This window comes from Amycolatopsis acidicola (assembly GCF_007713735.2).
GTDB classification, from domain to species: domain Bacteria; phylum Actinomycetota; class Actinomycetes; order Mycobacteriales; family Pseudonocardiaceae; genus Amycolatopsis_E; species Amycolatopsis_E acidicola.
Genome location: NZ_VMNW02000009.1, coordinates 56,662 through 113,305, shown reverse-complemented (window position 1 = coordinate 113,305; position 56,644 = coordinate 56,662). Strand labels below are relative to the sequence as shown.

Genomic DNA, 56,644 nt, shown 5'->3' with positions numbered 1-56,644 from the left:
ATGCCCAGCGCCACGAACATCACGCCCACCAGGGAAAGGCGGACGGCGCGGCCGACCGCGTTGCCGACGCCCGCGGGACCGCCGGTCGCGGTGAACCCGTAGTAACAGTGCACTGAAATGATCACCAGCGCCATCACGAGCACGACGAGGAACGAGCTGACCACGTCGCTCGGCACCAGGAACGTGTCGAAGTAGTGCGAGTAGGTGCCGGGTGACTGTCCATAGAGGAGAGTCGTGGTGGCCTGGGTGAGCGTGTAGGACATGACGAGCGAGATGGCGTAGAGCGGGGTCACCGCGATCAGCCCGGCGATCACGCGGGTGGTGACGAGGTAGGGGATCGAGGGGATCGCCATCACCTCGAGCGCGTCGATCTCCTCGTTGATGCGCATGGCGCCCAGCTCGGCGGTGAACCCCGCGCCGACGGTGGCGACCAGCGCGATCCCGGCGACGAGCGGCGCGGCGATGCGGGTGTTGACGTAGGCGGAGACGAAGCCGAGGAGTGCGTCGATGCCGATGTTGGTGAGCTGGGCGTACCCCTGGATGGCGAGCTCGACGCCGGTGGTGCCGGTCAGGAACGCCACGATCATCGCGGTGCCGCCGATCATCGCGAGCGCGCCGCGGCCGAAGCTCACCGAGGCGAGCTGGCGCAGGATTTCCGAGCGGTAGCGCCGGATCGCGCGGAGGAACCAGCCGTAGGCGCTGCCGTAGAAGACGACCTGGTAGCCGATCGTGTCCAGGACCGACCCCAGTACGGAAAGGACGCGGCGCGCCCGGCCGGGGCTCACCGCCGCCACGGGCGCGGCCCTCTCGCGCCGGGGCGGGGGCCCGGCAGGACGGGGGAAGGGGGCATCGCCGGTCGCTCAGGCATCGTCGCCTCTTTCCGGTCGCCGTTGGCGCACAAGGAATCGCGGTGGTGGAGGTGGGGTGGCGCGCTTCGTGCTGTACTAATGCTTAGCATCCGGGGGAGGTGTGGTCAACGCCCCATGTGGACGGACGAGCGGGAAAAGAGTATACGGCTTCCCGGTCGGTGGCGACGATTCCGCTCGTGGGACCGGGAAGGTTCCGTGGCCGGCCGGGAATTGAGTGAATCTTTCGGGGTGGGACAGTCGCACGCGGACTGCCCGCGTGAGCTGAGCCCTTGTGCGAAAAGGGTTTTTGCGCTACGCGCGCTGGCGGGCGTGCGGTGGTAGCGGGCTGTGCTCGGGGCGGGAACGCGGAGCGTGAGGAGCCGCCGCGCGCGGAACGGGGCGGGTGCGGCCGAAAGTGTCGGCGTGGCCCGCATGCCCGCACGGTCTGCAACGCCCGCACGCCCGCACGCCCGCACGGCCGTTGCGAGCGTGCGGACTCGGCGGGGGTGCGCGCGTTGGTGAGTTGGCCGCCCGTGCTTGTGTGTTGGCCGCCCGTGTTGGTGGGTTGGCTGTGCGCGTTGGCGGGTTGGCCGCGCGTGTTGGTGTGTTGGCGGCGTGTGTTGGCGGGGCGGCTGTGCAGTGGCCGACCCACGTTGGCCGGTCGGCCGCGCGGTGGCCGTCCACTTCGGCGAGGTGGCGGGTCGGCCGCGCGCGTTGGCGAGTCGCGGAATCCTCAGAAGCGGACCGGGAGCGTGTCCCAGCCGCGGACCGTCGACGTGGGGGACAGGGTGGCGCCGGCCAGATCCACCTCCCACTCCGGGAAGCGGGCGAGGACCTCCTCGAGCGCGATCCGCCCTTCCAGCCGGGCCAGCGCCGAACCGAGACAGTAATGCGTACCGAGGCCGAATGTGAGGTGCTGGCGGGTTTCGCGATGGATGTCGAACCGGTCGCCGTCGGTGAACTGGCGGTCATCCCGGTTGGCGGAGCCGATGAGCATCATCATGATGCTGCCCGCGGGCACGACCTCCCCGTGGAACTCGACATCGCGCGTCATGTAGCGCGCCACGTGCGGCGCGGGCGGTTCGAAGCGCAGCAACTCCTCGACGGCCTGCGGGATCAGCGCCGGGTTCTCCACCAGCTCACGGCGCTGGCCCGGGTTGTCGGCGAGCACCTTGCCCGCCCAGCCGATCAGCCGCGTCGTGGTCTCGTTCCCCGCGCCCGCGACGACGTTGACGTACGTCAGCAGCTCTTCGCGGGTCAGCTTCCTGGTTGTGCCGGTCTCGTCCTCGAACTCGGCGTTGAGCAGCTCGCTCATGATGTCGTCGGACGGGTGCTCGGCCCGCCAGTCGATGTAGCGCGCGAAGATCTCCCCGGAGGCGAAGTCGCCTTCCTCGGAATAGCGGGCCATCGGTTTGCCCGCTTCGGTGCGCAGTTCCGCGTCCACCTGGTCGCGGATGGTTTCCTGATCCTCTTCCGGGATCCCCAGCAGCATGCTGATCACCCGCATCGGCATCTGCTTGCCGAGATCGGTGACGAAGTCGAACCCGCCGGCGCCGACGTGCGGGTCCAGCGCCCGCACGCAGAACCCGCGGATCGCCGGCTCCAGTTCGCGGATCTTCTTCGGCGTGAACATCCGGGACAGCAGGGTGCGGTGAATGGTGTGGATCGGCGGGTCCTCGAAGATCAGGACACCCGGCGGGATGGGGATGTCCGCCTTGATCAGTTCGAGGATCGCGCCCTTCCCGGAAATGAAGGTGTCACGCTCCGACAACCCCTTCCGGACGTCCTCGAACCGGCTCACCGCATGGAATCCGTGCTCCTCGTTGCGGTAAAGGGGCGCTTCTTCGCGCAGGCGGCGGAACATCGGGTACGGGTCGGCGTTGAGTTCGACATCGTACGGGTCGTAGTGGACTTCACTGGTCGTGGCGGTGACCGGCACGGCACGATCCCCTCTCACCGGAAGCAGCACTGCTCCGTCGGCATCGCGGGTATTTAAGTATACTGAATGGTGGCACCGGCCCCGGGAAAGTGTCAACGCCGCGTCCACAAAGGACCGGAAAATGAGACGGCGCCGCCGGTGAATTCTCGGATTCCGCTTCGGCGAAGGCGTATTCGCGCTACCCTTTTCCACGGTCACTTTTGGTTATGGGGGAGGAAACCGTGGAACGTGACGCCTGGCGCGGGGCGGTCTCGGGGCTGGTGAGCACGCTGCTGCGCAAGTTCGCCCGAAGTGACAGCCGGGCCGTGTCGGTCGCCGCGCTGGTGCTGGTCAACCTGCTTCCGGTCGCGGCCGTGGCGTGGCGGGGCTGGAGGTGGCAGGACGTACTGATCGTCTACTGGCTGGAAAACCTGGCGCTGAGCATCTGGGGCGTGCTCAAGATCCGCACGGCCCGCGGTCCACGCCGCGTCACGCGCTACACCCAAGGCGACGCGAGCAGAACCGTCTCCACGGGCCCGACCACCCCGTTCGGCCCGGGTTTTCCCAGCTCCTTCCGAATCCGCACCCCGGGCGGATCGAACCCGCGCCAGCAGGTGGCATCGGCCGGTTCGTTCTTCTTCCAGCAGGCCTTCACCACGGTCTTCACCGGGTTCTTCCTGTGGATGACCGGTGGTTTCTTCGCGGGAACGCCGAAACTCACGATCCTGACGGGAGCCGGTGTGCTGGCCGGTCTCCTGCTCGGGCAGGGCGTGGCCTATGTCTTCGACTGGTTCTGGCGGGAAGAGCGGTACCTGCTCGGGCCCGCGGACGTGTACGAGTACGGCATGGCGCGCACCGGGGTGCTGCTAGGGGGCGTCGCGCTCGGCCTCATCCTCACCTTCGCGCCGCTGAGCGTGGGGCTGCGGCCGGTCATGGATCAGCGCTGGAGCGTCGTCGTCCTCGTCGTCGCGAAGACCGCGCTGGAGATCCGTTCCCTGTTCACGTTGCGGGCCCGGCGCCGGAACTGGGCCGAGGAGGAGCAGCGCCGCGTGCGTGCCGCCGAATCCGGGACGGCGCCCGTCCGCGTGTTCAAACACAGCTTCGTCCTCGGTGACGCCCGGTTTCCGGGCAGCTTCGAAAACCTGGACCATTCCACGGGGCTCGGCGGCTTGGGGGAGTCTTTCCTGCTCGTGCGCACCGGAATCGAGCGGGGGACGATCACCGTGAGCGCCGCCGCTTTCGTGTCTCGGCCCGGTTTGGATACGCCGGAGGAGCGGGAACGGTTGCAGGAGTGGGAGGACGTGGCGGAATTCTCCCTCGCCGTGCCGGACGGGGAGCTGCGCGTCCGGGCGCACGGCGGGGGCGTGGACCTGCCCCGGTTGAGCGCGTCGGGCCCGGGGTGTTACCGGGTCCGCGTGCACGCCCGCGGCCGGGATGTCCGCCACCGGGATCTGCCGGAGTCGGAGGAAACCTACTCGGTGATCACGTGGCCCGAGGAGCCGTCGCCGCCGCTCGTCATCAAGGCCACGTCGCGATGCGGGATGGACGAGGTCCTCAGGCGGCGGCCCGCGGGGTAGCTTGTCCAGCCCGACGAGTCGGCCCGGGCAGGTTTGTGCGAACGGACGAACTTTTCGTCCCCGGCCGCCGCTACGTTGGCCCGATGGCGAAGCTGGACGAGATCGGCGACTGGCTCGGGAGCGAGTTCCCCCGGCTGGTCGAGCAGCGCGGGGTGCCCGCTGCCGCGATCGCGGTGTCCGCCGGTGACGAGGTGGCCGACGCGGCCGCGGGAGTGCTCAACGTGGCGACCGGCGTCGAGGCCACGCCGGACTCGGTGTTCCAGATCGGGTCCATCACGAAGGTCTGGACCACGTCGCTCGCGATGCAGCTCGCCACCGAGGGGCTGCTCGAGCTGGACGCGCCCGTCCGGCGATACGTGCCCGGGTTCCGGGTGGCGGACGCGGCGGCCACGGAAGCGATCACCGTGCGCCAGCTGATGTCCCACACCGCGGGCTTCGAGGGTGACCTGTTCACCGACACCGGCCGCGGCGACGACTGCGTCGAGAAGTACGTCGCGACGCTCGGCGAAACCGAGCAGCTGTTCCCGCCGGGAGAGATGTTCTCCTACAACAACGCCGCGTTCTGCGTCCTCGGCCGCGTCGTGGAAGTGTTGCGCGGCAAGCCTTACGACCAGTGCCTGCGCGACCACCTCGCCACCCCGCTCGGCCTGACGCACGTCGCGACCTGCGCCGACGAGGCCATTCTGCACCGCGCCGCGGTCGGGCATCTGGCGCCGGAAGCGCCGGAAGGCCGACCGCGGCCTGCCCCGGTGTGGTCGCTCACGAGATCGAACGCGCCCGCCGGCTCGGCGCTCGCGATGCGGCCCCGCGACCTGGTCGCCTTCGCGCGCATGCACCTGCGCGACGGCGTCGCGCCGGACGGCACCCGAATACTGTCCGCGGACGCGGTGAAAGCCATGCGGGAACAGCAAGTCGTGCTCCCGCCGCTCGGGCTGATGGGCACCGCGTGGGGGCTGGGCTGGGAGCTGTTCGACTGGCCGGGCGGCCCGGTGATCGGCCACGACGGCGGGACGATCGGGCAGTCCGCGTTCCTGCGCGTGGTGCCGGGCGCGGACGTGGTGATCGCCTTGCTCACCAACGGCGGTGACCCGATCGGCCTGCACGCGGACGTCTACGGGCACCTGCTGCGGGAGCTCGCCGGGGTCGAACTCCCACCGCTGCCCGTCCCGCCGTCCGATCCCGCGCCGGTGGACGGAAGCCGGTACGTCGGCACGTACGCCAGCGAGGTCGCGGAGCTGACCGTCTCCCAGGACGACGACGGGCGGATCTGGCTCGATCAACAGCCGAAAGGCCTGTTCGCGGAGCTGACCGAACCCGAACGGACCGAGCTGGTCCGCCTGGACGGCGACAGCCTCATCCCGCTCGCCCCCACCCAGGGAGTCCACCTGCCGCACGTGTTCGTCGGCGACGACGGCGACGGCCACGCGAAGTACGTCCATTCCGGACGAGCCACCCGGCGCGTCCGGTGAAGCCGGGAGGCAGAATGAAGTCCGCTCTGAAAACGGCCGCCGCCGCCGCGCTGGCGCTGACCCTCGCCGCCTGCGGGGGCGGTTCGGGGGCGAGCACGGTCGACGGCGGGACCTTCACGCTGGTCTCGGGTGGCGACCCGGGCAGCCTCGATCCGCATTTCACCGCGTTGAGCGTGACGATCCAGGCCGACCGGTTCCTCTACGACACGCTCGTCGCGATCGATGGCAGCGGGAACATGGAAGCCGGGCTCGCGGAGAAGTGGGAGGGCGACACCACCACCGCGAAGTACACGCTGCGCAAGGGAATCACGTGCTCCGACGGCACGCCGCTGACCGCGTCGCAGGTCGCCGACAACATCAACTTCGTCGGCGACGAGGAGAACGGCTCCGCCTCGCTCGGCCTCTACGTGATGCCCGGGGCGAAGGCCACCGGCGACGACGCGACCGGCACGGTGACCGTCACCAGCTCCACCCCGGACTCCTTCCTGGTGCGCGACGTCGGCGGGCTGTTCATCGTGTGCGGCAAGGGAATGAAGGACCGCAACCTGCTCAAGCAGGGCTCGGACGGCACCGGCATGTACACCGTGTCCGACGTCGTCGCCGGTGACCACTACACGCTCACCCGGCGCAAGGACTACGCGTGGGGCCCGGGCGACTGGAAGGCCGACACCCGCGGCCTGCCCGACACCGTGGTCATCAAGGTGGTCGGCAACGAGACCACCGCCGCGAACCTCCTGACCTCCAAGGAGGTCAACGCCGCCACCGTGGTCGGCCCCGACCAGCAGCGGCTCAAGGGCATGGGGCTGACCGAACGCGACATCGAGTCCCCACTCGGCGAGCTGTGGTTCAACCAGCGGGCGGGCGAACCGGGCGCGGACGCCGACGTGCGCAAGGCACTGACCCAGGCACTCGACCTCAACCAGCTCGGCCAGGTGCTCACCAGCGGCACCGGAAAACAGGCGAACAGCCTGCTCGCCCCGGGCCTCGGGCCGTGTGGCGGCAACACGATTTCCGGTCTGCTGCCCGCTTCCGACCCTGCCGCCGCGAAGTCCACATTGGATGCCGCGGGCTGGGTCGCCGGCGCGGACGGCGTGCGCGTCAAGGACGGCAAGAAGCTCGCGCTCACCTTCTACTACCCCTCGACCCTCGGCTCGACGATGCAGGCGGCAGCGGAACTGGTGCAGCAGCGGTGGTCCGCGATCGGCGCGCAGGTGACCGTCAAGGGCATGACCGACACCGAAAGCATGCAGGTCCTGACCCAGGGCAGCTGGGAGGCCGCGCTGGTCCCGGTCGGCGTCTTCCTGCCGACGCAACTCGTCCCGTTCTTCTCCGGCAGTGGCGGCAACAACTTCGCCGCGATCGACAACCCGGAGTACAACGCGGCGGTGCAGCAGGCGGGCGCGATCGCCGGGGCCGATGGCTGCGGCAAGTGGGCCGAAGGGGAGCAGGCGCTGGTCAAGAACCTCGACGTGGTGCCGTTCGTCAACGCGGTGCGCCCGACGTTCGTCCAGGGTGCCACGCTGGAAACGACGCAGGGCAGCATCGACCCCAGCACCATCCGGATGCTCGGCTGAGGTGCCCGGAGTGACCACGATGACCGGCACCCGCGTGGCGGCGCTGGGCGACAACGTCTGGCTCCGCTTCGCGGTGCGCCGCGGCGGCAGGCTGCTGGTTTCGGTGTGGGTGCTGCTGACCGCCGCGTTCGGCATGATCCACCTGATCCCGGGCGACCCGGTGCGGGCGGCGCTGGGCCCTACCGCTTCGCCCGAGCTCGTCGAAGCGCGCCGCGCCGCGCTCGGGCTCGACGATCCGTTGTGGCAGCAGTATCTCCACTACTTCCGCGACCTGTTCACCGGGAACTTCGGCACCTCGCTGGGATCCGGCCTGCCGGTGGCGAAGGTGATCGGCGAGCGGCTCCCGGCGACGCTGGAGATCGCGGGCTACGCGTTCCTGCTGGCTGTCGCCATCGCCGTCCCGGTCGGCACGGCGATGGCGGTGCTCACCCGCGGCGGCCGCCACCGGCACGCCGAGCTGGCGTTCACCACGACGAGCGCGGTGCTGGCGGCGGTCCCGGAGTTCCTGATCGCGATCGGGCTGGTGTTCGTGTTCGCGGTGAGCCTGGGCTGGTTCCCGGTCGCCGGGCGCTCTGGGCCCGAGTCCTACGTCCTGCCGGTGCTGGCGCTCGCGGCGGGCCCGGCCGCGATCCTCGCCCGGATCACCCGCGTCGAGCTGCTTTCCGTGCTACGCGCGGATTACATCCGCACCGCCCGCGCGAAACGCCTGCCAGCGCCGCGGGTGTACCTGCGGCACGCCCTGCCCAACGCGCTCACGGCGACGCTGACGCTGGGCGGGTTGCTGCTGAGCGCGATGGTGGCCGGCACGGTGCTGGTGGAGAACGTGTTCGCGTGGCCGGGCCTGGGCAGCACGATCGTGCAGTCGATCCTCGCCAAGGACTACCCGCTCGTGCAAGGCGTGGTGCTGGTCTACGGGCTCGGCGTGCTGCTGGTGAACCTCGCCGTCGACGTGGCGCTCGCGCTACTCGACCCGCGTTCGACGATCAGGGAGAGCTGAGCCGTGCGGAAGTCGAAGTGGCTGGCCACGCTGCGCCGCCCGCTGGGCGCGGCGGCCGCGGCGGTCGTCCTGCTCGTGCTGCTGCTCGCGGTGTTCGCGCCGATCCTGTGGTCGGACAAGGCGAGCGCGCTCGACACGACGCAGATCCTGCGCGGCCCGTCGGCCGAGCACTGGATGGGCACTGACAGCCTGGGCCGCGACATCTTCTTCCGGGTGCTCGTCGCGACCCGGCTGTCGGTCGAGCTGGCGGCGGCCGCGACCGCGATCGGCGTGGTGGCGGGCCTGCTGCTCGGCACGGCGGCGGTGCTGCTGGGCAAGCGGCTGGGCCGGTTCGTGTCGGCGGTGGTGGACATCGCGGTCGCGTTTCCCGGGCTGCTGCTGGCGTTGTTCTTCGCGGTGATCTTCGGCGTCGGCGCGCGGGGCAGCGTGCTCGCGATCGGCCTCGCCATCGCGCCCGCCTTCGCCCGCCTGACCCGGACGCTGGTCGCCCGCGTCCTGGCGCTGGACTACGTGGCGGCCGCGCGGATCGTCGGCGTCCGGCGGTTTCGCTTGCTGGGCAGGCACATCCTGCCGAACGTGGCCGAACCGCTGGTGGTCAACGCGACCATCACCACCGGCAGTACGCTGCTGTCGTTCGCCGGGCTGTCCTTCCTGGGACTGGGCGTGCAGTCGCCCGATTTCGACTGGGGCCGCCTGCTTCGCGACGGCCTCGACGGCCTGTACATCCACCCGGCCGGCGCGCTGGCGCCCGCCGTCGCCGTGGTGGTCGCCGGGCTGGCGTTCAGCCTCTTCGGCGAGGCGGTGGCGACCACGATCGGCCAGGCGGCCGGTTCCCCCAGGCGGCCGGAGCTTGCTCCGGCTTCGCCGCCCGCCGATGTGGCGCCATCGGCGGGCGGCCACCCGGTCCTGGCCGTCGAGGGCCTGCGCGTCACGTTCCCGGGGGTGAACCCGGTGCGCGGTGTGAGTTTCTCGCTCGGACGCGGGGAATCCGTCGGCGTCGTGGGCGAGTCGGGATCCGGCAAGAGCGTGACGGCGCTCGCGCTCGCCCGGCTCATCGAGGACCCTGGCCAGGTGCACGCCGACCGGCTCGAGTTCCTCGGGAAGCCGCTGCCCGAAGCGGACCGCCGCACGCTGGGCACGTCGTTCGCGATGGTCTTCCAGGACCCGATGACCTCGTTCAACCCCACTCAGCGCGTCGGCGCCCAGCTCGCCGAAGTGGCGCGCTACCACCAAGGACTGCCGCGCGGCGCGGCGTTCGCGCGCGCCGTGGACAGGCTGCGCGCGGTGCGGCTGCCCGGTGCGGCGCGGCGGGCACGCCAGCTGCCGCACGAGTTTTCGGGCGGGATGCGGCAGCGCGCGATGATCGGCATGGGGCTGATGGGCACGCCCGCGCTGATCGTCGCCGACGAGCCGACGACCGCGCTGGACGTGACCGTGCAACGGCGCGTGCTGCGGCTGCTGGCCGACGTGCGCGAGGCGGACGACGTGGCGATTTTGCTGATCAGCCACGACATGGGCGTGATCCGGCAGCTGTGCGACCGGGTCCTGGTGATGTACGCGGGCCGGATCGTCGAGGACCTGCCCGCCGCCGAGCTGACGTCGGACGCCCGCCACCCGTACACGCGGGCGCTGCTCGCGGCGGTGCCGGACCTGACGACGGACCGCGACGAACCTCTCGCCGTCATACCCGGCAGCCCCGCGGACCCGGCGGAGCTGCCCGAAGGCTGCGCCTTCGCCCCGCGTTGCCCGTTCGCCGACGCGCAGTGCACGGCCGAGGACCCGCCGCTCGTCGCCGATACGGCCGGGCACCGCACCGCGTGCTGGCATCCGGCGGAAGCCCTTGTCCCGGAACAGCTCCAGGTAGGGGAGGCGCGATGAGCGAACTGCGTTTCGAACGCGTCTCCGTCCGCTACGGCACGCGCCGGCGCGGGCTGACCGCCGTCGACGGGGTGGACCTCACGGTGCCCGATGGCGCGATCGTCGGCCTCGTCGGCGAATCCGGCTCCGGGAAGTCGACGCTGGCGCGCGCCGCGGTCGGCCTGGCCCCGGTGACCGGCGGCCGGATCCTGGCCGACGGGAGCCCGGTCCGCAGCCCCGGCCCGGTGCAGCTGGTGTTCCAGGACCCGTACTCCGCGCTGGACCCGCGGATGACGATCGGCGCCTCGATCGCGGAGGCGTTTCCCCGGGGCAGCAAGGACCGCGGCGGGGAAGTCGGGCGGCTGCTGGAGCAGGTCGGCCTCCCCGCGGACCGCGCCGCGATGCTGCCCGCCCAGCTGTCCGGCGGGCAACGCCAGCGGGTGGCGCTGGCCCGCGCGCTCGCCGCGCGGCCGGAGGTGATCATCGCCGACGAGATCACCTCCGCGCTCGACGTCTCCGTGCAGGGCACGGTGCTGAACCTGGTGCGGGACCTGCAGCGCCGCACGCGCCTGTCGATGCTGTTCATCTCGCACGACCTCGCCGTGGTCCGCTACGTCAGCGATTTCCTCGCGGTGATGTACCTGGGCCGGATCGTCGAACAGGGCCCGGCGGACGAGATCCTGACCGACCCGCAGCACCCGTACACCCGGGAACTCCTCGCGGCGGCGGGCGCCGAGACACTGTCCGAAGTGGACGCTGTCGCCGACGCCGAGCCCGCCGACCCGCACCATCCGCCGTCCGGCTGCCGGTTCCACCCGCGTTGCCCGGCCGGCCCGCTCGTACTCGGCGACCGCGGCGTCTGCCGGGACACCGAGCCGTCCCCCGAAGGGCACCGGCACGAGACGGCCTGCCACTTCGCCGCATCCACAACCCTCGCGCACACAAGGAGAAGCCGGTGACCCGACGTCAGCGCATCACGGACCTGACCGCCCTGACGATCCCCGAGGAGCCCGCGCTCTCGCCCTCCGGCGACACCGTGGTCTACGTGCTGCGGGGGAGTGACGCCGAGGCGGACGAGAACGTGCGCGGCCTGTGGCGCGTCGGCGTCCGGGAGGGGAAACCGCGCCCGCTGACGCACGGCCGCGCGGACAGCGCCCCGGCGTTCTCGCCTGACGGCACGCGCATCGCCTTCCTGCGCGCGAAGGAAGGCGCGCCGCAGATCTGGCTGCTGCCCACGGACGGCGGCGAGGCCGAGAGCCTGACGAGCTTGCCGCTGGGTGCGGGCAAACCGGCGTGGAGCCCGGACGGGACGAAGATCGCGTTCACGGCGGCTACCGACCTCGACGGCGGGCCCGCCGGACACGCCCCCATCGTGGCGGACCGGCTCGACTACCACGCGGACGGATCCGGTGTGCTACGCGGAATCCGGGCGCACGTGCACGTGCTGGACGTGGCGAGTGGTGACTGCCGCCGGGTCACCGATGGCGACTGGAACGCCGGGGACCCGGCCTGGTCGCCGGACGGCACCAAGCTCGCCTTCGCCGCCGCGACGAGCCCGGACCGCGACCTCGCCGTGCGCGTCCCCGTGCACGTCCTCGATGTGACGGATCCTCTTGCGGAGCCGAAGGAAACCGGCCTCGCGACGGGTGTGGGCATGGCCGTTACCTGGACGGCGGACGGGTCCGCGCTGCTCGTCGTCGGGCACGCCGACGGGCCGGACGGGATCGCCGGGCTGCTGCGCGTGCCGCTCGACGGGGGCGAGCCCGTGAACCTCGCCGCGCCGCTGGACCGCAACGTGATGCCCGGCGGTCCGGCGTACCCGGGTGCGTGGCCGCGGCTCGCCGACGAGGGCCGCAGCGCGCTGTTCTGCGTGCGCGACCGCGGCGCCACCCACCTCTACTCGGTGCCCGTCGACGGTGGCACGCCGCGCCCCCTGCTCACGGGCGCCGGGTGGACCGTGGCCGGGCTGGCGGTCGCGGGGAGCACGGCCGCGGTCGTGCGCACCACGCCGGCCTCCTACGGCGAGATCGCCGTGCTCGACCTGGAGACGGGCACCGAGACCGTCCTAACCGGACACAGCCCCGCGGAGCTGGAGCTGTTCCAGCCGCAGGAGCGGGAGTTCACGATCTCGGACGGCACCGTGGTGCACGGCTGGCTGCTGCGTGACCCGGCGGTGACCGGGCCTTCGCCGCTGCTGCTCGACGTGCACGGCGGTCCGCACAACGCGTGGACGGGCAGCACCGACGAAATGCACTTCTACCACCAGGAACTCGTCGGGCGCGGCTGGACGGTGCTGCTGCTGAACCCGCGCGGCAGCGACGGCTACGGCGAGGAGTTCTTCACCGCGGTGCAAGGCGGCTGGGGCACCTCCGACGCCCAGGACTTCCTGGAGCCGCTGGACGAACTCGTCGCCGACGGCATCGCGGACCCGGAGCGCCTCGCCCTCACCGGTTACAGCTACGGCGGCTTCATGACGTGCTTCCTCACCAGCCGCGACAGCCGCTTCGCCGCCGCCGTCGCCGGAGGCGTCGTCACCGACCTCACCAGCATGGCCGGCACCTCCGACGAGGGGCATTTCCTTGCGGCGCACGAACTCGGCGCGCTCCCGTGGGCGAACCCCGGGGAGTACGCGGAGATGTCGCCACTGGCGAAGGTCGACCAGGTCCGGACGCCGACGCTGATCCTGCACGGCGGCGGCGACCTGCTCTGCCCGGTCGGGCAGGCGCAGCAGTGGCACATGGCGCTGCGGTCACGAGGCGTGCCGACCCGGCTCGTGCTCTATCCGGAGGGGCCGCACGCGTTCGTCCTGACCGGCCGCCCGTCGCACCGGCTCGACTACAACCGCCGCCTCGTGGACTGGGTCGAGCGGTACACGCCCGGCCGCCGGCCCCCGCTGGACGCCGCGCACTGGCAGCACCGCCTCGACGTCCTCGCCGGGAAACACCACGTTCCCGGCGCGGCGCTGGGAATCCTGCGCGTGGGCACCGAGGACGAGCTCGTGGACGCCGCGCACGGGGTGCTCAATGTGGACACCGGCGTCGAGGCGACCACGGACTCGCTGTTCCAGATCGGCTCCATCTCGAAGGTCTGGACCACGACCGTCGTCCTGCAGCTCGTCGACGAGGGCCTGCTGGACCTCGACGCGCCGGTGGCCGACGTGCTCCCGGAGCTGACACTGGCCGAGCCGGACGTGGCGAAGCGCGTGACGATGCGCCACCTGCTCACGCACACCAGCGGCATCGACGGCGACGTGTTCACCGACACCGGGCGCGGCGACGACTGCCTGGAGAAGTACGTCGCGCTCCTGGACGAGGTGGCGCAGAACCATCCCCTCGGCGCCACCTGGTCCTACTGCAACTCCGGTTTTTCCCTGGCGGGCAGGGTGATCGAGAAGATCACCGGCAAGACCTGGGACGCCGCGTTGCGGGAGCGGCTGTGCACGCCACTGGGCCTGGACCACACGGTCACGCTGCCCGAGGAAGCGCTGATGTTCCGCGCGGCGGTGGGACATGTGGGCGCGCCGGAGCCGGTCAAGGCTCCCGTGTGGACACTCGCGCGTTCGGCCGGGCCCGCCGGGCTGATCGACTCGACTCCCGCCGACGTGCTGGCGTTCGCGCGGATGCACCTCACCGGCGGCCTCGCCGCGGACGGGACCCGCGTGCTGAGCGAGGCGAGCGCCTCGGCGATGGCGGCGAAACAGGTCGACCTGCCGGACAAGCACAGCCTCGCGCAGTCGTGGGGGCTCGGCTGGTTCCGGCTCGACTGGGACGGCCGGCTCGTCATCGGGCACGACGGCAACACCATCGGGCAGGCGGCGTTCCTGCGCCTGCTGCCCAGCGAAGGGCTCGCCGTCACGCTGCTCACCAACGGCGGCAATTCCCGTGGCCTGTATGAAGATCTGTACCGGGAGATCTTCGCCGAGCTGGCCGAGGTCGCCGTTCCGCGCCCGCTTTCCCCGCCCGCCGAACCGGTTTCCGTCGACATCAGCCCGCACCTGGGCACCTACGAGCGCGCGAGCACCCGCATCGAGGTGTTCACCGACGACGGCAAGCCGAAGCTGCGGACCACGGTCACCGGCCCGCTCGCGGAGCTCGTCCCGGACCCGGTGGAGGAGTACGAACTCGTCGCGGTGTCGGAAAACCTGTTCGTGGTCTGGGTTCCGCAGCTGGCGGACTGGATGCCGGTGACGTTCTACTCCCTGCCGACCGGCGAGCAGTACGTGCACCACGGCGTCCGCGCCACGCCGAAGGTGGTGTGACGTGGCCGCACCGTCCCTGCCCGGGCTGCTCGCCGATATCGAGCGGCTGGTCACCTGCGAATCACCGTCGTCGGATCTGGCGGCCGTGGCGGCGAGCGCGGACGTCGTGGCACGGGTGGGCTCGCGGCACCTCGGCGTTCCGCCGGAACGGATCGTCCTGGCGGGACGGACGCATCTGCGCTGGCGGTTCGGCTCCGGTCCTGCGCGAGTGCTGGTGCTCGGGCACCACGACACCGTGTGGCCCTTGGGTTCCCTCGCGACGCACCCGTACACAGTGGACGATGGCGTGCTACGCGGGCCGGGGTGTTTCGATATGAAGGCCGGGCTCGTCATGGCGTTCCACGCCGTCGCAGCGCTCACCGATCGCGAGGGTGTCACGATCCTCGTCACGGGCGACGAAGAACTCGGCTCACCCAGCTCGCGGCAGCTCATCGAGGACGAGGCTGCGGGCTGCGACGCGGCGCTCGTGCTCGAAGCCTCCGCGGACGGCGGCGCGCTCAAGACGGAGCGCAAAGGTGTGTCCCTGTACCGAGTTCAGGCGACCGGGCGCGCGGCGCACGCGGGGCTCGAACCCGAGCGGGGCGTCAACGCGACGATCGAGCTGGCGCACCAGGTCCTCGCGGTCGCGCGCCTGGGGGACGCGGCGCGCGGCACCACGGTCACTCCGACCCTGCTCTCGGCCGGGACCACGACGAACACGGTGCCGGCTTCGGGGGAGTTCGCGGTGGACGTCCGCGTCCGGGACGCCGGCGAACAGGACAGGGTGGACAAGGAGATGCGCGCGTTGGAATCCACTGTGGAGGGTGCGGGGGTGGAGGTGCTCGGTGGTCCGAACCGCCCGCCGCTGGAGGCACGGTCCTCGCGGGCGTTGTTCGAGCGCGCCCAGGGGATCGCGGCCCGGCTGGGCCTTGCGCCACTGACGTCGGCGGCGGTCGGCGGAGCGTCCGACGGCAACCTGACCGCCGGGATCGGCACGCCGACCCTCGACGGGCTCGGCGCGGTCGGCGGCGGCGCGCACGCCGAAACCGAGCACGTGCTGGTCGGCGAACTGCCGGGGCGGACCCTGCTGCTGTCGGAACTGGTCGCCGACCTGCTGGCCACTGCGCGGCGGTCATGACCAGTCCGGAGGAAGCGGCGGCGAAGGCGGCCGTCGCGGCGGGAGTGCGCCTGCGCGAGGTCGCCGAACTGGCCGAACTCGAAGCGGTGTACCGGCTGTTCGACGTGATCTGGCGCCCGGACCCGGCGAACCCGCCGGTGACCACGGAACTCATGCGGGCGCTGACCAAGGCGGGCAACTACGTCGGCGGGGCCTACGCGGGTGACGAGCTCGTCGGCGCGTGCGTCGGGTTTTTCGGTACCCCGGCGGGCGAAGTCATGCACAGCCACATCGCCGGGGTTTCGCCGTCGATGGCGGGGCGGCACGTCGGGCTCGCGTTGAAGCTGCACCAGCGCGCTTGGGCGTTGCCGCGCGGGATCTCGGTGATCGAGTGGACGTTCGACCCGCTGGTCGCGCGCAACGCCTACTTCAACCTCGGCAAGCTCGCGGCCGTCGCCGCCGAGTACCTGCCCAACTTCTACGGCGGCATGCGCGACAACATCAACGGCACCGACGAGACCGACCGCCTGCTCGTGCACTGGCCGATCTCCGCGCCCGAGGTGACGGCGGCCTGCGCGGGTACCCCGCATCTGGTGCACGCCGACGCCGAACTGTGCCGGGGCGCCGTCGTCGCGCTGGACCGCGCGGACGGCGGCCCGGTTCGTGGAAGCCTCGCCGGGGACACACTGCTGGTCGCGGTGCCGCGGGACATCGAAACGCTGCGGCGGGCCGATCCCACGACGGCCGGGCAATGGCGGCTCGCGGTCCGGGAGACGCTCGGCAGCCTGCTCGCGGAAGGCGCGCGCATCAAGGGATTCGACAGGGCCGGGTGGTACGTGGTCACCCGCGGGACGAAGGAGGACGAGCGGTGAAACTGTCCGGAGTGGAGCTTCGGCGGATCGAAATGCCTTTGGTGGCCCCGTTCCGGACGTCGTTCGGCACCCAGTACACCCGGGACATCCTGTTGTTGCGCGTGGAAACGGACGACGCCGAGGGCTGGGGCGAGTGCGGCACGCTGCCGGATCCGCTGTACTCGCCGGAGTACGTGGACGGCGCCGCCGACGTGCTGCGGCGGTTCCTGGTGCCCGCGCTCGCGGCGGCCGAGCGCGTCGACGCGAACGCCGTCGGCACGGTGCTGGCGCCGTTCAAGGGACACCGGATGGCCAAGGCGGCGCTGGAAATGGCGGTGCTCGACGCCGAGTTGCGCGCCGAAGGCCGCCCGCTGGCGCGGGAACTCGGCGCGGTGCGGAGCAGCGTGCCATGCGGGGTGTCGGTCGGGATCATGGGCTCGATCGGCGAGCTGCTCGACAGCGTCGGCGGCTACCTCGACGCCGGGTACGTGCGGATCAAGCTCAAGATCCAGCCCGGCTGGGACGTCGAGCCGGTCCGCGCCGTGCGCGAGCGCTTCGGCGACGACGTGCTGCTGCAGGTGGACGCGAACACGGCCTACACCCTCGCGGACGCGCGTCATCTCGCGAAGCTCGACCCGTTCGGGCTGCTGCTGATCGAGCAGCCGCTGGACGAGGAGGACGTGCTCGGGCACGCGGAGCTGGCGAAACAGGTGACGACGCCGATCTGCCTGGATGAGTCGATCGTGTCGGCGAAGTCGGCGGCGGACGCGATCACGCTCGGCGCCTGCCGGATCGTGAACATCAAACCCGGGCGCGTCGGCGGCTATCTGGAGGCGCGGCGCGTGCACGACGTGTGCGCGGCGCACGGGATTCCGGTGTGGTGCGGCGGAATGCTGGAGTCCGGCATCGGCCGCGCCGCGAACGTCGCGCTGGCCGCGCTGCCCGGCTTCACGCTGCCCGGCGATACCTCGGCGTCTGATCGTTACTATCGGACGGACATCACCGCGCCGTTCGTGCTGGCCGACGGGCACTTGCCGGTGCCGGACGGGCCGGGGATCGGGGTCGCGCCGGTGCCGGAGCTGCTGGACGAGGTGACCACGGCGACGGAATGGGTGTCCTGCTGAGAGGGTGGTGCCGGTGAGCGCTCCGCGGTACGGCGGTCTGGGCCGCGTCCTCGGTGATCTCGGCGAAACCCTGCTCGAACTGGTCTACGGCGATCCGGACCGGACCGGGGACGTCGGCGGCGTCGCGATCCACGACCCGTTCGAGGAGCCGGTGCTGCCCCGGCACGCGCTCGTCCTCGGCGTGGGCTTGCGTGAGCCCGCGGAGATCGTGCGGCTGCTGCGATCGCTGGGGCGTCAGGAGGCCGCGGGCCTGGTGGTCCGCGCGCCGGTGACGCTGCCGGACGAGGTGGCGACAGCGGTGGACGAGACCGGCGTCGCGCTGCTCGGGCTTACGCGCGGCGCGTCGTGGGCGCAGCTGGCCGCGATGCTGCGGGCGTTGCTGGCGGAAGGCGACGTCGGGCAGGCCGGTCCGGAGATGCTCGGCGGGGTGCCCTCCGGCGACCTGTTCGCGGTGGCCAACGCGATCGCGGCGCTCATCGACGCGCCCGTCACCATCGAGGATCCGCGCTCGCGGGTGCTGGCGTTCTCGGGCCGCCAGGACGAAGCGGACGGGTCGCGGGTCGAGACGATCCTCGGGCGGCAGGTGCCTGAGCGGTTCTTCCGGATGCTGACCGACCGGGGCGTGTTCCGCGAGCTGTACCGCAGCGACGAGCTGGTGTACGTGGATCCCTTGAAGGCGTTGGAAGGGCTGACGCTGCCGCGGGTCGCGGTCGCCGTGCGCGCCGGGGACGAGGTGCTCGGCTCCATCTGGGCGGCGGTGCGCGAGCCGTTGAGCGCCGAACGCGGGCAGGCGTTGTGCGACGCGGCGCAGCTCGTGGCGCTGCACATGCTGCGCGTCCGGGCAGGCACGGACGTCTCGCGCCGGCTGCGGACCGAGTTGCTGAGCACGGCGCTCGAAGGCGGCACGGGCGCGCGGGAAGCGATGGCCCGCTTGGGTTTGTCGGGCAGGCCGGTGGTGGTGCTGGCGTTGGTGATCATCGGGGATCTCGGCGACGCGGGCGTCGCGACCGAACGGCAGCGGATGAGCGACGGGCTCGCCATGCACCTGACCGCCGTGCACCCGCGCGCGGCGACGGCCCTCGTCGGGGATGTCGCTTACGGGCTCGTTCCGGTGGAGGGCAAGGACGACGGCGAGCAGTGGGCGGTGGCGATCGCGTCGGAGTTCCTGGACCGGGTGGGGGAGCGGGTGCGCGCGGCCGTCGCGGTCAGCCCGGTCGCCGTCGATGTGTCCGCGCTGGCCGACGCGCGCGCGAGCGCGGACCGGACGCTGCGCGTGCTGCGCCCGGGTACGGGCCGTCGTGTCGCGCGCTTGGCGGACGTCCAGGTGGAGGCGTTGTTGCTGGAGCTGCGCGACCTGGTCGCGGCGCGGGGCGACAGGCCCACGGGCCCGGTGGCGCGCCTGTTCGAGTACGACGCGCGGCACAACACCAACCTCGTGCAGACGCTGCGCGCGTGGCTCGACGCGTTCGGCGACGTGAACGCGGCTTCGGCCGCGCTTTACGTGCACCCCAACACCTTCCGCTACCGCTTGCGGCGGCTGGCGGAGGTCGCGCAGCTGGATCTGAACGACCCGGAAGCCCGCTTCGCGGCGATGCTGCAGCTGCGGGTGGTCGCGCCGCCGGACGGTGGCTAAGCCTTGAGCCCCAAGGAAAGCCGGGCGTGCACCATCCACGCGGCGAGGAATGCGTCCTGACGTAGACGGAGCCGAGCATCCCGTGTCCTCACGCAGGTCGGAAAACGGCTCCAGTTCCCGGATGATGCGGAGCGCGGCCCGGTCGCACCGGCAGGGCCTCGTCCGGCGCGTCGGGCAGTGTCGTCGCTTGTTTGCTGCTGACCTCGACGGCGGCCAGATGCTGCCGCACGATCTCCTCCAGCAGCGCCAAAGCCGCGTTCGGCGAACAGCGAATAGCCGGGTGGCCACCTCGACGAGGTGTTGCCCGCGGACCGGGTGCTCGGGTTCGTGATGGATCCGCGTGCCTATGCCGCGGTCGACGGCAAGATCGGTGCGATCGACTGGGTGCGCCGCGACGGGGATGTCACCGAATTCCGTTTCCGCAGCAGGCTTCCCGGCGTGCCCGGGCCCGCGCCCAGGGTGGTTTCGCGGATGAGCCGGACCCCGGGGGAGCGCGTGGACGTGCGGCTGCCGCCGATCCCGGCGAACCGGCTGGCCCGTCTGGTTTCGGAGTTCAGCGCGAGCTGGGTGTGCGTGCCCGCCGGCGGCCGCACGGCTGTCACGCGCACGGTGCGGTGCGCGTTCAAGGGTCCGGTGAAGTGGTTCGCCGAGCCGATCCTGCGCCGCACGCTGCGGCCGGACGTCGAGGACGAGATGCGGCAGGCCAAGGCCGCGCTGGAGCGCTGACCTCCCTTACCCGAGCATCTCCTCGATGAGGTCCGCGGCCCGCGGCGTGCCGCCCTCCGCTCGGGCGTCCGCACGCAACTTTGCCGACGTGCGGGCGACTTCCGCGTCCCCGGTCAGGTCGAGCAGCGCCGAGCGCAGGGTTTCCGCGGTGGCGTCCGGGGTATCGATGCGGCGGGCGACGCCGAGTTCGACGAGCCGGTCGGCGTTCATGAACTGTTCGGCGGCCTGCGGCACGGCGATCATCGGCACGCCCGCGAGGAGCCCCTCGCCGCAGCCGCCCATGCCGGCGTGGGTGACGAAGGCGTCGGCCTGGTCCAGGATTTCCCGTTGCGGCACCCAGGAATGGACCTCGACGTTCGCCGGGATGTCGCCGAGCCCGGCCGGGTCGGTGTACTTGCCGATCTGGAGGACGACGTGCCAGCCCGGCAGATTCCCATACGCCGCAAGGCATTGACGGTAGAACTCGGGCTGGCGCGTGTAGGCGGAGCCGAGGGAGACCAGGAGCACGTTCTCCGCGTCGGGTGGGCGGCTCCAGCTTTCCGTGCTGGGGCCGAAGCAGGGCCCGACGAAGGTCACGGTGCCGGTGTCCACGCGATCGGCGTTGGGCTGCATCGCGCGGGTGATCAGCGCCAGCGCCCGGGCGGGCGGCCCGGCGAAGGCGTCGATGTCGGTCGTGGCGGCCTTGCAGTCGGCTAGCCACCGCGCGAACTTCGCCCGGTACTCGTCTGCGCCCGGCAGCTGCCACAGCGCGGCGGCGACCTCCTGTTCGTAGCCCTCCCACGCCACGAACGTCGGCGACAGCTGCATGAGCGGCCGCCCCTGCATCTCGGCCAAGGCGCGCGCGGCGTACGCGCCGATGTCGTACAGGTACAGGTCCGCGGGGTCTTCGTCGTAGGCGTCGTGCAGCTGGGGGAGGGCCTGGATGCCGTTGTCGAGGAACAGTTCCATCGCGGCGATGGGGTCGTCGGGCCAGGTGTTGTCGGCGACCGGGAGTGTCGAAGTGCACGGCACGAGTTCGGCGCCGGTGCCGGTGACCAGCTCAGCGACGGCCGGGTCGTTGGCGTACGTCACCCGGTGCCCGCGCCGCACCAGCTCGCGGATCACCTCGAGGCTCGGCAGGACGTGGCTGACGGCGGGAACACCCACCATCGCGATGTGGGACATGGACTTGCACTCGATTCGTTCTGCGGCGGAAAGGACGCGGCGGGCGGGGGCGATCTCAGCGCGGGAAGTCCATGCGGACGACCTTAGCGGCGGCGGTGGATCCGCGCACCGGGTTTTTCAGTGCGAGACGCGTGCGGCCAGGCCACCCAGAGCCAACGCGCCGACGACCAGGACGCCGGTCAAGAGGGCGAAGCCTGCCGATGCCCACCCGGAAGGAATCGTCCGCCTGCGAAAGTTGACGCCCAACCCCAGCAGTGCTGCCACGATCGGCGTGGACCAGATCCAGTGCGGGAACCGGATGAGCCCGAAGACCGACAGCACGAGGACGGCCAGGCCGAGAATCCAGGCGGCCGAGTAGCCGGTCTGGAAAATGGGATCCGCCTGCTGCGACCGTGTCATGTCTTCGTCATCCATCGAGCCAGTCCCGTTCACTGAAGTCTTCGTATTCCTCTTCCAGGACACGTTTCGGGCGCGGGGTCGGCGGTTGTTCAGCCGCCAGTTGACGCGTGGCGTCTTCGGCCAGCGCTGACTGTTCGGCCTTCTCCGACTCGGACAGTCCCGAATACCAGGTTGCCAGCCGGTCGGTCGCGGGCGCGAGAGCCTCGCCGTACAGCCCCGATTCGAGAACGGATCGGGGCGTGACGTTGCCGGCCAGCAGCTCACTGGCGAGTTCGGCCAGTTGCGGGTTCCCGGTATTGTCCTTGAGCTTTCGCAACGGCCTGGTGCGGGCGAGCTCGCCATGCACGGCGCGGACCGCGTTTTGGATCTGCATGAGCAGCTTGGTGATGCTGTCCCAGTCCCTGACGATGGCAGAACATTGGAGGGCAGCGAGTGACCACAGCACGGCCGGTGCTATCACCGTCTCGCTCAGTGCGGCGCCCGCGCCCGCTTCCAAAGCCGCCCAGAAAACCTGGTCGAAGATCTGCTGGACGAGATCGTTGGCCGCCTCGGCGAATTCCCATGCCCCCTTCGCGGCTTCGAGGTATTTGTCGCGCAGGGAAGCAAGTCCGTCGGCGTATCCTCGCACGATGGTCGCGACCGACGAGAAATACTGGAACGCCTGATCGGCGGCAGATCCGCGCGGAACCACGACAACGAGTTCAACGCGTCGGCGGCTTTCGCGAACTGCTCCCAGTCACCGGCCAGCCAGGTCGAAAACTCTTCGACCGGATTGACGTGAATCGTCGCGTCCAGAACCTGTTGCGCCCCAGTATCCCGGGCTGATCAGGTTTCCCAGGTCGTCGATGATCTGGATGGGGTTCTGGAATCCCTCCGCCTCCTTCGGCGGGGTGAGCCGGGTAGCGGGGACAGTGGCGTGCGCGATGGTGAGCGGATCGTTCGTGGGGCCGATGCCGGGCAGGGAAGGCAACCGCGGCGGTCCGCCCGGATCGGGGTACAAGCCGTCGAGGTGCGCCGCGCTTGAATCGAGCGGAGTTGATGTTGCCATTCGGTCATGCCTGTCCGCCCGGCAGGTAGTCCCCAATCCGCCGCGAACCGATCAGCTGTATAACGTCCTATTCAGCGCCGCTTTAGTCCGCGGCATAGCCAAAGGGACGAAAGCCCCGGCCGCTACGCCGGCACCGACTGATAGATCAGGTCGAGAGCCGTCGAACGGGCCTCGGTCAGGTGTTTGATCCCCGCCTCCGCCGCCGCCCGGATCTGGTCAGGGCTCGCGTCCTCGGGCCCGAGCAGGGCGGTGACGGCACGCGCGAACACGCGCTCCGGAGCAGCCACTCGTGGCCGCAACCCGGCGCTGTCCGTCGTCGCGAGGAACCCGGTGGTCAGCGCGTGCAGCGCATAGGCCTGCTCGTCGAGCGGCCAGTCGGTGCGGGCGAGGGCGTGGGCGCGCCAGATCGGCAGGATCGTGTGCAGCACCCCGTCCGGGCCGAGCTTTTCGAGCAGGCTCGCCGAACGCGGATCCTCCGCCAGGAGACCGAGAAGGCCCTGGTCGTTGCTCTGGAGCGCCTGCACGAACGGATGCTTCGCCGCGTCACGCACCATGCGCGGGCACAACCGGGAAGGACGCGCCAGCTCCGGATCGGCTGTCACGGCCGCGATGGTCTCGTCGGCCAGTGCCAGGGAGTCGCGACTCAGCAGGCCGAGCAGCAGCTCCTCCTTCGTCTTCCAGTAGAGGTAGACGGTGCCCTTGCCGATGTGCGCCTTGCGCGCCACCTCGGCGATGGTCACGCGTTGGCGCCGCGGCCCAGCAGCAGCTCGCCCGCGGCGGCCAGGATCCGCGCGGCCTTGGTCGAGTCGTGTTCGGGCAGCTCAGCCAACGGGTGTCCCTTCGCTCTCGGTGTGTCCACGATATCCGGATGCCGCCATCGGAGGGAAAACCCGCGCGCCGCGCATAGCCGGGGAGGTGAATGGGTAACCAGGAGCATGGCTACCTTGCGAAAGATCTCCGCGACCGTGGCGGTGGCGACGGCGGTCGGCGCGCTCGGGATCGCCACTGCCGGCACCGCTGACGCCGCGGCCACGCCCTGCTCCAGCCAGGCGCGAGCCTGCCTGCAGCTGTCCACCAAGAAGGCCTGGCTGACCGACCACGGCGCCGTGACCTTCGGCCCGGTCCAGACCACCGTCGGCACCAAGCAGTACCCGACGCCGAAGGGCCGCTTCCACGTCCAGTACAAGGACATCGACCACTACAGCAAGCAGTACAACGGCCCGATGCCGTACTCCGTGTTCTTCACCAACACCGGCGTCGCCTTCCACGAAGGCAGCCTGCGCGTGCCCTCGCACGGCTGCGTGCACCTGTCCCACGGGTCCGCGGTGAAGTTCTTCCAGACCCTGCGTACCGGAGACGTGGTCGAGGTCGTGCCCTGATCCACCGGCGACGACCGTCGAAAGCGGCACCTTCCTCAAGATGGCGCATGCCTGAGCTGTTCAGGGCGGGCCTGCGCTTTTGGCATGGTGCGCACGAGCTCGTGTCCGACGCGGGAGAAGCCGGGGATTCGTGCGGGAGCGACGTAACGCCCGGGCCAGCGACTGTCTCGATGTCTTCAGCCCCGCCGATGCCGAGGACTTCTACGACGTCATCGAGTGGTGTGGCGTGCAGCCCTGGTCCACCGGCAAGGTCGCCAGCAGTGGCATCTCCTGGTACGCGATGCTCGGCTGGCGCGTCGCCGCGCTGGAGCCGCCGCATTTGGCCGCGATCGTCGCCTGGGAGGGCTGCACCGACTTCTACCGTGACTGGGGCCGCCAGGGCGGGATCTACACCAACGCCACCGAAAGCTGGTGGCGGAAGCAGATCATCCCGCAGCTCAACGGCGAAGGCCACGCCTCGATGCCCGACGACCTCAAGGCGCGCGAGCTGGCCGACGACTGGTACCGCGAGCGCACCACCGACCTCGCCAGGGTGCGGGTTCCCGTGCTGTCGGCGGGAAACTGGGGCTCGATCCACCTGCACCTGCGCGGCAACCTCGAAGGCTGGGCCGGTGCCGCGTCGGAGCACAAATGGCTCGTGGTCCACGTCGGTTCCCACATCGACCCGTTCTACGCGGACTGGGCCAAGGACCTCCAACTCCGGTTCCTGCAACGCTTTCTCCACGACGACCCGGCCGCCATGGACGGTGTCCCGCCGGTCCGGCTCGCGATCCGCCGGGGTCGTGAAGTCGAATGGCGCGACGAACAGGACTGGCCGCTGCACCGCACCGAATGGACCCGGCTTTACCTGGGGGACAAGGAACTCAGCCGGCACCGGCCCGCCGGGGGAGAGGCGCCGTTCCCGGCCGAGTTCGACTTCACCGCCCCGGAACGACTGGAACTCACCGGCCCGCTCGCCTTGCGGTTGTGGGTCTCGTCCCGCACCGAGGACCTCGATGTGTTCGTGCAGCTCGAACAGTACGACGCCGACGGCGAACGCATTCCCGGGATCGGCCCCGGCGGCGTGGCCACTCCGGTGCCGATGGGCGTCGGCTGGCTGCGCGCCTCGCACCGCGAACTCGACCGCGAGCGCAGTCGCCCGTACCGCCCGTGGCACACCCACGACGAGATCCAGCCGCTCGAACCCGGCGTGCCGACCCTGCTCGAAGTGGAGATCTGGCCGACGTCCCTCACGCTCGAACCCGGGCACCGGTTGCAGCTGCGCGTGCGGGCCGACGACGACAACCTGGGTCCTCTGGCGCACAACGACCCCGATGACCGCAGGAGCGGGCACGGCGCCACCGTCCACTTCGGCGGCGACCGCGCCTCGCACCTGTACGTCCCGGTCATCCCTCGCTGACGCCGGCGGCTTCCGTTTTGTAGCGCGGGCTGGTCGAGTGCCATTCGAGCCCGCCACCCATCCAGGCGCGCAGGCCGCGCAGAAACCGTTGCAGCTCCGGCGAAGCGACCGCGAGCAGGCTTTCGTGCGTGGACTGGAAGTCGCGGACCAGATCGTTGTGCAGCGCCACGGTGATCTCCGTGGCCTCCTCGATCGAGCAGCCCCGGTCGCCGGCCACCTGCAGCACCATGTTGGCGGGCGGGTTCTCGTCCGCCAGGTCCTTCGCCACCGAATGCAGGTCGTTCACGAGCACCGCCGTGGTGCCCGCCAGAATCGCCGCGCGGCGGACCTTCGGCTCGAAGAACAGGTTCGCCGTCAGCTCGTAGCCGCCAAGCACGTCGATGAGCGTCATGGACGTGTAGAAGCTGTCGTGCTGGCGGGCCGCGAGGTACTCCCACGCGGGCGGGGACTCCTCGTTGTGCTGCCAGGCGGCGTAGGCGTTCCACGACACGAACATCGTGAACGTGGCGAAGTTGACCCGCTGGACCTGGGCCGGGGTGCCGTACCGCCGCAGGTGATCAACGCCGGAGCGAAGCGCGACGAGAACCTTGTCCCCCTCCAGCTTTTCGTCCAGTTCGACGCTGAACTCGCCCGCGGGCGGCACCGGGTCCATCGCCGCCATCGCCAGCATCAGCCGGGACGACAGCTTTTCCGGCACGGCGCCGAGCGCGGTGTCGTCGGAGTACAAATCGTCGGCCGCCCACCATGCCGCGTTGAGTTTCGCGGAGATCAGCAGCCTGTCCGGATCCTCGCAGTCCGGGTGCGCCAGCATGACCAAACGGCCGAAGCCGGTCTTGCCGAGCTTCGCCGCCTCCTCCTCGTCGAACCCGCATTCGACGGCCCACGCGACGAGCCGCCGGTCGACCTCCTCGGCGAGCGGCTCGTTGATCCGTTCCGTGACCGGGCAGTACAACGGCGGGAAACTGCCGTCGCCCCAAGGCCTTTCCGCGTACGCCGGGTCGGGCAGGGGCGCGGTGGCGGGCGCCTCCGCCTCGACCCGGCCGAGCTTCGCGCTGAGCCGCGCCGCGGAGGTGCCCAGTCCGGTCGGGCCTGCCAGCAGGGCGACCGCGCGGTCCGGGTCCGTCATGGCTTCACTCCTGGAGAAGACGGTCTTCAGATGCGGTCGGCGGCGATGAGCAGGTAGTGGAAGCTGCCCTCGCGGTACGCGTCGAGGAAGGGGCCCTCGATGCCGGTGGCCACGGGGGACTTCGCCCGCAGCTCCCAGTACGGGATGGTCTGCGCGGTCAGGTCGACGACCGAGATGGGCACGAGGTTGTTCGCGGTCATCGCCTTGAAGTAGGCGCTGCGCGGGTGGATGTTGCAGGTGTAGTGCTGGTCGATCTGGGCGACGGCCTTGGACCGGCCGCCCGTCACGTCGTTGTAGCAGCCGGTGATGGTGACGTAGCGGCCGCCGAACTTCAGCTGCCGCGCGTGCTCCGCGAACAATTCGAACAGATCGACGTACATCGTGCTCTCATTGTTCCAGATCCCCTGGAAAGCGGCGCTGTCGAAACCGGTGTCGAGCATGTTCCTGAAATGGTAGCGGACCTTGTCCGACACCCCTCGCGACTCCGCTTCGGCGTTCGCGAAGTCGACCTGTTTCCGCGAAATGGAAACCCCGTCGACCCGGCAGCCGAACCGGCGGTTCGCCATGATGCTGCTGCCGCCGCGGCCGCATCCGGCGTCGAGCAGCCTGTCCTGCGGGGAAACGGCGCCGAGCGCGTCGAGCAGCACTTCGGCCTGCGTGGTCTCCAGCCGGTGCATTTCGGCGATGATGCGCTCGTCGCGGGTTTCTTCCGGGCCTTCGAGTACGGACTGGTCGACCTCGCCGATGCCGTAGTGGTGGTGGTAGAGCCGGTCGATGTCGCCCAGCCGCAGGTTGACGGGATCCTGCTCCGCGTTCCAGTACGACGCGACCGATTTCTGGTACTCGGTGCGCAGGACCTCGGCGGGGGCGGGGCGGGTGATCGTCACGGGTGGTTCCTTTCCTGCTTCGCATCCCCGGCGCGAATGCGCGGGAATTGCCGGTAATCAGGACTTCGTATTCGGCCCGGTGTCATTTCGTGGCCGCTGGAACCAACATATCAACTCGAATTCGGCGCACAAGGACTCCTTTCGAGTCACCGTCCGGGTCACTCAAATGCCACGAGCACGGAATGGACCCGCGGTGACGCCCGGCAACCCGTTCGGCCCAATGCGCGGGCGGACGGACCAATGCGAACGTGCGAGAAACCTGGTGCGGGTGCGCCGCTGTCGGCCTGCCGGGGGAAAAGCGCTGGCGTCCGCCTCAACCGGCCAGAATGGCTTGCGTCCGGATTCCGGCGGCGGCGTGCACGAAGAATGAGAACGGCGCCCGACGGGGTGACCCGGTGCTACTCCGTCAGGAGCGGATGATCCGGAGGAGGTCCTCGCGGAGTTCACCGGTGAGCGGCGGGGCGCCGAGCCCGGTGGCGGTCACCTCGAAGGTGCGCTCGATCGCCGCCTGGCGGATCTCCTCGCTCGCGTCGCCGAGCGGCCCGTCGAGGAAGAGCATGGCGAGCCCGTGCACCGCCGACCAGATGGCGACCTCGCTCATCGGCCGCCGCTGCGGGGGCAGGTACCCGATTTCGGCCAGCTCGTCGATCACCGCGATGGCCTTGCGGAAGGGCTCGGCGGTCCACACGTCGAACACCGACGACTCGCCCTCGCCCTTCGCGTGGCACGTGCGGAACAGGCCCGGTTCCCTGGTGGCGAAGGTGAGGTAACCGAGGCCGACGGCGGCCAGGTTCTGCAGCCCGCGCCGCACCGGATCGGTCACGCCGGGGAGCTTCTTCACCTCGGCGTTCATCGCCTCGGTCAGCCCCGTCATGGCCAGCTCGCGGGTCGCTTGGAGCAGTTCCTCGTGGCCGGCGAAATGCCGGTACGCGGCCGTCGGTGTCACGCCCACCATCCGCGCGGCGGCGCGGATGGTCACCGAGCGTGGGCCACCCTCCCTGGCCAGGTCCGCGGCGGCCCTGATCAGCGCGTTGCGGAGATCGCCGTGGTGGTAGCCGGTTCGAACGGTCGCTGAGGGATTCACAGCGCGATGTTGACACCCGTACACATCCCATGGCAAGTTAACGCCCACCAAGTTTACGGGCGTCAACTTCCCGGGGGTAGTCATGTTCGTCCGGATCGGGCGGTTCGCCGCCACCCACGCACGGGCGGTGCTCGCCGTCGCCGTGCTGTTCATGATCGGAGCCGGGGTGCTCGGCACCACCGCCTTCGGCAAACTCCAGTCGCAGGGGTTCACCGACCCCGGCGCCGAATCGAGCCAGGCGCAGGACCTCATCCAGCGGAATTTCGGGGGTACGTCGGACTTCCTGCTCCTCGTCCAGGCCTCCAGCGGCAGTGTCGACGACCCGGCCGTGCGCGACGCGGCGGCCGGGCTGAGCGCGCGGGTCGCCGCGGACGGGGAACTGTCCCAGGTCGCGTCGTACTGGCAGACCGGCCTTCCCGCGCTGAAATCGGACGACGGCCGCTCCGCGCTGATCGCCGCCCACGCGCCCGACCAGGACAAGGTCGAGGATCTCGTCAGCCGCTACAGCGGTGAGCAGGGGCCGATCACGGTCACCGCCGGCGGCAGCGCCGTCGCGAACGTCGACATCAACGACCAGGTGACCAAAGATCTCGCGCTCGCCGAGTCCATCGCCGTGCCGCTGATCGCGTTGCTGCTGTTCGTGGTGTTCGGCAGCGTCGTGGCGGCGTTGCTGCCGTTGGTGGTCGGCGGGATCGCGGTGGTCGGCACCTTCGCGGAGCTTTCCGTGCTGGGTTCCCTGACCGACGTGTCGGTGTTCGCGATCCAGCTGACCACCGCGCTCGGCCTCGGGCTCGGGATCGACTACGCGCTGCTGACGGTGAACCGGTTCCGCGAGGAGCTGGCGAACTCCGGGGACACAAGATCCGCCGTGATCGCCACGGTGGCGTCGGCCGGCCGCACGATCGCGTTCAGCGCCGCGACGGTCGCCGTCGCGCTCGCGGTGCTTTTGCTGTTCCCGCTGTACTTCCTGCGCTCGTTCGCCTACGCCGGCGTCGGGGTGATCGTGATCGCGATGATCAGCGCGGTCGTGGTGCTGCCCGCGCTGCTGATGGTGCTCGGGCCGCGGGTCAACGCGGGCAGGCTGCCGTGGCGGCGGAACCTGAGCACGGTCTCGCCTCGGTGGGCGCGCGTGGCCCGCGCCGTGTTGCGCCGCCCGCTGGTGACCGCGCTGCCCGTGCTCGCCGTACTGGTGCTGGCCGCGCTGCCGCTGTTCAACGTCCAGTTCGGTACCCCGGACGAACGCGTGCTGCCCGTGACGGCCGCGAGCCGCGTCGTCGGGGACGAGCTGCGTGCGCATTTCCCGCAGAACGACAGCCGCGCGATCCAGATCGTCACCGAGGGGCAGCCGACGCCGGCCGCGAGCGCCGACTACACGCGGCGGCTGTCGCAACTTCCCGGCGTGACAAGGGTTTCCTCGCAGTCGGCGCCGGGCGCGGAGCGCTGGACAGTGGTGACCGGTGGCGACTCGCGTTCGGATCAGGCGCAGGATCTGGTGAAGCAGATTCGTGCCCTGCCCGCGCCGGGCGACGTGCAGGTCGGCGGTGACGCGGCCACGCTGGTGGACAGCAAGCACACCATCGGCAGCAGGCTCCCGCTCGCGGCGGGCATCATCGCGGTGACGACGTTCCTGCTGCTGTTCCTGTTCACCGGGAGCGTCCTGCAACCGTTGCGTGCCTTGCTGTTCAACCTGATCAGCCTGTCCGCGACGCTGGGCGTGATGACGCTGATCTTCCAGGACGGGCACGGGGCTTCGGTGCTCGGCTTCACGCCGCTGCCGCTGGACACGAGCATGCTGATGTTGTTGTTCTGTATAGCTTTCGGGCTGTCGATGGACTACGAGGTGTTCGTGATCAGCCGGATCAAGGAAGCGCGCGATCACGGCGCGAGTCTCCGCGACGCGGTGGTCGACGGCCTGTCGCATTCGGGCCGGATCGTCTCCGCCGCGGCCGCGCTGCTCGCGATCAGCCTGTTCGCGTTCGGGACCAGCGGGGTGAGTTTCATCCAGATGTTCGGCCTCGGCACCGGTCTCGCCGTGTTGCTGGACGCCACGCTGGTGCGCGGAATCCTGCTCCCGGCGGGAATGCGCGCCCTCGGCCGGTTCGCGTGGTGGTCGCCGGGCCCGCTTCGCCGGTTCCACGACCGCTTCGGCGTGACCGAATCGGCCCCGGCGCCCCGGGAGAAGCAGCCCGCGTGAGCGAAACCATGCTGGCCGCTCCCGTCCGTGTGTTGGCCTCCGGCGTTGGTGTGTTGGCCTCCGGCGTTGGTGTGTTGGCCTCCGGCGTTGGTGTGTAGGCCTCCGGCGTTGGCGTGTTGGCCGCTGGCGTTGGCCCGCCGCGTCGGTGCGCCGGTCCCGGCGGCGCCGCGCCGCTCCTGCACCGGCCAACACGTGCGCGGGGGCGGCCAACACGCGCGCCGGGGTGGCCAACACGTGCGCGGGGGTGGCCAACATGCGCGCGGGCGGGGCCAATACGGGTGATCCCGGGGCGGGTGCCCGGAGAGCGGGAGCCGGGAGAGCGGGAGCCGGGAGAGCGGGAGCCCGGAGAGCGGGACTGGGGCGCGGTTTCCAGGGCGTGATCCGCCGGGTTTGAGCGGAGCCCATTACCGCGCGGGCGGCGCGCCGGGCAAGCGGTGACCACTGGCTGAGCGAATTCTGTCGGAACCTTGACGGAAAAAATCCGGCCTGCCGAGAATGACCGCCATGTCGGTGCCCGCCGAAGTGCATTCGCGCGGCAGGGAGGCCCATGAGGCCCGCGTCCTGCACGCGCTGCGCGAGCGTGGCGCCCTCAGCCGGGGCGAGATCGCCGAGGTCGTGGGCGTCGCCCGCACGACGCTGTCGGAGATCACCCGGGATCTGCTGCGGCGCGGGGCGATCGTCGTCGTCGACACCGATGCGGCGAACCGGGCGGGCAGCGGCCGGCCGGCGGAACGCCTCGCGCTCGACCCGAAGTCCGGGCAGTTCATCGGCGTGGACTTCGGGCACCGCCGGGTCCACGTCGTCATCGCCGACGCCTCGCACGAGATCGTCGCCTCGGGCCGCCGCCCGTACCCGGACGGCGAGGGCTGGCCCGCGCGCGTCCAGGAGGCCTTCGCCCTCATCGACCAGCTCGCCGCGGACTGCGGCGTGCACTTCAATGCCTTGCAGGGCATCGGGATCGGCGTCACCGGCCCGTATCCGCGATCGTCCGCGCCCCACGCGCCCGAGGGAGCGTTCGGCCCTGGGTTCGCGGCCGCGCGCGACGGCGTGGACGAAGCTTTCGCGCAGCGGTTCGGCGCGTCGGTGATCGTGGACAACAACACCCGCTTCGCCGCGCTCGCCGAGACCAGCACCGGCAGCCACACCGTCGAGGACCTGCTCTACATCCGCCTGTCCGACGGGGTCGGCGGCGCATTGGTGGTCGGCAGGCGGCTCGTCACCGGGGCGATCGGGCTGGCAGGCGAACTCGGCCACGTCACCGTCGTGCCCGACGGAAACCCTTGCCGCTGCGGCAAAGCCGGGTGCCTGGAAACAGTCGCGTCGGTGCCCGCCGTGCTCGCCGCGTGCCGCGCCCGCGGCGCCGAGATCACCTCGCTCGCCGACCTCAAGGCGGCGGCCGGGCGCTTCGACCCGGTGGTCGAACAGGTGCTGCACGACGCCGCCACGGCGGTCGGCCGGGTGCTCGGCACCGTCGCCATGACCTGCAATCCCGCGGAGGTGGTGATCGCCGGTGAGCTCGCCCGGCTGAGCCCGCTGATCGTCGACCAGGTCACCGCGACGGTCGCCGCCGAGCTTTTCCCTTGGGCCGCCGCGAAACCCGTGATCCGCTGCGGCCAGCTCTCCGACGACGACGGGGCGCTGGGCGCGCTCGCCGCGCTGTTCCACAGTTCCCCGCTGCTCGGCGGATACCCCGACCCCCCGGCCACGCGGCTGCCCGCGTGAGGCAAAGGAGACACGAGATGGCCGTCATCAGCGAGCGCACCGCGGTGGGGAGGAAGGAACCCGCCGAGCACCGGCGCCCGCGCCGGTTCGTGGTGCCGCTGGCGCTGAACCTGGCGTCGATCGTGCTCGGCATCGGCCTGTGGTGGGTGCTCGTGCTGCTCGGCGTCAAGATCCCCGCGCCGCCCGAAGTGCTCAGCAAGGCGGGGGAGCTGCTCTCGGCCGGGACGCTGCAGGAGGACGCGGTCGCGAGTCTGGTGCGCGTGCTCATCGGGTTCGGGCTCGGCAGCGCGCTGGCGATCCCGGTCGGGTTCCTGATGGGCTGGTACGGCATCGTGCGCAGCCTCACCGAGCCCTGGGTGCAGTTCTTCCGCACCATCCCGCCGCTCGCGATCATCCCGCTGGCCATCGTGCTGATGGGCATCGGCGAGCTGCCCAAGATCTTCGTGATCTTCCTGGCCGCGTTCCTCGCCTGCGTCATCTCGACCCTGCAAGGCGTGGTCACGGTGGACAAGACGCTGATCAACGCCGCGCGCGTGCTCGGCGCGGGCGACGCCACGATCTTCCGCCGCGTCGTCATCCCCGCCTCGTCCCCGTTCATCCTCGTCGGCATGCGGGTCGGGCTCGGCTCGGCGTGGGCCACTCTCGTGGCCGCCGAGCTGATCGCGGCGCAGGAAGGGCTCGGCTACGAGATGCAGAACGCGCAGCTGTACTACGACCTGCCGACGATCTTCGTCAGCCTGATCACCATCGGCCTGCTCGGCCTGGTCATGGACCGGCTGCTGCTGCTCGCGGAACGCAAGCTCACCGGATGGCAGGAACGCCGATGACCACCACCACCGCCGCGCGGAAGATCGCGGTCCAGGGCGTCACCAAGAAGTTCAGCCTCGGCCGGGAGCAGTTCGTCGCGCTCGACGACGTTTCCCTGAGCATCGCGGAAAACGAGTTCGTCACCGTGGTCGGCCCCTCCGGCTGCGGCAAGAGCACGTTGCTGAACATCCTCGCCGGACTGGAAACCCCGACCGGCGGCAGCGCGCTCGTCGACGGCGCGCCCGTGTCCGGGCCGGGCCCCGAGCGGGGCGTGATCTTCCAGCAGTACGCGCTGTTCCCGTGGCTGACCGTGCGCAAGAACGTCGAGTTCGGACTGAAGATCGCGGGCGTGCCCGCGCGCGAGCGGCGGGCGCGGGCCGAGCATTTCATCGACGTGGTCGGGCTGACCGAGTTCGCCGACGCGCTGCCGAAAACGCTCTCCGGCGGCATGCGCCAGCGGTGCGCGATCGCCCGCGCCTACGCGGTGAACCCGGCCATCCTCCTGATGGACGAACCGTTCGGCGCGCTCGACGCGCTCACCAGGGTCAAGCTCCAGGAACAGCTGCTCGCCGCGTGGGACAAGGAAAAACGCACGGTCCTGTTCATCACGCACGACGTGGACGAGGCGGTTTTCCTGGCGAACCGGGTGATCGTGATGGCCGCCAGGCCCGGCCGGGTCTTCGAGGAGGTCGAGGTCGGCCTGCCCTACCCGCGGACCGAGGAAGTCCGCCTCAGCCCCGAGTTCACCGCGACGCGCAACCGCGTCTGGAACGCGGTCTACCACCAGTGAAAGGCACACCATGACGATCAGGAAGCGGTTGCTCGCGGCGGTTCTCGCCGGGCTGATGGCCGCCGTGACCCTCACCGCCTGCGGCGGCGGCTCCGGCGCCAGTGCCGACGAGGTGCATTTCGGCTACATCGGGGACTACAACGGCACCAGCCTGCTCGCCATCGCCGACGACCAGAACCTGTGGGGGAAGTACGGTCTCACGGCGGACACGAAGGTGTTCACCAACGGGCCGCTGCAGATCCAGGCCCTCGGCTCGGGCGACCTCGACTTCGGTTACATCGGGCCGGGCGCGATGTGGCTACCCGCTTCGGGCCAGGCCAAGGTGGTCGCGCTCAACACGCTCGGCAACTCCGACCGCGTGATCGCGCAGCCGGGCATCACCAGCCTCGCCCAGCTGAAGGGCAAGACGATCGGCGTCCCGCAGGGCACGTCGGGGGAGATGATCCTGACCCTGGCGCTGAACAAGGCCGGGCTGACCAAGAACGACGTGAAGATCGTCCCGATGGACGCCTCGACGATCGTCTCGGCCTTCTCCTCGAAGAAGATCGACGCGGCCGGGTTCTGGTACCCGGCGATCGCGACGATCAAGAAGCAGGTGCCGGACCTCGTGGAACTGGCCAAGGACTCCGACTTCGCCGACCAGCTCCAGTTCCCGACCGTCTTCGTCGCGGGCAACGACGTCGTGGCGAAGCAGCCGGACAAAGCGCGCAAGGTGGTGTCCGTGCTCCGGGACGCGATGAAGTACCGGACCGCCAACCCCGAGCAGACCGTCAAGCTCACCGCGAAAATGCTGAAGACCGACGAGTCCACCGTCGCCGCCGATGCCGCGAACAACCAGATCCTGAACGTCGACGACCTGGACCGGATGACCCAGGACGGCACCATCGACGGCTGGCTGTCCAAAATGGACGCCTACTTCACCGGGTCCGGGCAGCTGAAGCAGAGCGTCGGCCCGAAGAGCTACTACACCGGTGACCTGTTCACCTCGGCGGGCCGCTCATGACGGGGCGGAACATCCTGTTCCTGATGACCGACCAGCACCGCGCCGACACCCTGGGCTGCTACGGCAACGAACACGCCGCCACGCCCCACCTCGACGAGCTGGCCAGGACGGGAACCCGGTTCGACCGCTGGTACACCCCGACGGCCATCTGCACGCCCGCGCGGGCGAGCCTGCTCACCGGGCAGGCGCCGTTCCGGCACAAGCTGCTCGCCAACTACGAGCGCAACGTCGGCTACATCGAGGACCTCCCGGACGGCCGGTTCACCTTCGCGGAAGCCTTGGGGGACAAGGGATACAACCGCGGCCTGATCGGCAAATGGCATGTCGGCACCGCGAAGTCCGCGAACGACTTCGGCTTCGACGGCCCCGACCTGCCCGGCTGGCACAACCCCGTCGACCATCCCGACTACCTCGCCTACCTGGCCGAACGCGACCTGCCGCCGTACGAGATCAGCGACCGGATCCGCGGCACCCTGCCCAACGGCGGCCCGGGCAACCTCCTCGCGGCACGGCTGAACCAGCCGCTCGAAGCCACCTTCGAGCACTACCTGGCCACGCGCGCGATCGAGCAGCTGGAGCGGTACGCCGTGGACGCGCGCGAGCGGGACAAGCCGTTCTTCCTCGCGCTGCACTTCTTCGGCCCGCACCTGCCCTACATCATCCCGGACGAGTACTTCGATCTCGTCGACCCGGCGGACGTGCCGCTGCCGAAGTCGGTCGCCGAAACGTTCCAGGGCAAACCCCCGGTGCAGAAGAACTACAGCGCCCATTGGACCTTCGACACGATGCCGATCGAAACGACCCGCAAGCTCATCGCCGTGTACTGGGGCTACGTGTCGCTCATCGACCACGAGATCGGCCGCGTGCTCGAAGCGATGGAACGCCTGGGCCTGACCGAGGACACCGCGGTGTTCTTCACGTGTGACCACGGCGAGTTCACCGGCTCGCACCGGCTGCACGACAAGGGCCCGGCGATGTACGAGGACATCTACCGCACCCCGGGCATCGTGCGCGTGCCGGGCAGCCCGGAAGGGTTGGCGCGGAACGAGTTCGTGAGCCTCCTCGACTGCACCGCGACGATCCTCGACCTCGCGGGGATCGATCCCGCGCCCGCGGTGGACTCGCGCAGCCTGCTGCCGCTGGTGTCCGGTGTGGACGATCCGGACTGGGCAGGGGACATCGTGTGCGAGTTCCACGGCCACCATTTCCCTTATCCGCAAAGGATGTTGCGCGAGGACCGGTACAAGCTCGTGGTCAACCCGGACTCGGTGAACGAGCTGTACGATCTCGAAACCGACCCGGACGAGCTGCTGAACCTGTACGTGCTGCCCGAGCTGGCGCCGGTGCGGGGCCGGATGCTGCACCGGCTGTACGAACTCCTGCGCGCCCGCGGCGACAATTTCTACCACTGGATGACGTCGATGTACGAGGTGGGCGAAGTCGGTTACGACCCGACCTTGAGCGGGCTGGACGAGGAGAGCTACCAGCCCTGAGCGCGGGTCAGGCGCCGAGCGCGGCGCGGATGAGGCGTTCCAGTTCGGCGGCCGAGGGCGGGGTGCCGGTGGAGATGCGCTGCAGGAAGTAGCCGTCGACGACCGAGGCGAAGGTCTGCGCCCGCACGGGATCTTCGGTGTGGTGGCGGGCGACAGTGGCGAGGAGGCCGAGCCAGAGCCCCGTCGACTCGCGTGTCGCGGGGTTGCGGGCCGCGCGGAGGTACAACTCGTAGCGGGCCGCGACCGCGCTCGTGTCCGCCCCGAACAGGCGCACGAGCTCGGCGGCGAACCCCGTGAGGTCTGCGGTGTCGGTGAGCGCGGCGACGAGCTGCTCGGTCTGGGACGTGAGCGCCGCGCTCAGCAGTTCGTCGATCGACGCGAACTGGTGCGACACCGCGCTTCCCGGCAATCCCGCCTCTTGCGCGACCGCCCGGTGCGTCACGGCCGCCACACCGTCCCGGCTCACCACTCGCAGCGTCGCGTCGATGAGCACGGCACGGCGGCGCAGGCCGCGGCGCCGCCGTCCATCGGGTTCGTCCGTCACGATCCTCCACTGTAGACAGTCATCACGCCGGCGACGACCAGTACCAGCCCCGCCGTCTGCCCGCGCGCCAAGCGGTCGCCGAACAGTACGGCTCCGCTCAGCGCGGCGCACGCGACACCCGCCCCGCTCCAGATGCCATAGCCGGTCGCGAACGGCAGGCCGTGTGCCAATGCCCGGGACATCAGCGCGACCGACGCCCCGATGCCGACGAGAGCGACGACCACCCAGCCCGGTTTGCGCAGGCCGTCGGCCGCGCGGGTCGCGGTGATCCCGATGGCCTGCGTCAGCACGGCGGCGGCCAGGAGGAGCAGCGTCACCGGCCCGCCTCCGGACGCCGGGTCTGCAACGCGAGCACGCCGGCGCCGATCAGGACCAGCCCGGCCACTTGGGCAAGGCCGGGCGGGTCGCCGAACAGCAGCGCGCCCAGCAGCGTCGCCGACACGAGCCCGCAGCCGGTGAGCGTGCCGTAGGCCGCGCCGAGCGGGATTCCCTCGCCGACCGCGCGCGAGAACAGCAGGATCGAGACCACGTATCCGGCCAGCACGCCGATCGAGGGGAGCGGGCGGGTGAAACCTGCCGAAAGGCCGAGCAGCAGCGTGCCGCTCACCTCGGCCGCGACGGCGCCGCACAGCAGCAGCGCGACCTTCAACCTATGGGGACGCATGTCCCCATAGTAGGGTTGAACGGCGGGAACACCAGACCCTCGCCGGGCGGGACCAAATCGGGGACCGTGGGTGTTGTACTCCCCGGCGGGGGAATCCCGCAGGAAACCGAAGGGTGGTTTGACGTATGACCCGGCAACTGGAGAAGGCGATCCTGGCTGGTGGCTGCTTCTGGGGCGTGCAGGAGCTGGTGCGCAAGCAGCCGGGAGTGGTGTCGACCCGCGTCGGCTACACCGGCGGGGACGTCCCCAACGCCACCTACCGCAACCACGGCACGCACGCCGAGGCGCTGGAGATCGTGTTCGACCCCGGGCAGACCTCGTACCGGGAGCTGCTGGAGTTCTTCTTCCAGATCCACGACCCGACGACGCGGAACCGGCAGGGCAACGACATCGGGCTCAGCTACCGCTCGGCCATCTACTACACCGACGAGCGGCAGCACGAGATCGCGGTGGACACGATCGCGGACGTGGACGCCTCCGGGCTGTGGCCGGGCAAGGTCGTGACCGAGGTCGAGCCCGCGGGCCCGTTCTGGGAGGCCGAGCCCGAGCACCAGGACTACCTGCAGAAGTACCCGAACGGCTACACCTGCCACTTCGTGCGCCCCGGCTGGCGCCTGCCCAAGCGGGCCGGCTCCACCGCCGCGAGTGAGTGAGCGGGGTCGCCCGGCGGCGTGATCCCCTTGTGCACCAACGAAAAGAGCCCGGCCGGTCCACGCGGACCGGCCGGGCTCCTTGCCGTACCAGGTGATCAGACGAGGTCGAAGCGGTCGAGCTCCATGACCTTCGTCCAGGCCGCCACGAAGTCCGCGACGAACTTCTCGCGGGCGTCGTCGCTGGCGTAGACCTCGGCGAGGGCCCGCAGCTGCGAGTTCGAGCCGAAGATGAGGTCGACCGCGGTGGCGGTCCACTTCAGCTTGTCGGTCGCCACGTCGCGGATCTCGTACACGTTCTCTTCGGACTCCGAACCCTTCCACTTGCTGCCCGGCGCGAGCAGGTTCGTGAAGAAGTCGTTGGTCAGCACGCCCGGCCGGTCGGTGAGCACGCCGTGCTTGCTCGTGCCGAAGTCCGAGCCCAGCGCCCGCAGGCCGCCGACGAGGACGGTCATCTCGGGCGCGGTCAGGTTCAGCATGTAGGCGCGGTCGACCAGCAGCACCTCGGGCTGGAGCTTCTCACCGGCGCGCAGGTAGTTGCGGAACCCGTCGGCCCGCGGCTCGAGGACCGCGAAGGACTCGACGTCGGTCTGCTCCTGCGAGGCGTCGGTGCGGCCCGGGTGGAACGGCACGGTCACCTCGACGCCGGCCTCCTTCGCGGCCTTCTCGACCGCAGCCGAACCGGCCAGCACGATCAGGTCGGCGAGGGAGATCCGCGCGCCACCGGCCGCGTTGAACTCCTGCTGGATGCTTTCGAGCTTGTCCAGCACCGGCGCCAGCTTCTCGGGCTGGTTGACCTCCCAGCCGCGCTGCGGCTCGAGCCGGATGCGGGCACCGTTCGCGCCGCCGCGCTTGTCGGTGGAGCGGAAGCTCGCGGCCGAGGCCCAGGCGGTGGAGACGAGCTGCTCGGTCGTGAGACCGGACTCGAGGACCTTCGCCTTCAGCGCGGCGATGTCGGCGTCACCGACCAGCGGGCCCTCGACGGCCGGGACCGGGTCCTGCCACAGCTGCGGCTCGGCGACCCACGGCCCGAGGTAGCGGCTGATCGGGCCCATGTCGCGGTGCAGCAGCTTGTACCAGGCCTTGGCGAACGCCAGCGCCAACTCGTCCGGGTTCTCCAGGAACCGGCGCGAGATCGGCTCGTAGATCGGGTCGTACCGCAGCGCCAGGTCCGTGGTGAGCATGGTGGGCTTGTACTTCTTGGTGGGGTCGAACGGGTCCGGGATGATCTCCGGCGCGTCCTTGGCGACGTACTGCTTGCCGCCACCGGGGCTCTCGGTCAGCTCCCACTCGTAGCCGAACAGGATCTCGAAGAAGCGGTTGCTCCACTCGGTCGGCTTGTCGGTCCAGGTGACCTCGAGCCCGCTGGTGATCGCGTCCTTGCCGCTGCCGGTGCCGTTCGTGCTCAGCCAGCCGAGGCCCTGCGCCTCCAGCGGCGCGGCCTCGGGCTCCGGGCCGACGTGGTCGTCGGCGTTGGCGGCGCCATGCGTCTTGCCGAAGGTGTGGCCGCCGGCGATCAGCGCGACGGTCTCCTCGTCGTTCATCGCCATCCGGCCGAAGGTCTCGCGGATGAAGTGGCCCGCGGCCCGGAAGTCCGCGCTGCCGCGGGGACCCTCCGGGTTGACGTAGATCAGGCCCATCTCGGTGGCGCCGAGGTCGGGCACCATCTCGGTGTCGCTCGCGTAGCGCTCGTCGCCCAGCCAGTCGTCCTCCGGGCCCCAGTAGATCTCCTCCGGCTCCCAGGTGTCGACGCGGCCGAAGCCGAACCCGAAGGTCTTGAAGCCCATGGACTCCAGCGCGACGTTGCCCGCCAGCACCAGCAGGTCGGCCCAGGAGATCTTCTGGCCGTACTTCTGCTTGACCGGCCACAGCAGCCGGCGCGCCTTGTCCAGGTTGGCGTTGTCCGGCCAGCTGTTGAGCGGGGCGAAGCGCTGCGCGCCGTCACCGGCGCCGCCGCGGCCGTCGACGATGCGGTACGTGCCCGCCGAGTGCCAGCTCATCCGGATCATCAGGCCGCCGTAGTGGCCGAAGTCGGCGGGCCACCAGTCCTGCGAGGTGGTCAGCACCTCGGTGATGTCCCGCTTGAGCGCCTCGACGTCGAGCTTCTGGAACTCCTTGGCGTACTCGAACTCCGGCCCGAGCGGGTTGCTCTTCGACGAGTGCGCGTGCAGCACCGTCAGGTCGAGCTGGTTGGGCCACCAGTCCTTGTTCGTGCGCGGACGCCCGCCCGTCTTCGCGGTCGGCGACTGGATCGCCGGGTTTTCACTCTCGCTACCGTGCGCGGTCGCGGAGTCGTGCGCGACCGGGCAGCCGCCCACCCCCTGTGCGCTGGAGGGGCCGGTTTCCGGGGTGTCGCTCATCTGCTTGCCTTCCGAGCTCGCGGATCATTGGTTGTGCGTTCGGCCGCGCAGTCGGGGCAGGTGCCCCAAAAGACGACCTCCGCCTCCTCGATCACGAAACCGTGATCGTCCGAGGCGGTGAGACAGGGGGCGTGGCCGACGGTGCAGTCGACGTCCGCTATCGCGCCGCAGCTGCGGCAGACGACGTGATGGTGGTTGTCGCCCACGCGCGATTCGTAGCGCGCGTTCGCGCCCGCCGGCTGGATGCGGCGCACCAGCCCGGCGTCGGTGAGCGCCCGCAGCACGTCGTAGACGGCCTGGTGGGACACCGTCGGATGCTCGGCCCGTACGAGCGAGATGACCTTCTCGGTGTCGACGTGCGGGTTGTCGTGCAGTGCCGCGAGCACCGCGAGGCGGGGCCGGGTCACGCGCAGCGACACTTCCCGCAGCTGCGCCTCGAAGTCGGACATCACGCCACGACCTTAGCCCGCTTCTCTGGAACAAATCAAATTAAGCTTCGGCGTGTCCCCTGCCCGGGTCATCCGGCCGCCGCCGGCCGGGGCATCGGGGTCCATTGTGGACGGTGGGTGCCGGGTTCGTCCCGTTCGGGATTCTCGCTCCGCGGCCGGTGAAGCGGAGTGGTCTCCTGGCACTAACATGCCGGAGCAGGGTTCGCCCGCCGGGGCGGGCAGACAGGGGGCCGAGGATGGATGCCGAGACCGCGCTGTCGGTGCAGCGTGAAGCCATGACCGTGCGGGGCGAGGCCACGTCGGGGGACGGGCAGGTGACCGTCGAGGTCGACGCCACGGGTGTGATCACCGGGCTGGACCTGACGGAACAGGCGCTGGCGCGGGGCAACGCGAAGAAACTCTCGGCGATCGTGGTGGCCACCGCGCAGGCCGCGGCCGCGCAGGCGCGCGCCCGGATGGCGGAGGCGCTGGCGCCGCTGCGCGAGCGGAACGACGAGATCCGCAAGGCGCTGATCGAGGCGAACCCCGAACTGGCGAAGCTGCGCACCGCGGTGCCCGAAGTCCCGCGCACCGCCGAGGACCCCACGGCCGCGGCCTGGGACGACGACGAAGACGACCCGGACGAACTCCTGGTCGCCGGCGAAGAGGACGACGAAGACCCGCTCCGGTGAGCCGGCTCCCGGTCTCGCCCGAGGCCGGCGGCGGTCCGGGGGAACGCCGCCGTGTTGACGGCCGCTCTTCGGTGGCCCGCGCTAGCGGGCTGGTGCCCTCGTGTGACGGCCGCTCTTCGGTGTCCCGCGCTACCGGGCTCGTGCCGCCGTGACCCATGAGGCGATCTGGGCGCGGGACGCGCAGTCGAGCTTTCGCAGGATCCGTTCCACGTGACCGTCCACGGTGCGCGGGGAGATCGTCAGCCGGTCCGCGATCGCCTTGTTCGTGCGGCCTTCGGCGATGAGCGCGGCGATCTGCGCTTCGCGAGCGGTGAGCGGTGACGCCGCCGGGTTTTCCGCCGTGGGCCGCGGCTTCCCGGCCCCGCTCCGGCGGACCACGAGATCCAGCCCGAGCTTGACCGCGTCCGGCACGGTGACCTGGGCATACTCCTGCCTGATCGTGGCAGCGGCGGGGCCGAGCCGTTCGTCCACGCGTTCGGAATGGCGGCGTCCCTCGGAACTCGCGTGCGGGCCGAACGCCTGCAGTGACGTCCCGAGGCGGCGCCAGACGGACGCGGCCACGCCCTCCAGGGTGGCGGCGTCGGACGCGTCGCCGGACGAGGCGGCCACCCACGACGCGACCTCGGTGCACAACGCGGTGCAGACGCCGTCGCGGAAATCCTGTTCGATCCGCATCGCGGCGGTGATCGCCGCCCGCGCATCGTCCACTTCGGACAGATGGAGGTGGCTGATCGCCGACGCCCAGTGCGCGTACGCGCGGTTCCACCGTTCGCCCGCCGCCGACGCCTGCTCGATCACCGAGGAACAGGTGGCGAGCGCGTCGGCCGGATTCCCGGCGTAGGCCTGGGCCATCGCCATCTGGAACGACGCCGTGAGCACCAGCCCGGTGTCCCCGGTCGTCCGGTGGATGGCGATCGCCTCGCGGTACAAACCGATCGCCGTGCCGAGTTCACCCTCGAAAAGGTTGAGCAGCGCGCGCCAGAGCCGGACGTGCCCGCGCAACCCGGGGGAGTCCAGGCGCTCGGCGATGTCCGCGCATGCGCCGAGGTACCGCTCCGCCGTCGCCCGATCGCCCTGGATCAACGCGACCCACGCCGTGGCCCACAACGTTTCGCCGCGTTCGGCGGTCCCAGGTTCGAGCAACGGCAGCAGCTGTTCCAGCCAATGCCGCCCGTTGCTCAGGAAACCCCCGGCGATCCAGTGATACCGCAGCTGTGACGCCAGCCGTGCGCCCGCGGCCGCCTCGCCGGGCGTCTCGGCGGACCACGCCAGCGCCGCCAGGAGATTGGGGTGGTCCTCGCGCAGGCGCCCGAGGTCGCCGGCCTGATCGGGCCCGAACCACCGCCGCACGCACAACGCGGCCCGCTCGGTGAAGTGATCCCGGTGGCGCTGGCGCAGCAGTTCTGATTCCCCTGACGCCGCAAGCAATTCCGCGCCGTATTCGCGCAGCGTCACGAACTGGCGGTAGCGCACCTGCTCGCCCCGGCGATCGGCGACCACGACGGATTTCCCGATCAGGCCGTCGAGCGCGTCGAACAGCCGCTCACCGCGCAGCTCGCCGAACCCGCAGACCTGTTCGACGGTCTCCAGGTCCACCGACGACGGGAAGACCGCCATGCGTTGCCACAACAGCCTTTCGTCGGGGCCGCACAGGTCGTGGCTCCAGTCGATCAATGCGCGCAACGACCGGTGCCGCGGGCCCGCGGCGGGCCCGGAATCCGCGAGCAACGAGAAACGCCTGTCGAGGCGCTCCACGACCTGCGACACCGACAGCGAGCGCAGCCGGACCGCGGCCAGCTCGATCGCCAGTGGCAGCCCGTCGAGCTGCCGGCACAAAGTCACGACCGCGGCGCGGTTCTCCGCCGTCACCGTGAAGTCGGGCAGTACGTCCCGGGCGCGGTCGAGCAGCAGCTGCACGGCGGGCACGTACTCCAGTTCGCCCGCGCCGCAAGCGTCGCTCTCCTCCGGGACCGCGAGCGGGGTGAGCAGGTGCACCCGTTCGCCGCGGATGCCCAGCGGTTCGCGGCTCGTGGCCAGCACGCGCAGGCCGGGCAGCGCGTTCAGCAATCGCAGCGCCAGCCGCCCGGCCGCGTCGAGGACGTGTTCGCAGTTGTCGAGCAGCAGCAAGGCGGTGGTGCCGGACAGGTGACCGATGATGCGGTCCGTCGCGTCCCGATTGGACTGATCGGCCACGCCCAGCGCGGTGGCGACCGCGGGCGCCACCTGGGTGGCGTGGGTGACGCTGGCGAGCTCGGCCACCCGCACCCCGCCGGGCAGCCGCATCCGGTCCGCGACGGTGAGCGCCGTCCGGGTCTTGCCGACCCCGCCCGGCCCGGTCACCGACACCAGGCGGCACGCGCGCAGCTCGGCCTCCAGCCTGGCCAGGGTCTTCCGCCTGCCGACGAAACTCGTCAGCGCCACCGCGCGCATGGTGACCACGGTAAATCACGGGGGGCGCCGCCGGGCCGGGAATGGGGTGGCGAATGGGGTGATCTCACCCTGCCCGGCGGGCCCGCCCTCGGCCCACGCTGGTGCGGCGAACACCCGAACCATCAAGGAGGCTGGACCGTGGTGTCCTCCGGAACGACCACACACGACGCTCTCGTCGTCGGCGCCGGTTTCGCCGGCCTGTACGCCGTGCACGCCTTACGGAATCAGCGGAATCTCGACGTCGTCGCCTTCGAGGCGGGCCACGGGGTCGGCGGGACGTGGTACTGGAACCGCTATCCCGGCGCCCGCGTGGACATCGAAAGCGTGCACTACTCCTACTCGTTCGACGACGAGCTGCAGCAGGAATGGCACTGGAGCGAGCGCTTCCCGGCGCAGCCGGAGATCCTCTCCTACCTCGAGCACGTCGCCGACCGCTACGACCTGCGCCGCAGCTTCCGCTTCGGCACCCGCATCGTGGCGCTGGACTGGGAGGACGCCGAATCGCTGTGGACCGCCACGACCGACCGCGGCGAAACGCACCGGGCCCGCTGGGTCTTCTCCGGCGCCGGCACCCTGTCCGTGCCGAAGAAACCGGAGTTCCCCGGCGTGGACGAGTTCGCGGGCGAGGTCCTGCTGACCGGCAACTGGCCGCACGAACCGGTTTCCTTCGAGGGCAAGCGGGTCGGGATCATCGGGGTCGGCTCCTCGGGGATCCAGGCCATCAGCGAGATCGCCAAGACCGCGGGGCGGCTGACCGTGCTACAGCGCACCCCGAACTACGCCACCCCGATCGGCAACTACCCGACCGACCCGCGCGAGGAGGCCGCGGAGAAGGCGGGCTACGCCGCGATCCGGGACGCTTCGCGGAACCACTTCCTCGGCGTGCCCTACTCCGACGTGCAGCCCTCCGCGCTGGCTGTTTCGCCGGAACAGCGCCGCGAGGTGTTCGACGACCGGTGGAACCGCGGCGGCTTCCGGTTGTTCATCGACTCCTTCGGCGACATCCTGTTCGACAAGGCGGCCAACGACACCCTCGCCGCGTACGTCCGGGACCGCATCCGCGAGCGGGTGCACGACCCCGCGACCGCGGAACTCCTTGCGCCGGAGGGATATCCGTACGGGACGAAGCGGCCGCCGCTGGAGACCGACTACTACGAGGCCTACAACCGGCCGAACGTCGAGCTCGTCGACGTGAAGGCGAACCCGGTCGCCGCGGTGACCGAGACCGGCGTCCGCCTCGCCGACGGCACCGAGCACGCCTTCGACGTGCTGGTGCTGGCCACCGGGTTCGACGCCTGCACGGGACCGTTGCTGGCGCTGAACATCACGGGCCGCGACGGCAGGCGGCTGGCCGAGCACTGGTCGGACGGTCCGCAGACCTACCTCGGCCTGATGGCGGCCGGGTTCCCCAACCTGTTCATGATCACCGGCCCGCAGAGCCCCTCGGTGCTCTACAACATGCCGCTCGCGATCGAGGACCACGTCGACTTCGCCGCGGCGGCGATCGACCACCTGCGCGCCCGTGGCCTGGACGTCATCGAGCCGGCTGCCGAGGCGGAGCGGGAGTGGGTCGCGCACACCGAGGAGCTCGCCAACGCGACGCTGCTGCCCCAATCGCCGACGTCCTGGTACCTCGGCGCGAACATCCCCGGCAAACCGCGCCGGGTGCTGGTCTACCTGGGCGGCGCGCCCGCCTACCGCGCGAAATGCGACGAGGTGGTCGCCGCCGGTTACGAGGGCTTCACGTTGTCCGCCCGCCGTGTTCCCGCCCAGGCCTGAGAAAAGGAGATCGCCATGCCACTCGACCCGGACGTGCGTGCCCTGATCGGCGCGCTCGACGACCAGGGTTTCCAGTCGTTCGAAAAGCTCGGCGTCGAAGGAACCCGGGCGGCCGTCGCCTCCTTCACCGGGCTGCAGCTGCCGAAACGCGGTTCCTGCCGGAGCACCGACGTCTCCTACGGGCCGGACCCCGCGCACCGCGCGCGCATCCACGTCCCGCCGGGCGACCGGCCGCTGCCCGTGGTCGTGTACGTGCACGGGGGTGGGTTCGTCGCCGGGAATCTCGACGTGGTCGACGAACGGGCCCGCGCGCTCGCCGTCGACACCGGCGCGATCGTGGTGTCGGTGACCTACCGGCTCGCGCCCGAGGCGCGGTTCCCGGCGGCGCACGACGACGTGTTCGCCGCTTTGCGGTGGACGGCCAAGGAAATCTCCGCGCATGGCGGCGACCCGGACCGCATCGCGGTGATGGGGGACAGCGCCGGAGGCACTCTCGCGGCCGCCGCGGTGATCCGGGCCCGCGACGAAGGGGAGCCCCCGGTGCGCGCGCAGGTGCTGGTGTACCCGCTGGTGGATCCCTTGGCGGACACGGCTTCGCGCCGCGAATTCGCCGAGGGGTACCTGCTGCACCTGGACGCCCTGCAGTGGTTCGGCGCCCAGTACGTGAGCGGTCCGGAAGACGTCACCGACCCGCGGCTGGCGCTCGGCCGGAACGACCTGGCCGGGCTCCCGCCCACGCTCGTCGTCACGACCGAGTACGACACCCTCCGCGACGAGGGGGAGGCTTTCGCCGCGGCGCTGGAAAACGCCGGGGTGCGAGCCGCGCACCGCCGGATGGACGGACTCGTCCACGCCGCCTACTGGGCTTCCGCCGCGATCCCGCGGAGCGCGGAGATCCACGAGGCGGCGGTCGCCCACCTGCGCCGGAACCTCTGACCAGGCTCAGAAAAATCCGTCGTGCGGTTTGACGATGATCGAGCTCGCCTTGCTCGCGCGGCGGTGGCCGTAGTCGGTGCTGATCGCGTCCGCGGCCCTGCGCAGCAGCGGCACCACGTCGTCGTGCAGTTCGTCCACAGTGGAGCGTCCGGTGGAGGTGGACGAGGCGAGCGCGGCGACGACGGTGCCGCTGCGGTCGCGCACCGGGGCGGCGGCGGAGATCAGGCCCTCCTCGAGCTCGCCCGCGACGATCGAGAAACCCTGATCCCGCACCGTCTTCAGCGCCGCGCGGAACTCGGCGGGGTCGGTCACGGTTTCCGGCGTCCGCGCCTGCAGTCCCGCCTCGAGCACGGTGTCCACTGTGGACTCGTCCGCCCAGGCGAGCAGGACGCGGCCCATGGACGTGGCGTGCGCCGGGACCCTGGTGCCGATCGAGACGTTGATGCTCATGATCCGGCGGACCGGGACTCGCGCGATGTAGACGACCTCGGTGCCGTCGAGCGCCGCGAGCGACGCGGACTCGCCAGTCTTCTCGGCCAGCTCCAGCAGATGCGGCTGCGCGATCTCGATCATCCCGTGCGAGGCCGAGTAGTGCTGTCCGATGCTGAGCACCCGCGGGGTCAGCCGCCAGCGCCCGCCATCACCGTGCACATAGCCGAGGTGTTGCAGCGTCAGCAGGATCCGGCGCACCGCGGGGCGGGACAGCCCGGTCGCGGTGGCCAGTTCGGCGAGGGTGGGGCTGGGCCGCTCGGCGTCGAACGCGAGCAGTACCGCGAACCCGCGTTCGAGGCTCTGGATGAGGTCCCGTGGGTTCTCCGCCGTCGTCATGGCCGTCATCTTCCCCCATCCCGGGCTTGACTCGTGCGCCCCCGGCGGGGCACCCTCTTCGTGAACGCACTGCGGACAGAACGTACGCACAGCGTACAGGAGGTGTCGAAGATGACGCTCGACCAGCGGGAAGTCCGGACCGGATTCGGCCGGTTCGCCACCGGGGTCACCGTCGTGACCTGCCGGAACGACGAAGGCGACCCGCACGGGGCGACCGTCAACGCCTTCACCGCCGTGTCGCTCGAACCCGCGCTCTGCCAGGTGACGCTCACCCGGCGCTCGAAGGCCTGCGGCTACCTGCCGGGGGCACCCTTCGGGGTGAACGTGCTGGCCGCGGACCAGCTCGACGTCGCCTGGCATTTCGCCGGGCGGCCGCAGGACCCCGCTCCACAATGGACGGAGGGCGCCACGGCACCGGTGCTCGCGGGCAACGCCGCGACGCTTTCCTGCCTGCCCTGGCGCACCTACGACGGCGGTGACCACCTGATCGTGCTCGGCGAGGTCGTCGCGCTCGAGGTCACCGACGCCGAACCCCTGCTGTTCTTCGGCGGCCAGTTCCGGGAACTCGGCCCGCTGAACGCGGACCCGCACTGGGCCGCTTCGCTCGACTGCCCCGACGCCGGCTGGTTCCCGGCGTACTGGGCCGCTTGATTTCCGTCAACCGCCAACGAAGAAGGGACGACACTGTGGTTGCCCAGCAGCAGAACGCCGAGGAAGCCGATCCGGCACGGGTCACGCGGCCGATGACCGGTGACGAGTACATCGAGAGCATCCGGGACGGCCGGGAGATCTTCATCTACGGCGACAAGGTGGACGACGTCACCACCCACCCCGCCTTCCGCAACTCCGTGCGGATGACCGCGCGCCTCTACGACGCCCTGCACGACCCGGAGAAGCAGAAGGTGCTGACCGCTCCGACGGACACGGGCAATAACAGCTTCACGCATCCGTTCTTCCGCACGCCGCGCAGCAGCGAGGACCTGTTCGCCGACCGTGACGCGATCGCGGAGTGGGCGAAGATGACCTACGGCTGGATGGGCCGCAGCCCCGACTACAAGGCCGCGTTCCTCGGCACGCTGGGCGCGAATTCCGACTTCTACGAACCGTTCGCCGACAACGCGCGGCGCTGGTACACCGAATCGCAGGAGAAGGTTCTCTACTGGAACCACGCGATCATCAACCCGCCGGTGGACCGCGACCGCAATCCGGACGACGTGAAGGACATCTTCATCCACGTCGAGGAGGAAAAGGACGACGGGCTGGTCGTTTCGGGCGCGAAGGTCGTCGCCACGGGATCGGCGATCACCAACTACAACTTCATCGCGCACTACGGCCTGCCGATCAAGAAGCGCGAATTCGCGTTGGTGTGCACGGTGCCGATGGGTGCGCCGGGGATGAAGCTGATCTGCCGCCATTCCTACGCGCAGAACGCGTCCAGCCCGTTCGACTACCCGTTGTCGTCCCGGTTCGACGAGAACGACACGATCTTCATCCTGGACAAGGTGAAGATCCCGTGGGAGAACGTGTTCATCTACGGCGACGCGGAAAAGGCCAGCACCTTCTTCCCCGGCTCCGGCTTCCTGCATCGGTTCACCTTCCACGGCGTCACCCGGCTCGCGGTCAAACTCGACTTCATCGCCGGCCTGCTGATGAAGGGCGTGGAAGCCACCGGCACCAAGGACTTCCGCGGCATCCAGACCCGCGTCGGCGAGGTCATCGGCTGGCGCAACATGTTCTGGGCCCTCTCCGACGCGATGGCCGCCCGCCCCGACGAATGGAAGGACGGCGCCGTCCTCCCGCACCTGGACTACGGGCTGGCCTACCGCTGGTTCATGACCGTCGGCTACCCCCGCGTCCGCGAAATCATCATGCAGGATCTCGGGTCCGGGCTCATTTACCTGCCCTCGCACGCCAGCGATTTCAAATCCCCGGAAATCCGGCCGTACCTGGACCAGTACGTGCGCGGCTCGAACGGCATGGACGCCGTCGAACGCGTGAAGCTCATGAAACTGATCTGGGACTCCATCGGCAGCGAATTCGGCGGCCGCCACGAGCTCTACGAACGCAACTACTCCGGCAACCACGAAGGCGTCCGCGCCGAACTCCTCTTCGCCGCCCAGCAGTCGGGCGCCGCGGGGCAGATGACCGGGTTCGCCGAGCAGTGCATGGCCGAGTACGACCTCGACGGCTGGACCGTGCCCGACCTGATGAACCCCGGCAGCTGACCATGACCGCCGCCCTGCACCGCACGCCGGTCTACCGGCGCCCGGCCGACGTGCCCGCGACACTGGGCCCGTGCGTGCTCACCATCGGCGTGTTCGACGGGGTGCATCGCGGGCACGCGCACCTCATCGGCCACGCCGTGGAGGCAGGGCGGCGGCGGGGGCTGCCCACCGTGCTGGTCACGTTCGACCCGCATCCGGCACGCGTGCTCGGGCTGCCCCGCGACACGGCCGGGCTGAGCACGATCGAGCAGCGCGCCGAGCTCGCCGGGCGGCTCGGCGTGGACGCGGTGTGCGTGCTCCCGTTCAGCGCGGCGTTCGCCAGCCGCACCCCGGAGGAGTTCGCCTCCGGGGTGCTGGCGGGCTCGCTGCGGGCGGCGCACGTGGTGGTGGGCGGCAACTTCACGTTCGGGCACCGCGGCGCCGGGACCACCGCGACCCTGCGGGAGCTGGGGGAGCGGCTCGGGTTTTCGGTGACCGTGGTGGATCTGCTGCCGATCACGGATCGGGCCGCCTGCTCGTCGACCTACATCCGGACCTGCCTGCGCGACGGCGATCTGGCCGCGGCGAACCGGGCGCTCGGGCGGCCGCACCAGCTCGAAGGAGACGTGGCGGCCGACGGCGTGTTCACGGCCGCTCACGGCACCGCGCTACCGGGGCCGGGCACGTACGAGGTGCTGCTGCCGGACGGGAGCAGCGGGATCCTGGCGGCGCACAGTGGCCGGATTCGCTTGCACACCAACGGTCCTCGTCCGGCGCGTGTCGTGCTGCGGCTCGTGCGGCGTTGCTGAGGGGTTCAGTGATCGGCGGCCAGCACGGCCGCGAGACCCTCTCGCAGATCTTGGACGAAATACGCGGGAACCTCCAGCGACGGGAAGTGTCCGCCGTGGTCGGGTGACCGCCATCGGACGATCCGCCGGTACCTTTCCCGTGCCCAGGGGTGCGGATATTTCTCGATGTCGCGGGGATAGACGGTGATCGCCGAGGGGACGTCGACCCGGAGCGCGGGGTCGAGCGAGTTGTGGCTTTCGTAGTAGATGCGGGCGGCGGAGGCGCCGGTGCGCGTCAGCCAGTACAGGGTGACGTCGTCGAGAATCCGGTCCCGGGGGATCGTCTCGAAGGGGCTGTCTTCGGTGTCCGACCATTCGGCGAACTTGTCGAGGATCCAGGCGAGCAGCCCCACGGGGGAGTCCACGAGCGAGTAGCCGATGGTCTGCGGCCGGGTCGCCTGCTGCTTCGCGTAGGCCGCGCGGTGATGCCAGAAATGGTGGGTTTCCCCGGCCCATTTCCGTTCGGTCGCGGTGAGTCCGTCCGTGGACAGCCCGGGTGGCCCCTCGGCGAAGGTGGTGTGGATGCCGAGCACGTGTTCCGGGAACCGGCCGGCGAGCACCGTGGTGATGTTGCCGCCCCAGTCGCCGCCGTGGGCGAGGAACCTGCCGTAGCCGAGCCTGCCCATCAGCTCGACCCAGGCGGCCGCGATCTTTTCGGTTCCCCAGCCGGTGGTGGCCGGTTTTTCGCTGTAACCGAAGCCGGGCAATGACGGCACGACGACGTGGAATGCCGGTGTTTCCGCGTTTCCCGGATCCGCCAGGTCGTCGATCAGGCCGGTGAACTCGGCGATGCTGCCCGGCCAGCCGTGGGTCAGGATCAGCGGCGTGGCGTCCGCCCGCGTGGAGCGGCGGTGCAGGAAATGGATGCCCAGACCGTCGATGGTGGCGCGGAACTGGCCGAGCTCGTTCAGGCGCTTTTCGAACGCGCGCCAGTCGTACCCGGTGCGCCAGTAGTTCACCAGCTCGACGAGGTCGGCCAGCGGAACGCCCTGATCCCACCGGCGAGGGCCGGGCGCGGCGCCATAGACGGTCTCGGCCTCCGGCAGCCGCGCGGCGGCCAGTCGCGCGCGGAGATCCTCGAGGTCGGAGTCGGGCGCGTGGGCTTCGAATGCTGTGACTTCGCTGGTGGGCATGGGTCCTCCTGGCCCTCGGGCGGGTCCGACGTGTCGCGAACCGGCTAAGCCGGTTCTAGCACGGTCTCGCGGCGAGGGGCAACCGGCTAAGGTGGTTCCATGCGTGCTGAGTTCCCCGAGTTCCGCCTCGGTTCCGTGCTGGCGACGAGCTTCACGGCGACGCTGACGGAGCGGCGCGGCGATGCCGTCGAGCGCATTCCGACGCCGCGGCGACTCGTCGACTGGCTGGCGGTCGAGGGTCTCGCCGTGGACTCCTGCACCAACTCGCAGCTCGATCGCGCCCGGGAACTGCGAGAGGCGATCCACGCGGCCGCGACGGCGGCCGCACTTCAGGACCCGCTCCCCGCCGCCGCTGTCCGGGTGATCAACGACTGCAGCGTCGAAGGCCGCGCCGCGGCGGTCCTGACGCCGGAAGGCAAGCGGCAGTGGCGGCTCAGCTCGGCTTCCCGCGTGGAAGACGCCCTCGGCGTGATCGCCGCCGACGCGATCGACCTCATCGCGGGCGAACGCGACGGGAAACTGGCGCTGTGCGCGTCGCCCAGTTGCCGGGCGGCCTTCTTCGACACCAGCCAAAGCCGCACCCGCAAATGGTGCGACATGAACACCTGCGGGAACCGTCAGAAAAAGGCGCGCTTCACTGCGAGCCGCCGGAAGGGGGCGTGATGGTCACCGGCGGCGCCTGGGTTTTCGGCCGCCCCGGTCCGCCCGGCGAGATCAACGCCGACTAGGTTTCCGGTCGTGACGGCTGAAGAACCCACGATCGCCCTGATCGGGCCGGGCGCGATCGGCACGACGGTGGCGGCGGCGCTGCACGAGGCCGGCCGGACGCCGGTCGTGTGCGGCCGCTCGCCCCGCGCCCAGCTGGAGCTCCGGGACGATGCCGGGAGCGTCATCGTCCCGGGGCCCGTGCGGACGGATCCGGCCGGCATCGCACGGACGGCTGACCTGGTTTTCGTCGCGGTCAAGACGACGCAGACGGAGGCGGCGGCACCGTGGCTGTCCGCCTTGTGTGGCGCGGAAACCGTGGTCTGCGTGCTGCAGAACGGCGTCGAGCAGGAGGAACTGGTCTCGCCGTACGCCAAGGGCGGCCCGGTGCTGCCGTCGGTGGTGTGGTTCCCCGCGCAGGCGCAGCCCGACGGCTCGGTGTGGCTGCGCGGGGACGCGCGGCTCACCGTTCCGGACAACCCGGCGGGCGCCGTAGTGGCCGAGGCGCTGCGGGGCACCCGGTGCTCGGTCGAACTTGCGGCGGACTTCAAGTCCGTGACGTGGCGCAAGCTGCTGCAGAACGCGGCCGCCGGCCTGATGGTGCTCACCGGCCGCCGCACGGGCATGTTCGCCAGGCCCGACATCGCCGAGCTTTCCCTCGCCTACCTGCGCGAATGCCTCGAAGTCGCGCGGGCCGAAGGCGCGGCGCTGGGCGACGAGGTGCCGAGGGAAATCCTCGGCAGCTTCCAGGCCTACCCGCCGGATATGGGCACGTCGATCCTCGCCGACCGCGAAGCCGGCCGGCCTCTCGAATGGGACATCCGCAACGGCGTCGTGGTGCGCCGCGGCCGGGCGCACGGCATTTCGACGCCCATCAGCGATCTGGTGGCCACCCTGCTGGCCGCCGCGAGCGACGGGCCCGGCTGATTCACGCCAGGACGCGGGCCTTGATCCGGTCGTATTCTCCGGCCGTGATGGCGCCGTCGTCGAGCAGTTGTTTCGCCTTGCTGATCTCGTCCGCCGGGCTCGCGGCGACGTCGCGGATGTAGGAATCGACGGCCTCCTGCTGGCGCTGCGCGGCCGCCTTCGAGCGCTCCGCCATTCCCTGGCCGCGGAAGAGCAGATAGGCCAGCGCGGTCAGGAACGGCACGAAGAACAGGAAGATCAGCCACAGCGCCTTCCAGCCCCCGGCGAGTTCCCGGTCCCGGAACAGGTCGCCCACGATGGCGAACAACGCGATCAGGTAAGCGACCAACGCGAAAAGCCAGAAGAGGGACCAGAAGAAACTGCCGATATTGTGCAGGAAATCCATGACTCCGCCCTTTCGGTCGTGGAAAAGATCAGTGTGCGGCAAGAACCGGCGCCGCGCATTTCGCGATTTCCCGGTGCACCCGGGAGGACGATCAGCGTGTCTGTCCTGCGCGGCCGGGGCCGGGCGTTATGTTGCGTCGGTGGCCGCCACGAACGAAGAGTCGCCCGAAGGCAAGCCCGCCGGACTACCGCGCGCGGTCGTGGTGGTGGGATTCCTCGCCGGGCTGGTCATCGTGGCGGCGGGGATTTCGGCGGTCGCCTGGCTGGTCGCGCCGGTGTTCCTCGCGCTCGTCCTGGTGATCACGATGTACCCGGTGCACGGGCGGCTGATCGCGCGCGGGGTGCCGCGCTGGCTCGCCGTGGTGCTGCTGCTCCTGGCGATCTACGCGGTGCTGGCCGTGCTGGCCGGGGTCGTGCTGTGGTCGATCGCGCGGCTGGCCACGGTGCTGCCGAATTACACCGAGCAGGCCAACGCCAAGATCGCGGCCACCCTGTCGACGCTGCGGGATCTGGGGATCGGGCCCGAGGAACTGCGCACCCTGGTTTCGACGCTGGACACCGGACGCGCGGCGGGCTACGTCCTCAGCCTCCTGCGCAGCGTCACTTCCGTGCTCGGCACTCTGGTTTTCCTGTTGTCGCTCCTGCTCTTCCAGGCCATCGAGGCGGCGGGCGCCGCGCCGCGGCTGCGCGCGCTCCGGGAAGCGCGCCCGGGGCTGGCCGCCGCGCTCGGCGGGTTCGCGGTCGGCACCCGGCGTTTTCTCGCGGTGACCAGCGTGATCGGGATGCTCACCGGCGCCGTGGACGCGGTCGTGCTCGCGCTGCTCGGGGTTCCGCTGGCGCCGCTGTGGGGGCTGCTGGTGTTCATCTGCAACTACATCCCGTACCTCGGGTTCTGGCTCAGCATCGCCCCGCCCGCGATCCTCGGCCTGCTGACCGGCGGGTGGGGCGTGCTGATCATCGTCGTCGTGGTGTTCGTGGTGGTGAACTTCGTGCTGACCTCACTGGTCCAGCCGAAGTTCGTGGGCACCGCGGTCGGGGTGCCGGTTTCGGTGCAGCTGGTCGCGCTGGTGTTCTGGACGTGGCTGCTGGGGCCGGTGGGTGCGGTGCTGTCCGTGCCGCTGACCTTGCTGGTGAAGGCTTTGCTGGTCGACGCCGACCCGCGGGCCCGCTGGCTGTCCGCGTTCGTCGGCGGAAGATCGTTGTGAGGAAAGGGTTTTCGGCCGATCCTCAGAAAGCGCCGATCCTGGGCAGCTGCTGGAGTTTCCACACACCCAGCTGGCTCGGGTCGACGTCACCGCCGTCGCTGATCGTCTCCAGTGGTTCCGGGAAACCGAACGGGGGCAACGAGAAATTGAGCCGCCGCCAGCGCGCACCGGTGAACTGGTTGCGGTTGCGCCGGATTTCCGGGTAAGTGTTGAGGAGCAGCCATTCCGCGCCGGTCGCGCGGAAGTTTTCGAGGATCGCCGCGGCGTCCTGGTAGGAGACGTGCACCAGGCAGTCCCGGCACAGCACCACATCCGCGGCGGGCAGCGGGTCGCGAGACAGGTCCGCGACGGAGAAGGCGCGCCCGGCGCCACCGAAACGCCGGCGGTTCTCCTCGATCACGGACGGCACGATGTCGACGCCGAAGTACTCTTCGACGGGCAGGTCCACGTGCCGCATCCAGTTCCAGTCACCGCACGGCGCGTCGAGCAGCGACCTTGCGCCCAGCCGTCGCAGCAGACCGGGAAGGCGCTCGCGCACGTTGTCGGTCGCGCGCAGTTCGGAGCCCGTCCCCGAGCCCGATTCGGCGCTCTCCCAGGCCTGCGAGTCATAGACGTCGGTGTAGCGATCCTGCCGGGAACGCAGGCGCAGCCGCAGATCGTGCAGCACCTCCCACTCCGCCGCGGAGTCGAGCGTCCGGCGGGCCAGTGCCCGCGGGCCGCGCAAAGCCTTGCCGAGGAAGGAATCTGTCATGGTCGCCCCTCACTGATCGCCGGAAGGCCTGGTCGTGACTAAGTCGGGTGCGGGGCACAACTGTTACACCGGCCAAATATTCGCTCGGCTGACATTTCGGGCGGGTCCGGCGTTCGCGCCGGCCCTTGTGCCGCACCGGATCCGGCAGGAGCTCCGCGTCGGCCGGGCGGTGGAGTGGTCACCCGAAGCGGGCGATGCCGGGACCGGCCGGTGTCCCCGAGCGTGGCAGCGCCTGTCCGTTCCACCGTGCCGAAGGAGGCCGCCATGACCGCGGAAGTGGACCCGAACCCGGCGGAGTCGCCGTTGACCGGGATCGCGCGGGGCGAGGCGCCCGTGCTGGAGCAGCTCGTGGCGATGAACCTCGACTCACTCGCCCGGTCGGGGATGCCCGCCGACACGTATTTCCTCGTGCGCCTTGCCGCGCTGATCGCGATGGACGCGCCGCCCGCGTCGTATCTGGTGAGTCTCGGGCTGGCCGCGGATTCGGGCGTGACGGCGGAGCGCGTGCAGTCGGTTTTCGTGGCGCTCGCGCCGGTGGTCGGCAGCGCGCGGATCACCGCGGCGGCCGGGAACGTGCTGCGCGCGCTGGGCATCGCCGGTGCGGCGGACAGCTGAGGGTCACCGGGCGCCGGTGTGGGCGCGGTAGGCGTCGACGGCGTCGTCGATCGTCGGGAAGATGCTGTCGGGGCCGAAGACCGTTTCCAGGCCGTACTTGGCGATTTTCCGGCGGACAGGGTCCTTCAGCTCCGCGAA

Annotated in this window: 51 protein-coding genes (2 of these 51 running past the window's edge); 31 read left to right on the top strand and 20 right to left on the bottom strand. The window is 70.5% G+C overall.

Annotation, left to right across the window (positions count from 1 at the left end; genetic code table 11):
- Together FPZ12_RS09110 and FPZ12_RS09105 are read right to left on the bottom strand one after the other, a co-directional pair.
- On the bottom strand, positions 1 to 794 hold the 5' portion of the coding sequence (locus FPZ12_RS09110; RefSeq protein WP_243769754.1) for an ABC transporter permease. Its footprint begins 49 nt before the window's first position; the window shows 794 of its 843 coding nt (coding positions 1-794); it begins with the start codon at positions 792 to 794; the stop codon falls past the left edge of the window.
- Positions 795 to 1,581: 787 nt separating this feature from the next.
- Positions 1,582 to 2,787, bottom strand: a complete 1,206-nt coding sequence (locus FPZ12_RS09105; RefSeq protein WP_144762564.1) for a cytochrome P450 — start codon at positions 2,785 to 2,787, stop codon at positions 1,582 to 1,584.
- A 221-nt stretch (positions 2,788 to 3,008) separates the two neighbouring features.
- On the opposite strand from FPZ12_RS09105, the gene FPZ12_RS09100 reads away from it, so the two are divergent.
- The 12 genes from FPZ12_RS09100 to FPZ12_RS09045 all read left to right on the top strand — a co-directional run bounded on the left by FPZ12_RS09100 (position 3,009) and on the right by FPZ12_RS09045 (position 19,928).
- Entirely contained in the window at positions 3,009 to 4,343 is a 1,335-nt protein-coding gene (locus FPZ12_RS09100) for a DUF6498-containing protein (RefSeq protein ID WP_144762567.1), read from the top strand.
- An 83-nt stretch (positions 4,344 to 4,426) separates the two neighbouring features.
- A complete protein-coding gene (locus FPZ12_RS09095) occupies positions 4,427 to 5,812 on the top strand; it encodes a serine hydrolase domain-containing protein (protein ID WP_150980234.1) in 1,386 nt (461 codons plus the stop codon).
- 14 nt (positions 5,813 to 5,826) lie between these two features.
- Positions 5,827 to 7,386, top strand: coding sequence for an ABC transporter substrate-binding protein (locus tag FPZ12_RS09090; protein WP_144750518.1), 1,560 nt, complete (start codon positions 5,827 to 5,829; stop codon positions 7,384 to 7,386).
- A gap of 19 nt (positions 7,387 to 7,405) precedes the next feature.
- Entirely contained in the window at positions 7,406 to 8,383 is a 978-nt protein-coding gene (locus FPZ12_RS09085) for an ABC transporter permease (RefSeq protein ID WP_144750575.1), read from the top strand.
- Between the two features lie 3 nt (positions 8,384 to 8,386).
- Positions 8,387 to 10,261, top strand: coding sequence for a dipeptide/oligopeptide/nickel ABC transporter permease/ATP-binding protein (locus tag FPZ12_RS09080; protein ID WP_144750520.1), 1,875 nt, complete (start codon positions 8,387 to 8,389; stop codon positions 10,259 to 10,261).
- Entirely contained in the window at positions 10,258 to 11,199 is a 942-nt protein-coding gene (locus tag FPZ12_RS09075) for an ABC transporter ATP-binding protein (protein ID WP_144750522.1), read from the top strand. The genes FPZ12_RS09080 and FPZ12_RS09075 overlap by 4 nt, the downstream gene beginning before the upstream one ends.
- The gene (locus FPZ12_RS09070; protein ID WP_144750524.1) at positions 11,196 to 14,498 is read left to right on the top strand and encodes a serine hydrolase; all 3,303 of its coding nucleotides are present in this window, start codon (positions 11,196 to 11,198) and stop codon (positions 14,496 to 14,498) included. Before FPZ12_RS09075 ends, FPZ12_RS09070 begins: the two co-directional genes overlap by 4 nt.
- Positions 14,499 to 14,514: 16 nt before the next feature.
- Positions 14,515 to 15,615, top strand: a complete 1,101-nt coding sequence (locus tag FPZ12_RS09065) for a M20 family metallopeptidase (protein WP_144750578.1) — start codon at positions 14,515 to 14,517, stop codon at positions 15,613 to 15,615.
- Positions 15,612 to 16,466 (top strand): GNAT family N-acetyltransferase, encoded by an 855-nt coding sequence (locus FPZ12_RS09060; protein ID WP_144750526.1) that lies wholly within the window; start codon positions 15,612 to 15,614, stop codon positions 16,464 to 16,466. The genes FPZ12_RS09065 and FPZ12_RS09060 overlap by 4 nt, the downstream gene beginning before the upstream one ends.
- Complete coding sequence (menC, locus tag FPZ12_RS09055) at positions 16,463 to 17,569, top strand: o-succinylbenzoate synthase (RefSeq protein ID WP_144750528.1); 1,107 nt, start codon at positions 16,463 to 16,465, stop codon at positions 17,567 to 17,569. The genes FPZ12_RS09060 and menC overlap by 4 nt, the downstream gene beginning before the upstream one ends.
- Positions 17,570 to 17,582: 13 nt before the next feature.
- Complete coding sequence (locus tag FPZ12_RS09050; RefSeq protein WP_144750530.1) at positions 17,583 to 19,202, top strand: PucR family transcriptional regulator; 1,620 nt, start codon at positions 17,583 to 17,585, stop codon at positions 19,200 to 19,202.
- 297 nt (positions 19,203 to 19,499) lie between these two features.
- Entirely contained in the window at positions 19,500 to 19,928 is a 429-nt protein-coding gene (locus tag FPZ12_RS09045; RefSeq protein WP_243769753.1) for an SRPBCC family protein, read from the top strand.
- A gap of 6 nt (positions 19,929 to 19,934) precedes the next feature.
- Here the strand turns inward: FPZ12_RS09045 and FPZ12_RS09040 are convergent, their stop codons facing one another.
- The 4 genes from FPZ12_RS09040 to FPZ12_RS09025 form a co-directional block, all read right to left on the bottom strand.
- The gene (locus FPZ12_RS09040) at positions 19,935 to 21,092 is read right to left on the bottom strand and encodes a macrolide family glycosyltransferase (RefSeq protein WP_243769752.1); all 1,158 of its coding nucleotides are present in this window, start codon (positions 21,090 to 21,092) and stop codon (positions 19,935 to 19,937) included.
- Between the two features lie 117 nt (positions 21,093 to 21,209).
- Complete coding sequence (locus FPZ12_RS09035) at positions 21,210 to 21,506, bottom strand: hypothetical protein (RefSeq protein WP_144750532.1); 297 nt, start codon at positions 21,504 to 21,506, stop codon at positions 21,210 to 21,212.
- Positions 21,499 to 22,182: a hypothetical protein gene (locus FPZ12_RS09030; protein ID WP_144750534.1), complete on the bottom strand. Its 684-nt coding sequence runs from the start codon at positions 22,180 to 22,182 to the stop codon at positions 21,499 to 21,501. The genes FPZ12_RS09035 and FPZ12_RS09030 overlap by 8 nt, the downstream gene beginning before the upstream one ends.
- Before the next feature lie 479 nt (positions 22,183 to 22,661).
- Positions 22,662 to 23,279: a TetR/AcrR family transcriptional regulator gene (locus FPZ12_RS09025; protein WP_243769751.1), complete on the bottom strand. Its 618-nt coding sequence runs from the start codon at positions 23,277 to 23,279 to the stop codon at positions 22,662 to 22,664.
- Between the two features lie 195 nt (positions 23,280 to 23,474).
- Here FPZ12_RS09025 and FPZ12_RS09020 point away from each other — a divergent pair, with 195 nt between their 5' ends.
- Both FPZ12_RS09020 and FPZ12_RS09015 read left to right on the top strand, forming a co-directional pair.
- Positions 23,475 to 23,918, top strand: coding sequence for a L,D-transpeptidase (locus tag FPZ12_RS09020; protein WP_144750536.1), 444 nt, complete (start codon positions 23,475 to 23,477; stop codon positions 23,916 to 23,918).
- A 130-nt stretch (positions 23,919 to 24,048) separates the two neighbouring features.
- Positions 24,049 to 25,317 carry a CocE/NonD family hydrolase gene (locus FPZ12_RS09015; protein WP_243769750.1) on the top strand — a complete coding sequence of 423 codons (1,269 nt, stop codon included), beginning with the start codon at positions 24,049 to 24,051 and terminating at the stop codon, positions 25,315 to 25,317.
- On the opposite strand, the gene FPZ12_RS09010 is transcribed toward FPZ12_RS09015, so the two are convergent.
- The 3 genes from FPZ12_RS09010 to FPZ12_RS09000 form a co-directional block, all read right to left on the bottom strand.
- Positions 25,304 to 26,443: a family 2 encapsulin nanocompartment cargo protein terpene cyclase gene (locus tag FPZ12_RS09010; RefSeq protein WP_144750538.1), complete on the bottom strand. Its 1,140-nt coding sequence runs from the start codon at positions 26,441 to 26,443 to the stop codon at positions 25,304 to 25,306. The two genes, FPZ12_RS09015 and FPZ12_RS09010, sit on opposite strands and share 14 nt — an antisense overlap.
- Positions 26,444 to 26,469: 26 nt before the next feature.
- Complete coding sequence (locus tag FPZ12_RS09005; protein WP_144750540.1) at positions 26,470 to 27,330, bottom strand: geranyl diphosphate 2-C-methyltransferase; 861 nt, start codon at positions 27,328 to 27,330, stop codon at positions 26,470 to 26,472.
- 406 nt (positions 27,331 to 27,736) lie between these two features.
- Positions 27,737 to 28,414, bottom strand: coding sequence for a TetR/AcrR family transcriptional regulator (locus FPZ12_RS09000; RefSeq protein WP_144750542.1), 678 nt, complete (start codon positions 28,412 to 28,414; stop codon positions 27,737 to 27,739).
- Positions 28,415 to 28,496: 82 nt separating this feature from the next.
- On the opposite strand from FPZ12_RS09000, the gene FPZ12_RS08995 reads away from it, so the two are divergent.
- The 6 genes from FPZ12_RS08995 to FPZ12_RS08970 all read left to right on the top strand — a co-directional run bounded on the left by FPZ12_RS08995 (position 28,497) and on the right by FPZ12_RS08970 (position 36,423).
- A complete protein-coding gene (locus FPZ12_RS08995) occupies positions 28,497 to 30,608 on the top strand; it encodes an MMPL family transporter (RefSeq protein WP_144750544.1) in 2,112 nt (703 codons plus the stop codon).
- A 504-nt stretch (positions 30,609 to 31,112) separates the two neighbouring features.
- Complete coding sequence (locus FPZ12_RS08990) at positions 31,113 to 32,330, top strand: ROK family transcriptional regulator (RefSeq protein ID WP_166462648.1); 1,218 nt, start codon at positions 31,113 to 31,115, stop codon at positions 32,328 to 32,330.
- 17 nt (positions 32,331 to 32,347) lie between these two features.
- On the top strand, positions 32,348 to 33,157 hold the full coding sequence (locus tag FPZ12_RS08985; RefSeq protein ID WP_144750559.1) for an ABC transporter permease: 810 nt from the start codon (positions 32,348 to 32,350) through the stop codon (positions 33,155 to 33,157).
- Positions 33,154 to 33,927: an ABC transporter ATP-binding protein gene (locus FPZ12_RS08980; RefSeq protein ID WP_144750561.1), complete on the top strand. Its 774-nt coding sequence runs from the start codon at positions 33,154 to 33,156 to the stop codon at positions 33,925 to 33,927. The genes FPZ12_RS08985 and FPZ12_RS08980 overlap by 4 nt, the downstream gene beginning before the upstream one ends.
- Positions 33,928 to 33,937: 10 nt before the next feature.
- Complete coding sequence (locus FPZ12_RS08975) at positions 33,938 to 34,930, top strand: aliphatic sulfonate ABC transporter substrate-binding protein (protein WP_144750562.1); 993 nt, start codon at positions 33,938 to 33,940, stop codon at positions 34,928 to 34,930.
- Positions 34,927 to 36,423, top strand: coding sequence for a sulfatase family protein (locus FPZ12_RS08970; protein ID WP_144750563.1), 1,497 nt, complete (start codon positions 34,927 to 34,929; stop codon positions 36,421 to 36,423). Before FPZ12_RS08975 ends, FPZ12_RS08970 begins: the two co-directional genes overlap by 4 nt.
- Before the next feature lie 7 nt (positions 36,424 to 36,430).
- Here the strand turns inward: FPZ12_RS08970 and FPZ12_RS08965 are convergent, their stop codons facing one another.
- Genes FPZ12_RS08965 through FPZ12_RS45500 form a run of 3 tightly spaced genes read right to left on the bottom strand, consistent with a single transcriptional unit; the run spans position 36,431 to position 37,631 of the window.
- On the bottom strand, positions 36,431 to 36,967 hold the full coding sequence (locus tag FPZ12_RS08965; RefSeq protein ID WP_208025806.1) for a TetR/AcrR family transcriptional regulator: 537 nt from the start codon (positions 36,965 to 36,967) through the stop codon (positions 36,431 to 36,433).
- Positions 36,964 to 37,284 (bottom strand): DMT family transporter, encoded by a 321-nt coding sequence (locus FPZ12_RS45505; protein WP_166462647.1) that lies wholly within the window; start codon positions 37,282 to 37,284, stop codon positions 36,964 to 36,966. Before FPZ12_RS45505 ends, FPZ12_RS08965 begins: the two co-directional genes overlap by 4 nt.
- Positions 37,281 to 37,631: a DMT family transporter gene (locus FPZ12_RS45500; RefSeq protein WP_144750564.1), complete on the bottom strand. Its 351-nt coding sequence runs from the start codon at positions 37,629 to 37,631 to the stop codon at positions 37,281 to 37,283. The genes FPZ12_RS45505 and FPZ12_RS45500 overlap by 4 nt, the downstream gene beginning before the upstream one ends.
- Before the next feature lie 125 nt (positions 37,632 to 37,756).
- Here FPZ12_RS45500 and msrA point away from each other — a divergent pair, with 125 nt between their 5' ends.
- Positions 37,757 to 38,284, top strand: a complete 528-nt coding sequence (msrA, locus tag FPZ12_RS08955) for a peptide-methionine (S)-S-oxide reductase MsrA (protein ID WP_144750565.1) — start codon at positions 37,757 to 37,759, stop codon at positions 38,282 to 38,284.
- A 95-nt stretch (positions 38,285 to 38,379) separates the two neighbouring features.
- On the opposite strand, the gene katG is transcribed toward msrA, so the two are convergent.
- Both katG and FPZ12_RS08945 read right to left on the bottom strand, forming a co-directional pair.
- A complete protein-coding gene (gene katG / locus FPZ12_RS08950; protein ID WP_150980229.1) occupies positions 38,380 to 40,641 on the bottom strand; it encodes a catalase/peroxidase HPI in 2,262 nt (753 codons plus the stop codon).
- On the bottom strand, positions 40,638 to 41,090 hold the full coding sequence (locus tag FPZ12_RS08945) for a Fur family transcriptional regulator (protein ID WP_144750567.1): 453 nt from the start codon (positions 41,088 to 41,090) through the stop codon (positions 40,638 to 40,640). Before FPZ12_RS08945 ends, katG begins: the two co-directional genes overlap by 4 nt.
- Before the next feature lie 236 nt (positions 41,091 to 41,326).
- On the opposite strand from FPZ12_RS08945, the gene FPZ12_RS08940 reads away from it, so the two are divergent.
- On the top strand, positions 41,327 to 41,761 hold the full coding sequence (locus FPZ12_RS08940; protein WP_144750568.1) for a YbaB/EbfC family nucleoid-associated protein: 435 nt from the start codon (positions 41,327 to 41,329) through the stop codon (positions 41,759 to 41,761).
- A gap of 129 nt (positions 41,762 to 41,890) precedes the next feature.
- On the opposite strand, the gene FPZ12_RS08935 is transcribed toward FPZ12_RS08940, so the two are convergent.
- A complete protein-coding gene (locus tag FPZ12_RS08935; protein ID WP_144750569.1) occupies positions 41,891 to 44,191 on the bottom strand; it encodes an ATP-binding protein in 2,301 nt (766 codons plus the stop codon).
- Between the two features lie 141 nt (positions 44,192 to 44,332).
- Between FPZ12_RS08935 and FPZ12_RS08930 the strand changes: the two genes are divergently transcribed.
- Together FPZ12_RS08930 and FPZ12_RS08925 are read left to right on the top strand one after the other, a co-directional pair.
- On the top strand, positions 44,333 to 45,970 hold the full coding sequence (locus FPZ12_RS08930; protein ID WP_243769748.1) for a flavin-containing monooxygenase: 1,638 nt from the start codon (positions 44,333 to 44,335) through the stop codon (positions 45,968 to 45,970).
- Between the two features lie 15 nt (positions 45,971 to 45,985).
- Complete coding sequence (locus FPZ12_RS08925) at positions 45,986 to 46,906, top strand: alpha/beta hydrolase (protein ID WP_144750571.1); 921 nt, start codon at positions 45,986 to 45,988, stop codon at positions 46,904 to 46,906.
- A gap of 6 nt (positions 46,907 to 46,912) precedes the next feature.
- Here the strand turns inward: FPZ12_RS08925 and FPZ12_RS08920 are convergent, their stop codons facing one another.
- Positions 46,913 to 47,743: an IclR family transcriptional regulator domain-containing protein gene (locus FPZ12_RS08920; protein WP_144750572.1), complete on the bottom strand. Its 831-nt coding sequence runs from the start codon at positions 47,741 to 47,743 to the stop codon at positions 46,913 to 46,915.
- Between the two features lie 102 nt (positions 47,744 to 47,845).
- Here FPZ12_RS08920 and FPZ12_RS08915 point away from each other — a divergent pair, with 102 nt between their 5' ends.
- From FPZ12_RS08915 to FPZ12_RS08905, 3 genes are all read left to right on the top strand, one after another.
- Positions 47,846 to 48,385, top strand: a complete 540-nt coding sequence (locus FPZ12_RS08915) for a flavin reductase family protein (RefSeq protein ID WP_144750573.1) — start codon at positions 47,846 to 47,848, stop codon at positions 48,383 to 48,385.
- Positions 48,386 to 48,477: 92 nt separating this feature from the next.
- Positions 48,478 to 49,959, top strand: coding sequence for a 4-hydroxyphenylacetate 3-hydroxylase family protein (locus FPZ12_RS08910; protein ID WP_150980239.1), 1,482 nt, complete (start codon positions 48,478 to 48,480; stop codon positions 49,957 to 49,959).
- 2 nt (positions 49,960 to 49,961) lie between these two features.
- A complete protein-coding gene (locus FPZ12_RS08905; RefSeq protein WP_144748310.1) occupies positions 49,962 to 50,747 on the top strand; it encodes a cytidyltransferase in 786 nt (261 codons plus the stop codon).
- Between the two features lie 5 nt (positions 50,748 to 50,752).
- On the opposite strand, the gene FPZ12_RS08900 is transcribed toward FPZ12_RS08905, so the two are convergent.
- Positions 50,753 to 51,919 (bottom strand): epoxide hydrolase family protein, encoded by a 1,167-nt coding sequence (locus FPZ12_RS08900; RefSeq protein WP_144748311.1) that lies wholly within the window; start codon positions 51,917 to 51,919, stop codon positions 50,753 to 50,755.
- A 99-nt stretch (positions 51,920 to 52,018) separates the two neighbouring features.
- Between FPZ12_RS08900 and FPZ12_RS08895 the strand changes: the two genes are divergently transcribed.
- Both FPZ12_RS08895 and FPZ12_RS08890 read left to right on the top strand, forming a co-directional pair.
- Complete coding sequence (locus FPZ12_RS08895) at positions 52,019 to 52,582, top strand: CGNR zinc finger domain-containing protein (protein WP_144748312.1); 564 nt, start codon at positions 52,019 to 52,021, stop codon at positions 52,580 to 52,582.
- 75 nt (positions 52,583 to 52,657) lie between these two features.
- Positions 52,658 to 53,551 (top strand): oxidoreductase, encoded by an 894-nt coding sequence (locus tag FPZ12_RS08890; RefSeq protein WP_144748313.1) that lies wholly within the window; start codon positions 52,658 to 52,660, stop codon positions 53,549 to 53,551.
- Position 53,552: 1 nt separating this feature from the next.
- On the opposite strand, the gene FPZ12_RS08885 is transcribed toward FPZ12_RS08890, so the two are convergent.
- A complete protein-coding gene (locus FPZ12_RS08885) occupies positions 53,553 to 53,936 on the bottom strand; it encodes an SHOCT domain-containing protein (RefSeq protein WP_144748314.1) in 384 nt (127 codons plus the stop codon).
- Positions 53,937 to 54,075: 139 nt separating this feature from the next.
- Here FPZ12_RS08885 and FPZ12_RS08880 point away from each other — a divergent pair, with 139 nt between their 5' ends.
- The gene (locus FPZ12_RS08880) at positions 54,076 to 55,140 is read left to right on the top strand and encodes an AI-2E family transporter (protein ID WP_243769747.1); all 1,065 of its coding nucleotides are present in this window, start codon (positions 54,076 to 54,078) and stop codon (positions 55,138 to 55,140) included.
- A 22-nt stretch (positions 55,141 to 55,162) separates the two neighbouring features.
- On the opposite strand, the gene FPZ12_RS08875 is transcribed toward FPZ12_RS08880, so the two are convergent.
- The gene (locus FPZ12_RS08875) at positions 55,163 to 55,891 is read right to left on the bottom strand and encodes a class I SAM-dependent methyltransferase (protein WP_144748316.1); all 729 of its coding nucleotides are present in this window, start codon (positions 55,889 to 55,891) and stop codon (positions 55,163 to 55,165) included.
- A 264-nt stretch (positions 55,892 to 56,155) separates the two neighbouring features.
- Between FPZ12_RS08875 and FPZ12_RS08870 the strand changes: the two genes are divergently transcribed.
- Positions 56,156 to 56,506, top strand: a complete 351-nt coding sequence (locus tag FPZ12_RS08870) for a carboxymuconolactone decarboxylase family protein (protein WP_144748317.1) — start codon at positions 56,156 to 56,158, stop codon at positions 56,504 to 56,506.
- A 3-nt stretch (positions 56,507 to 56,509) separates the two neighbouring features.
- Here the strand turns inward: FPZ12_RS08870 and FPZ12_RS08865 are convergent, their stop codons facing one another.
- Positions 56,510 to 56,644: the end of a SulP family inorganic anion transporter gene (locus tag FPZ12_RS08865; RefSeq protein WP_144748318.1), read on the bottom strand. The gene runs 1,527 nt beyond the window's last position; only the last 135 of its 1,662 coding nucleotides appear in the window; the start codon falls outside the window, past its right edge; the stop codon is at positions 56,510 to 56,512.

What these genes read in the sequence shown, in the direction of transcription:
- FPZ12_RS09095 (WP_150980234.1), top strand. Translation starts at nt 4,427, where the DNA reads ATGGCGAAGCTGGACGAGATCGGCGACTGGCTCGGGAGCGAGTTCCCC.
- FPZ12_RS09090 (WP_144750518.1), top strand. Translation starts at nt 5,827, where the DNA reads ATGAAGTCCGCTCTGAAAACGGCCGCCGCCGCCGCGCTGGCGCTGACC.
- FPZ12_RS09085 (WP_144750575.1), top strand. Translation starts at nt 7,406, where the DNA reads ATGACCGGCACCCGCGTGGCGGCGCTGGGCGACAACGTCTGGCTCCGC.
- FPZ12_RS09075 (WP_144750522.1), top strand. Translation starts at nt 10,258, where the DNA reads ATGAGCGAACTGCGTTTCGAACGCGTCTCCGTCCGCTACGGCACGCGC.
- FPZ12_RS09060 (WP_144750526.1), top strand. Translation starts at nt 15,612, where the DNA reads ATGACCAGTCCGGAGGAAGCGGCGGCGAAGGCGGCCGTCGCGGCGGGA.
- FPZ12_RS09040 (WP_243769752.1), bottom strand. Translation starts at nt 21,092, where the DNA reads ATGTCCCACATCGCGATGGTGGGTGTTCCCGCCGTCAGCCACGTCCTG.
- FPZ12_RS09035 (WP_144750532.1), bottom strand. Translation starts at nt 21,506, where the DNA reads ATGGATGACGAAGACATGACACGGTCGCAGCAGGCGGATCCCATTTTC.
- FPZ12_RS09020 (WP_144750536.1), top strand. Translation starts at nt 23,475, where the DNA reads ATGGCTACCTTGCGAAAGATCTCCGCGACCGTGGCGGTGGCGACGGCG.
- FPZ12_RS09010 (WP_144750538.1), bottom strand. Translation starts at nt 26,443, where the DNA reads ATGACGGACCCGGACCGCGCGGTCGCCCTGCTGGCAGGCCCGACCGGA.
- FPZ12_RS08995 (WP_144750544.1), top strand. Translation starts at nt 28,497, where the DNA reads ATGTTCGTCCGGATCGGGCGGTTCGCCGCCACCCACGCACGGGCGGTG.
- FPZ12_RS08990 (WP_166462648.1), top strand. Translation starts at nt 31,113, where the DNA reads ATGTCGGTGCCCGCCGAAGTGCATTCGCGCGGCAGGGAGGCCCATGAG.
- FPZ12_RS08985 (WP_144750559.1), top strand. Translation starts at nt 32,348, where the DNA reads ATGGCCGTCATCAGCGAGCGCACCGCGGTGGGGAGGAAGGAACCCGCC.
- FPZ12_RS08980 (WP_144750561.1), top strand. Translation starts at nt 33,154, where the DNA reads ATGACCACCACCACCGCCGCGCGGAAGATCGCGGTCCAGGGCGTCACC.
- FPZ12_RS08975 (WP_144750562.1), top strand. Translation starts at nt 33,938, where the DNA reads ATGACGATCAGGAAGCGGTTGCTCGCGGCGGTTCTCGCCGGGCTGATG.
- FPZ12_RS08970 (WP_144750563.1), top strand. Translation starts at nt 34,927, where the DNA reads ATGACGGGGCGGAACATCCTGTTCCTGATGACCGACCAGCACCGCGCC.
- FPZ12_RS45500 (WP_144750564.1), bottom strand. Translation starts at nt 37,631, where the DNA reads ATGCGTCCCCATAGGTTGAAGGTCGCGCTGCTGCTGTGCGGCGCCGTC.
- msrA (WP_144750565.1), top strand. Translation starts at nt 37,757, where the DNA reads ATGACCCGGCAACTGGAGAAGGCGATCCTGGCTGGTGGCTGCTTCTGG.
- katG (WP_150980229.1), bottom strand. Translation starts at nt 40,641, where the DNA reads ATGAGCGACACCCCGGAAACCGGCCCCTCCAGCGCACAGGGGGTGGGC.
- FPZ12_RS08945 (WP_144750567.1), bottom strand. Translation starts at nt 41,090, where the DNA reads ATGTCCGACTTCGAGGCGCAGCTGCGGGAAGTGTCGCTGCGCGTGACC.
- FPZ12_RS08940 (WP_144750568.1), top strand. Translation starts at nt 41,327, where the DNA reads ATGGATGCCGAGACCGCGCTGTCGGTGCAGCGTGAAGCCATGACCGTG.
- FPZ12_RS08935 (WP_144750569.1), bottom strand. Translation starts at nt 44,191, where the DNA reads ATGCGCGCGGTGGCGCTGACGAGTTTCGTCGGCAGGCGGAAGACCCTG.
- FPZ12_RS08925 (WP_144750571.1), top strand. Translation starts at nt 45,986, where the DNA reads ATGCCACTCGACCCGGACGTGCGTGCCCTGATCGGCGCGCTCGACGAC.
- FPZ12_RS08920 (WP_144750572.1), bottom strand. Translation starts at nt 47,743, where the DNA reads ATGACGGCCATGACGACGGCGGAGAACCCACGGGACCTCATCCAGAGC.
- FPZ12_RS08915 (WP_144750573.1), top strand. Translation starts at nt 47,846, where the DNA reads ATGACGCTCGACCAGCGGGAAGTCCGGACCGGATTCGGCCGGTTCGCC.
- FPZ12_RS08910 (WP_150980239.1), top strand. Translation starts at nt 48,478, where the DNA reads ATGACCGGTGACGAGTACATCGAGAGCATCCGGGACGGCCGGGAGATC.
- FPZ12_RS08905 (WP_144748310.1), top strand. Translation starts at nt 49,962, where the DNA reads ATGACCGCCGCCCTGCACCGCACGCCGGTCTACCGGCGCCCGGCCGAC.
- FPZ12_RS08900 (WP_144748311.1), bottom strand. Translation starts at nt 51,919, where the DNA reads ATGCCCACCAGCGAAGTCACAGCATTCGAAGCCCACGCGCCCGACTCC.
- FPZ12_RS08895 (WP_144748312.1), top strand. Translation starts at nt 52,019, where the DNA reads ATGCGTGCTGAGTTCCCCGAGTTCCGCCTCGGTTCCGTGCTGGCGACG.
- FPZ12_RS08885 (WP_144748314.1), bottom strand. Translation starts at nt 53,936, where the DNA reads ATGGATTTCCTGCACAATATCGGCAGTTTCTTCTGGTCCCTCTTCTGG.
- FPZ12_RS08875 (WP_144748316.1), bottom strand. Translation starts at nt 55,891, where the DNA reads ATGACAGATTCCTTCCTCGGCAAGGCTTTGCGCGGCCCGCGGGCACTG.
- FPZ12_RS08870 (WP_144748317.1), top strand. Translation starts at nt 56,156, where the DNA reads ATGACCGCGGAAGTGGACCCGAACCCGGCGGAGTCGCCGTTGACCGGG.